52 protein-coding genes (2 of these 52 only partly in view) are annotated in these 56,927 nt (G+C 71.7%); 19 read left to right on the top strand and 33 right to left on the bottom strand.

The window, feature by feature from the left end; translation table 11 throughout:
- The 5 genes from ACGF5O_RS13420 to ACGF5O_RS13440 form a co-directional block, all read right to left on the bottom strand.
- Positions 1-816 carry the beginning of a S8 family peptidase gene (locus tag ACGF5O_RS13420; protein ID WP_393810141.1) on the bottom strand. It extends 2,442 nt beyond the left edge of the window, so the window shows 816 of its 3,258 coding nt (coding positions 1-816); its start codon is at positions 814-816; its stop codon lies beyond the left edge, outside the window.
- 290 nt (positions 817-1,106) lie between these two features.
- Positions 1,107-1,790, bottom strand: coding sequence for an ABC transporter ATP-binding protein (locus ACGF5O_RS13425; protein ID WP_393810007.1), 684 nt, complete (start codon positions 1,788-1,790; stop codon positions 1,107-1,109).
- Positions 1,791-2,036: 246 nt separating this feature from the next.
- Positions 2,037-3,518 carry an ABC transporter permease gene (locus tag ACGF5O_RS13430; RefSeq protein WP_393810008.1) on the bottom strand — a complete coding sequence of 494 codons (1,482 nt, stop codon included), beginning with the start codon at positions 3,516-3,518 and terminating at the stop codon, positions 2,037-2,039.
- Between the two features lie 209 nt (positions 3,519-3,727).
- Positions 3,728-5,257, bottom strand: coding sequence for a GMC family oxidoreductase (locus ACGF5O_RS13435; RefSeq protein WP_393810009.1), 1,530 nt, complete (start codon positions 5,255-5,257; stop codon positions 3,728-3,730).
- 148 nt (positions 5,258-5,405) lie between these two features.
- Positions 5,406-6,665, bottom strand: a complete 1,260-nt coding sequence (locus ACGF5O_RS13440; protein ID WP_393810010.1) for an MFS transporter — start codon at positions 6,663-6,665, stop codon at positions 5,406-5,408.
- Positions 6,666-6,773: 108 nt separating this feature from the next.
- Between ACGF5O_RS13440 and ACGF5O_RS13445 the strand changes: the two genes are divergently transcribed.
- Positions 6,774-7,379, top strand: coding sequence for a CGNR zinc finger domain-containing protein (locus ACGF5O_RS13445; protein ID WP_393810011.1), 606 nt, complete (start codon positions 6,774-6,776; stop codon positions 7,377-7,379).
- A gap of 16 nt (positions 7,380-7,395) precedes the next feature.
- On the opposite strand, the gene ACGF5O_RS13450 is transcribed toward ACGF5O_RS13445, so the two are convergent.
- The 6 genes from ACGF5O_RS13450 to otsB form a co-directional block, all read right to left on the bottom strand.
- On the bottom strand, positions 7,396-7,932 hold the full coding sequence (locus ACGF5O_RS13450) for a flavin reductase family protein (protein ID WP_393810012.1): 537 nt from the start codon (positions 7,930-7,932) through the stop codon (positions 7,396-7,398).
- Between the two features lie 112 nt (positions 7,933-8,044).
- Positions 8,045-9,556, bottom strand: a complete 1,512-nt coding sequence (locus tag ACGF5O_RS13455) for a trehalose-6-phosphate synthase (RefSeq protein ID WP_393810013.1) — start codon at positions 9,554-9,556, stop codon at positions 8,045-8,047.
- A 98-nt stretch (positions 9,557-9,654) separates the two neighbouring features.
- Positions 9,655-10,722: a zinc-binding dehydrogenase gene (locus ACGF5O_RS13460; RefSeq protein ID WP_393810014.1), complete on the bottom strand. Its 1,068-nt coding sequence runs from the start codon at positions 10,720-10,722 to the stop codon at positions 9,655-9,657.
- Between the two features lie 64 nt (positions 10,723-10,786).
- Positions 10,787-12,001: an acyl-CoA dehydrogenase family protein gene (locus ACGF5O_RS13465; protein ID WP_393810015.1), complete on the bottom strand. Its 1,215-nt coding sequence runs from the start codon at positions 11,999-12,001 to the stop codon at positions 10,787-10,789.
- Positions 12,002-12,630: 629 nt separating this feature from the next.
- Positions 12,631-13,605 (bottom strand): ParB/RepB/Spo0J family partition protein, encoded by a 975-nt coding sequence (locus tag ACGF5O_RS13470; RefSeq protein ID WP_393810016.1) that lies wholly within the window; start codon positions 13,603-13,605, stop codon positions 12,631-12,633.
- Positions 13,602-14,516 carry a trehalose-phosphatase gene (gene otsB, locus ACGF5O_RS13475; protein ID WP_393810017.1) on the bottom strand — a complete coding sequence of 305 codons (915 nt, stop codon included), beginning with the start codon at positions 14,514-14,516 and terminating at the stop codon, positions 13,602-13,604. Before otsB ends, ACGF5O_RS13470 begins: the two co-directional genes overlap by 4 nt.
- 650 nt (positions 14,517-15,166) lie before the next feature.
- Between otsB and ACGF5O_RS13480 the strand changes: the two genes are divergently transcribed.
- Positions 15,167-16,243, top strand: coding sequence for a helix-turn-helix domain-containing protein (locus ACGF5O_RS13480; protein WP_393810018.1), 1,077 nt, complete (start codon positions 15,167-15,169; stop codon positions 16,241-16,243).
- A 78-nt stretch (positions 16,244-16,321) separates the two neighbouring features.
- Here ACGF5O_RS13480 and ACGF5O_RS13485 read toward each other — a convergent pair whose 3' ends face one another.
- Positions 16,322-17,566 carry an Ig-like domain-containing protein gene (locus ACGF5O_RS13485; RefSeq protein WP_393810019.1) on the bottom strand — a complete coding sequence of 415 codons (1,245 nt, stop codon included), beginning with the start codon at positions 17,564-17,566 and terminating at the stop codon, positions 16,322-16,324.
- A gap of 223 nt (positions 17,567-17,789) precedes the next feature.
- Positions 17,790-18,134, bottom strand: coding sequence for a hypothetical protein (locus ACGF5O_RS13490; RefSeq protein WP_388906555.1), 345 nt, complete (start codon positions 18,132-18,134; stop codon positions 17,790-17,792).
- A 110-nt stretch (positions 18,135-18,244) separates the two neighbouring features.
- On the opposite strand from ACGF5O_RS13490, the gene ACGF5O_RS13495 reads away from it, so the two are divergent.
- Both ACGF5O_RS13495 and ACGF5O_RS13500 read left to right on the top strand, forming a co-directional pair.
- Positions 18,245-18,562 (top strand): LAETG motif-containing sortase-dependent surface protein, encoded by a 318-nt coding sequence (locus tag ACGF5O_RS13495; RefSeq protein ID WP_093499425.1) that lies wholly within the window; start codon positions 18,245-18,247, stop codon positions 18,560-18,562.
- 41 nt (positions 18,563-18,603) lie between these two features.
- A complete protein-coding gene (locus ACGF5O_RS13500) occupies positions 18,604-19,386 on the top strand; it encodes a hypothetical protein (protein ID WP_393810020.1) in 783 nt (260 codons plus the stop codon).
- 88 nt (positions 19,387-19,474) lie between these two features.
- On the opposite strand, the gene hutH is transcribed toward ACGF5O_RS13500, so the two are convergent.
- The 3 genes from hutH to ACGF5O_RS13515 all read right to left on the bottom strand — a co-directional run bounded on the left by hutH (position 19,475) and on the right by ACGF5O_RS13515 (position 23,252).
- Positions 19,475-21,013, bottom strand: coding sequence for a histidine ammonia-lyase (hutH, locus tag ACGF5O_RS13505; RefSeq protein ID WP_393810142.1), 1,539 nt, complete (start codon positions 21,011-21,013; stop codon positions 19,475-19,477).
- Between the two features lie 76 nt (positions 21,014-21,089).
- Positions 21,090-22,235, bottom strand: a complete 1,146-nt coding sequence (locus ACGF5O_RS13510) for a diguanylate cyclase domain-containing protein (RefSeq protein WP_393810021.1) — start codon at positions 22,233-22,235, stop codon at positions 21,090-21,092.
- A gap of 222 nt (positions 22,236-22,457) precedes the next feature.
- Positions 22,458-23,252 (bottom strand): enoyl-CoA hydratase/isomerase family protein, encoded by a 795-nt coding sequence (locus ACGF5O_RS13515; protein ID WP_393810022.1) that lies wholly within the window; start codon positions 23,250-23,252, stop codon positions 22,458-22,460.
- 213 nt (positions 23,253-23,465) lie between these two features.
- Here ACGF5O_RS13515 and ACGF5O_RS13520 point away from each other — a divergent pair, with 213 nt between their 5' ends.
- Positions 23,466-24,143: a hypothetical protein gene (locus ACGF5O_RS13520; RefSeq protein WP_393810023.1), complete on the top strand. Its 678-nt coding sequence runs from the start codon at positions 23,466-23,468 to the stop codon at positions 24,141-24,143.
- A gap of 120 nt (positions 24,144-24,263) precedes the next feature.
- Here ACGF5O_RS13520 and ACGF5O_RS13525 read toward each other — a convergent pair whose 3' ends face one another.
- A complete protein-coding gene (locus tag ACGF5O_RS13525) occupies positions 24,264-25,379 on the bottom strand; it encodes an adenylate/guanylate cyclase domain-containing protein (RefSeq protein WP_362595042.1) in 1,116 nt (371 codons plus the stop codon).
- Positions 25,380-25,710: 331 nt separating this feature from the next.
- Entirely contained in the window at positions 25,711-26,586 is an 876-nt protein-coding gene (locus tag ACGF5O_RS13530; protein ID WP_393810024.1) for a biotin--[acetyl-CoA-carboxylase] ligase, read from the bottom strand.
- A 110-nt stretch (positions 26,587-26,696) separates the two neighbouring features.
- On the opposite strand from ACGF5O_RS13530, the gene ACGF5O_RS13535 reads away from it, so the two are divergent.
- The 4 genes from ACGF5O_RS13535 to ACGF5O_RS13550 all read left to right on the top strand — a co-directional run bounded on the left by ACGF5O_RS13535 (position 26,697) and on the right by ACGF5O_RS13550 (position 29,414).
- Positions 26,697-28,289 (top strand): acyl-CoA carboxylase subunit beta, encoded by a 1,593-nt coding sequence (locus ACGF5O_RS13535; protein WP_393810025.1) that lies wholly within the window; start codon positions 26,697-26,699, stop codon positions 28,287-28,289.
- A 9-nt stretch (positions 28,290-28,298) separates the two neighbouring features.
- A complete protein-coding gene (locus ACGF5O_RS13540; protein WP_393810026.1) occupies positions 28,299-28,508 on the top strand; it encodes an acyl-CoA carboxylase epsilon subunit in 210 nt (69 codons plus the stop codon).
- 136 nt (positions 28,509-28,644) lie between these two features.
- Complete coding sequence (mmpB, locus tag ACGF5O_RS13545; RefSeq protein ID WP_362595034.1) at positions 28,645-28,773, top strand: morphogenic membrane protein MmpB; 129 nt, start codon at positions 28,645-28,647, stop codon at positions 28,771-28,773.
- A 38-nt stretch (positions 28,774-28,811) separates the two neighbouring features.
- Positions 28,812-29,414 carry a nucleoside triphosphate pyrophosphatase gene (locus tag ACGF5O_RS13550; protein WP_362595032.1) on the top strand — a complete coding sequence of 201 codons (603 nt, stop codon included), beginning with the start codon at positions 28,812-28,814 and terminating at the stop codon, positions 29,412-29,414.
- Here ACGF5O_RS13550 and ACGF5O_RS13555 read toward each other — a convergent pair.
- On the bottom strand, positions 29,386-29,940 hold the full coding sequence (locus ACGF5O_RS13555) for a hypothetical protein (RefSeq protein WP_393810027.1): 555 nt from the start codon (positions 29,938-29,940) through the stop codon (positions 29,386-29,388). The genes ACGF5O_RS13550 and ACGF5O_RS13555 overlap by 29 nt on opposite strands.
- A 382-nt stretch (positions 29,941-30,322) precedes the next feature.
- On the opposite strand from ACGF5O_RS13555, the gene ACGF5O_RS13560 reads away from it, so the two are divergent.
- Positions 30,323-32,095: an acetyl/propionyl/methylcrotonyl-CoA carboxylase subunit alpha gene (locus tag ACGF5O_RS13560; protein ID WP_393810028.1), complete on the top strand. Its 1,773-nt coding sequence runs from the start codon at positions 30,323-30,325 to the stop codon at positions 32,093-32,095.
- Between the two features lie 182 nt (positions 32,096-32,277).
- Here ACGF5O_RS13560 and ACGF5O_RS13565 read toward each other — a convergent pair whose 3' ends face one another.
- Positions 32,278-33,240 (bottom strand): DeoR/GlpR family DNA-binding transcription regulator, encoded by a 963-nt coding sequence (locus ACGF5O_RS13565; protein ID WP_362595026.1) that lies wholly within the window; start codon positions 33,238-33,240, stop codon positions 32,278-32,280.
- A gap of 166 nt (positions 33,241-33,406) precedes the next feature.
- Complete coding sequence (locus tag ACGF5O_RS13570) at positions 33,407-34,855, bottom strand: NAD(P)H-quinone dehydrogenase (protein WP_393810029.1); 1,449 nt, start codon at positions 34,853-34,855, stop codon at positions 33,407-33,409.
- A gap of 96 nt (positions 34,856-34,951) precedes the next feature.
- On the opposite strand from ACGF5O_RS13570, the gene ACGF5O_RS13575 reads away from it, so the two are divergent.
- The 5 genes from ACGF5O_RS13575 (at position 34,952) to ACGF5O_RS13595 (ending at position 39,879) form a co-directional block, all read left to right on the top strand.
- Positions 34,952-35,392, top strand: coding sequence for a gamma-glutamylcyclotransferase (locus tag ACGF5O_RS13575; protein WP_362595022.1), 441 nt, complete (start codon positions 34,952-34,954; stop codon positions 35,390-35,392).
- Positions 35,393-35,441: 49 nt separating this feature from the next.
- Positions 35,442-35,720, top strand: coding sequence for a type II toxin-antitoxin system RelE/ParE family toxin (locus tag ACGF5O_RS13580; RefSeq protein ID WP_393810030.1), 279 nt, complete (start codon positions 35,442-35,444; stop codon positions 35,718-35,720).
- Between the two features lie 148 nt (positions 35,721-35,868).
- Positions 35,869-36,693, top strand: a complete 825-nt coding sequence (locus tag ACGF5O_RS13585) for a purine-nucleoside phosphorylase (RefSeq protein WP_351485257.1) — start codon at positions 35,869-35,871, stop codon at positions 36,691-36,693.
- Between the two features lie 226 nt (positions 36,694-36,919).
- Complete coding sequence (locus tag ACGF5O_RS13590) at positions 36,920-38,551, top strand: phospho-sugar mutase (RefSeq protein WP_393810031.1); 1,632 nt, start codon at positions 36,920-36,922, stop codon at positions 38,549-38,551.
- A gap of 143 nt (positions 38,552-38,694) precedes the next feature.
- Positions 38,695-39,879, top strand: a complete 1,185-nt coding sequence (locus ACGF5O_RS13595; protein WP_393810032.1) for a hypothetical protein — start codon at positions 38,695-38,697, stop codon at positions 39,877-39,879.
- A gap of 4 nt (positions 39,880-39,883) precedes the next feature.
- On the opposite strand, the gene ACGF5O_RS13600 is transcribed toward ACGF5O_RS13595, so the two are convergent.
- From ACGF5O_RS13600 to ACGF5O_RS13650, 11 genes are all read right to left on the bottom strand, one after another.
- Positions 39,884-40,351, bottom strand: coding sequence for a hypothetical protein (locus ACGF5O_RS13600; RefSeq protein ID WP_393810033.1), 468 nt, complete (start codon positions 40,349-40,351; stop codon positions 39,884-39,886).
- Positions 40,352-40,638: 287 nt separating this feature from the next.
- Positions 40,639-41,499, bottom strand: a complete 861-nt coding sequence (locus tag ACGF5O_RS13605; RefSeq protein ID WP_393810034.1) for a phosphate ABC transporter ATP-binding protein — start codon at positions 41,497-41,499, stop codon at positions 40,639-40,641.
- A gap of 45 nt (positions 41,500-41,544) precedes the next feature.
- Positions 41,545-42,507 carry a sortase gene (locus ACGF5O_RS13610; protein WP_393810035.1) on the bottom strand — a complete coding sequence of 321 codons (963 nt, stop codon included), beginning with the start codon at positions 42,505-42,507 and terminating at the stop codon, positions 41,545-41,547.
- Positions 42,508-42,617: 110 nt separating this feature from the next.
- Positions 42,618-44,294, bottom strand: a complete 1,677-nt coding sequence (locus ACGF5O_RS13615) for a hypothetical protein (RefSeq protein ID WP_393810036.1) — start codon at positions 44,292-44,294, stop codon at positions 42,618-42,620.
- Positions 44,295-44,398: 104 nt separating this feature from the next.
- Positions 44,399-45,382 carry a substrate-binding domain-containing protein gene (locus tag ACGF5O_RS13620; RefSeq protein WP_362595004.1) on the bottom strand — a complete coding sequence of 328 codons (984 nt, stop codon included), beginning with the start codon at positions 45,380-45,382 and terminating at the stop codon, positions 44,399-44,401.
- A 247-nt stretch (positions 45,383-45,629) separates the two neighbouring features.
- A complete protein-coding gene (locus tag ACGF5O_RS13625) occupies positions 45,630-48,137 on the bottom strand; it encodes a hypothetical protein (RefSeq protein ID WP_393810037.1) in 2,508 nt (835 codons plus the stop codon).
- Entirely contained in the window at positions 48,137-49,858 is a 1,722-nt protein-coding gene (gene pstS, locus ACGF5O_RS13630) for a phosphate ABC transporter substrate-binding protein PstS (RefSeq protein ID WP_393810038.1), read from the bottom strand. Before pstS ends, ACGF5O_RS13625 begins: the two co-directional genes overlap by 1 nt.
- Positions 49,855-51,114: a phosphate ABC transporter permease PstA gene (gene pstA, locus ACGF5O_RS13635; protein ID WP_393810039.1), complete on the bottom strand. Its 1,260-nt coding sequence runs from the start codon at positions 51,112-51,114 to the stop codon at positions 49,855-49,857. Before pstA ends, pstS begins: the two co-directional genes overlap by 4 nt.
- A 99-nt stretch (positions 51,115-51,213) precedes the next feature.
- Complete coding sequence (pstC, locus tag ACGF5O_RS13640; protein ID WP_393810040.1) at positions 51,214-52,275, bottom strand: phosphate ABC transporter permease subunit PstC; 1,062 nt, start codon at positions 52,273-52,275, stop codon at positions 51,214-51,216.
- Positions 52,276-52,427: 152 nt separating this feature from the next.
- Entirely contained in the window at positions 52,428-52,772 is a 345-nt protein-coding gene (locus tag ACGF5O_RS13645; RefSeq protein WP_362594994.1) for a hypothetical protein, read from the bottom strand.
- A gap of 295 nt (positions 52,773-53,067) precedes the next feature.
- Positions 53,068-54,213: an FAD-dependent oxidoreductase gene (locus tag ACGF5O_RS13650; RefSeq protein WP_393810041.1), complete on the bottom strand. Its 1,146-nt coding sequence runs from the start codon at positions 54,211-54,213 to the stop codon at positions 53,068-53,070.
- A gap of 192 nt (positions 54,214-54,405) precedes the next feature.
- Here ACGF5O_RS13650 and ACGF5O_RS13655 point away from each other — a divergent pair, with 192 nt between their 5' ends.
- Entirely contained in the window at positions 54,406-54,999 is a 594-nt protein-coding gene (locus ACGF5O_RS13655; protein ID WP_393810042.1) for a TetR/AcrR family transcriptional regulator, read from the top strand.
- A 73-nt stretch (positions 55,000-55,072) separates the two neighbouring features.
- On the opposite strand, the gene ACGF5O_RS13660 is transcribed toward ACGF5O_RS13655, so the two are convergent.
- Positions 55,073-55,528, bottom strand: coding sequence for an ATP-binding protein (locus ACGF5O_RS13660; RefSeq protein WP_393810043.1), 456 nt, complete (start codon positions 55,526-55,528; stop codon positions 55,073-55,075).
- Between the two features lie 233 nt (positions 55,529-55,761).
- Here ACGF5O_RS13660 and ACGF5O_RS13665 point away from each other — a divergent pair, with 233 nt between their 5' ends.
- From ACGF5O_RS13665 to ACGF5O_RS13675, 3 genes are all read left to right on the top strand, one after another.
- A complete protein-coding gene (locus ACGF5O_RS13665) occupies positions 55,762-56,613 on the top strand; it encodes a Scr1 family TA system antitoxin-like transcriptional regulator (protein WP_393810044.1) in 852 nt (283 codons plus the stop codon).
- A gap of 10 nt (positions 56,614-56,623) precedes the next feature.
- The gene (locus ACGF5O_RS13670; protein ID WP_393810045.1) at positions 56,624-56,809 is read left to right on the top strand and encodes a DUF397 domain-containing protein; all 186 of its coding nucleotides are present in this window, start codon (positions 56,624-56,626) and stop codon (positions 56,807-56,809) included.
- Positions 56,810-56,926: 117 nt separating this feature from the next.
- Position 56,927 carries a 1-nt sliver of a hypothetical protein gene (locus ACGF5O_RS13675; RefSeq protein ID WP_393810046.1) on the top strand. It continues 227 nt past the right edge of the window, so a 1-nt sliver of its 228-nt coding sequence is all that appears in the window; the start codon is cut by the window's right edge — 1 of its three bases falls inside, at position 56,927; its stop codon lies beyond the right edge, outside the window.

Consider the following 56,927-nt stretch of genomic DNA (forward strand, 5'->3'; position numbering starts at 1 on the left):
GACCTTGCCGTTGAGGATCTTCGCGCCGGGCGCGACGCCCGTGTACTTGCCGTTCGACTTGGCGCCGGTGCCCGCCGCGATGGACGCGACGTGCGTGCCGTGGCCGAAGTGGTCGGTGGCGTCGGCGGCCGTGCTGAAGTTCTTGGACTCGATCACCTGGTCCTTGAGGTCCGGGTGGGTCGTGTCGACACCGGTGTCCAGGACGGCGATCTTGACGCCCTTGCCGTTGTAACCGGCCGCCCACGCGGTGGGCGCGCCGATCTGCGGCACGGACTTGTCCAGGCTGGCCTTGCGGACGCCGTCCAGCCAGACGTGCGCGATGCCGGACGCAGCCTTGTCGCCGTTGGTGACCGCGTCCCACAGCTCGGGCGTTTCCTTGGCCGGGGTCTGCACGGCGTCCGCGTTCAGCGTCTTCAGGCTGTGCCGCAGGGTGCCGGCGTCCCGGACGTCGGCCTTGGTGGCCGCGGCGGCGCCCTGGTAGCCGACGATGACCTTCAGGCCGTTCTTCTGCGCCTTGCGGGTCGCTGCCTTGTTCAGCTCGGTGACGTCGAACAGCCGTCGGTCCAGCTTGCCGGAGACCACCAGCCGGACGGCGTCACCGGGGACGACGAGGGTGTGCCCGTCGACCTTGCTGATCCGGAAGGGTATGTGCCGGCGTCCCTCGGCCCGCTCCAGGCCGACGACGCGGCCCTTGGCGTCGAGGGCGACCCGGTCGCCGGTGATCAGGGTGATGTGGTGCTTGGCGGTGAGCGAAGAGGCGGTCGCGGCGGTCGCGGCGACGCGCTGTTCCGGCCCGGCGGCTGCCGGGCTGGTCATGCCCGCGGCCAGCGCGACGGCCGCTGCCGTGGCCACCGAGGCCACGGCAGCTCTTTTCACTTGTCTGCGCAAGACTCCCCCAGGAGACGGTGTGCCGGGCGAATTCCCCGTTCACCCGGCCGGGGGCAGTCCCGTACACACATACGTCAACCCCCCGGAATACGGAGTATGCCGGGGGGTGATCAGCGGGCTCAATAGATGAGAGGCCGGTAAGAAGAGTGCGGGAGAACTGTTACGCGCCGGGGTGAACACCGTTACACAACCGCGCGGTCGCGCTCGGCGCGCCGGTGTTACGCGCCGGCGTTCTCCTTGACGGTGATCTTGCCCTTGCGGATGGTCGCGAGGCGCGGGGCCTTCTTCGCGATCGCGGAGTCGTGGGTGACCATGATGAAGGTCAGCCCGTGCTCCTTCCACATGCGCTCCAGTACGTCCATGATCTCGTCGCGCATGCCCTCGTCGAGGTTGCCGGTGGGCTCGTCGGCGAGCAGCACCTTGGGCTGCTTGACCAGGGCCCGGGCGATGGCGACGCGCTGCTGCTGGCCGCCGGACATCTCGCCGGGCAGGTGGCCGAGGCGCTCGCCGAGACCGACCGACGTCAGCGCCTCGGCGGCGCGTTCGCGCCGTTCCTTGGTCTTGACGCCGAGCGGGACGAGGGCGGTCTCGACGTTCTCCTGCGCGGTGAGCGTCGGGATCAGGTTGAACGACTGGAAGACGAAGCCGATGTTCTCGCTGCGGACCCGGGTGAGCTTGGCCTCGGAGAGCCTGGCCAGGTCGGTGCCGTCGAGCACGACCTCGCCGGAGGTCGGCCGGTCCAGGCCGCCCAGCATCTGCAGGAGGGTGGACTTGCCGCCGCCGGTGGGGCCCTGGATGACCAGGCGGTCGCCGTCGGCGATGGTGAGGTCGATGCCGTCGAGGGCACGGACGGTGTCCTTGCCGCGTGAGTAGAGCTTGGTGACGTTTCTGAGTTCGTACATGGTGGCTCCCGTTGTTCTCTGGGATGGGGCGGTTCGGATTTCGGCCGCGGGCCGGTGGGGGCTGATCGCGCAGTTCCCCGCGCCCCTGACGGGGCGCTTCACAGCCGTGGCTCACATAGCCGCGGGCAGTCGTGCCGCTGGGGCGGCACGGGTGGGCGCTGGGGGTCCCCCCGGCCGAAGGCTGGGGGAGGCACCCTGCAAGCGCCGGTAAGCGTCCCCACCCCCGCCCCCAGCCGACGTCGGCTACTACTCCACGCGCCGCAGCGCATCCGCAGGACGGAGCCGCGACGCGCGCCAGCCGCCGAACGCGCCCGCGATCAGGCCGCCGGCCACCGCGAGGCCCACCGCCACGGTGATCGTGGTGACGCTCACCGGGGCGGTCAGGGCGACCTCCAGGGTCTTCGCGGTCTGCCGGCCGGGACCGCCGCCGAAGCCGCCGCCCCCACCGCCGCCGAAGCCGCCGCCACCGCCGCCGGTGCCACCACCGCCGCCCAGCGAGGCCTGCAGCGTGGGGCTGATCTCGGTGACGACATACGCGCCGGCCAGGCCGAGCGCGATCCCGAGCGCGCCGCCGACCAGGCCGTTGACCATGGCCTCGCCGACGACCTGCCGGGTGACCCGGCCGGACTTCCAGCCCAGCGCCTTCAGCGTGCCGAACTCACGGACCCGGCGGGAGACCGCCGACGAGGTGAGCAGGCCTGCGACCAGGAACGCGGCCACGAGCACCGCGATGGACAGCCACTTGCCGACGTTGGTGGCGAGCGAGGACGCCGTGGACAGCGAGCCGGAGACGGTGTCCGCGAGGTCGGCGGAGGTGGTGACCGTCGTACCCGAGACGTTGCTCTGGATGGTCTTCTTGACCGCCGAGATCTGCTTGGAGTCGGTCGCCTTGACGTAGATCGTGGTGACCTTGTTCTTCTCGTCGGCGAGCGTCTGCGCCTGCTTCAGCGGCATGTACAGGTTGGCCGCCGCGTCACCGCTGTCGGCCGTCGCGATCCCGACGATCGTGAACTTGACCTTGTTGATGGTGACGGTCGAACCGACCTTGTACTTCTTCTCCTTGGCGTACGCCGAGTCGGCCACCAGCACCTTGGCGTCGGTCTCGGTGGTCTTGAAGGTACGGCCGCTGGTGATCTTCGAGGAGGTCAGCGGGCCGATCCCGGTCTGGGAGACGTCGGTCCCGTAGACCGAGTACGAGTTGACGTCGAAGTTGGCGCCGCCGCCCTGGACTTCGCCCTGCGGCTGGCCGTTGCCGCCGCCCTCGGGGCCGCCCTGGTTGCCGCCGCTGCCGGAGTTCCCGTTCTGCTGGAACTGACCGCGGGTGAACTGGCCGCTGATCTTGACCACGTTGAGGTTCAGCCCGCCGACCGCGGTCGCGACGCCCTTCTGGCCGCCGACCTTGGTGACGGTGGAGGAGGCGAGGGTGGTGAAGCCCTGCACCATGACCCGGTCACTGCTCTGTGTGCTCGACGAACCGTTGTTCTGCGCGTCGAAGTTGAAGCGGGGCCGCTGGGATGCGCTCGTGGACGCCGACGCGGCCTTGGTGACCGTCATGTCCGTACCCAGGCCGTACAGCGACTGGAGGACCTTGTCCTGTGCCTTCCCCATGCCGTTGGACACGGAGTTGACCACGATGACCAGTGCGATACCCAGCGCAAGGCCGGAGGCGACGACGAGAGCCGCCTTTCTGCGGCGGCGCAGTTCGCGCCTCAGGTAGGTGAAGAACATGACCGCAAGGTAGGGACGCACCGTGATGGCTCGATAAGGCCTAAATAAGAGATGCATGAGAAGGCTGTACGGAGGCCAGGAACAGCCCCGCACGGGGCTGTCAGCGCGGGACGCGGACACCCTCCGCCCGGGCGCGCGGAAACCCCGGCCGGGCGGGGGAATCACCGGCCGGGGTCGCTGGGGCCGTTTCCTCGGCGTTCGCCGTTTCCTCAGCGTTCGCCCAGGATGACGTCCGCGGCGCGTTCGGCGAGCATCGTCACGGGGGCGTGGGTGTGCGCCCGCACCAGGCTCGGCATCGCGGCGGCGTCCACCACTCGCAGGCCGTGCACGCCCCGGACGGCGAACGACGGGTCGAGGACGGCGTGTTCGTCCGTGCCCATGCGGCAGGTGCTCACCAGGTGGTGGATGCTGCCGCCGGTGGCGCGGATGTACGCCGTGATGTCGTCGAGGTCCTCGGAGAGCGCACCGTCCGTGAGCGGTTTGCCCAGCCACTGCGCCAGGTCGGGCTGGCGCAGGATCCGCTGGGCCGCGCGCACGCCCGCGACCAGGGTGCCCAGGTCCTCCCCCGCCGCGTCGGTCAGGTAGCCGGGGTCGATCAGCGGGGCGTCGTACGGGTCGGCGCTGCGCAGGGTGACGCTGCCCCGGCTGTGCGGGCGCATGAGGATGACGCCCAGGGCCATGCCGTGCGCGGCGGGCCGCTGGTGCTCGCCGAGCGGCACCACCAGGTGGACGATCTCGATGTCGGGGGCGTCCAACTCCGCCCGGGTGCGCAGGAAGAGCAGCGCCTCGGAGATGATCGAGTCCAGGGAGCCGTGGCGGTCGGTCAGGTACTGGTCGATCTGCTCGGGCGAGGTGCCGGAGCCGGGCGACCAGAAGCCCTGGGCCTCGAAGGCCAGCGGGACCAGCAGATGGTCCGTCAGGTCCCGGCCCACCCCCGGCAGGTCGCGCACCAACGGGATGCCGTGCGGGGCCAGTTCGGCGGCGGGGCCCACGCCGGACCGCAACAGCAGGTGCGGGCTGCCGACGGCGCCGGCCGACAGGACGACCTCGCGTGCGGCGCGCAGGGTCTCGGTGCCGGACTCCCCCTCGACCTCGATGCCGACGGCCCGGGTGCCCTCGAACAGCACCCGGTGCACCAGCGTGTCCGCGAGCACGGTCAGGTTGGACCGCTCCCGGGCCGGCGTGAGGTAGGCGTCGGCGGAGCTGTGCCGCAGGCCCTCGCGGTGGGTCGCGCGGGCCAGCGCGTAGCCCTCCTGGACCTCGGCGGCCGGGATGTGTCCGAGGCGGGCGCAGGCGTCGACGAACGCCGGGGTCACGGGCAGCGGATAGCGCAGCCCGGAGAGGCTGATCCGCTGCTCGGCGCGGTCGAAGTAGGGCTGCAGGTCGTCGTGGCCGAAGCCGTCGAGGCCCGCCTGCGCCCAGCCGTCGTAGTCCGCGCGGTGGCCGCGGGTCCACAGCTGGGCGTTGATCACCGAGGAGCCGCCGACCGCCTTCCCGCGCGGGATCGGTATCGTGCGGTCGCCGAGCCCGGGCTGGGGCACGGTGCTGAAGTTCCAGTCCAGGTCGCCGCCGAACAGCCGCGGGAAGAGGATCGGCACCTGCACCTCGGGGCGGGTGCCGGCGGTCCCGGTGCCGGCCTCGACGAGGAGCACCCGGGCGGTGCCGTCCGCGCTGAGCCGGTCGGCGAGCACGCAGCCGGCCGAGCCGGCGCCGACGACGATGTAGTCCCACCCGCTCACCGGGCGGCCGCCTCTCGGCCCCGGGCGGTGCCGGCCGGGGGCGTGGTCAGGCCCCAGGTGGTGCTTTTCCGGCGGAGGGTATCGGGCATGACAGCTCCTTGTGTGTGCGGTGACTGGATGACTGCGGGGTGACCGGGCGGACGGTGCGTCAGCGGGCCGCCGGGGCGGAGGTGGAGTCGGCGGCGGTGACCTGCTCCGTCACCGGGGCCGCGGCCGGGCGGGCGCGCAGCACGTGCCGGAGGAGGGCGAGGCCGGCCAGGAGCATGACGAGGCCGCAGACGCCGTTCCAGCCGAAGCCGGAGTACGCCCGCACGCCCAGCCAGGAACCGGCGCTGCCGCCGAGGAATGCGCAGGTCATGTAGGCGGTGTTGAGGCGGGCGCGGGCCTCGGGGCGGAGCGCGAAGATGCGCGCCTGGTTGGCGACCTGGCCGGACTGCATGGCCACGTCGAGCAGGAGCATCCCGGCGCCCAGGCCGACCAGGCCGACGGCACCGCCGAGGTGACCGGTCAGCAGCAGGGCGCCGGCGGCGATGGCGCCCGCCATGCACACCAGGTTGACGGTGTCGGGGCCCTGGCGGTCGGTGCGGCGCCCGGCGACCGGGGTGGCGAACATGCTGGCCGCGCCCACCAGGGCGAGCACGCCGACGGCCGGGGTGCCCAGGTGGTAGGCGGGGCCGGTGATGTACAGCGCGAGGGCGGTCCACGCGGCGCTGAAGGCGGCGAAGACCAGCACCTGGTTGAGGGCGGAGCGGCGCAGCTGCGGCTCGGTGCGCAGCAGGTGCAGGGAGGCCGCGAGCAGGGCCGGGTAGCGCTGGTCGGTGCTCGGGGTGGTGATGGGGAGCGCGGCGGCCAGGGCCAGGGTGAGGACGAGCACCAGGCCGGCGGCGACCAGGTAGGGGGCGCGCCAGCCGAGCCACTCGCCGAGGGTGCCGGAGAAGGTGCGGGCCAGCAGGATGCCGCCGATCAGGCCCGACAGCAGGGTGCCGGTGACCGCGCCGCGGCGCTCCGGTGCGGTCAGGCCGGCCGCCATCGGGATGAGGATCTGCGGGACCACGGTGGTCAGGCCGACCAGCGCACTGGCGACGGCGAGGACGGGCAGCGAGGTGGCAGTCCCCGCCAGCACCAGCCCGGCGCAGGTCACCAGCAGCAGGGTGGTGACCAGGCCGCGGTGGCGCAGCCGGTCGCCGAGCGGGACCAGCAGGAAGATGCCGGCCGCGTAGCCGAGCTGCGCGCAGGTGACCACGACGGCCGCGGACTCCGGGGAGACGTGCAGGTCGGAGGCGATGAGCGGGCTGATCGCCTGTGGGAAGTAGATGTTGGCCACCGCGACGCCACAGGCGACGGAGAGCAGCAGGATCAGGCGCCGGCTCAGCGTCGGCGACGAGGAGGGGGGAGGCCCAGCGGACACGACACACCTCTGGCGAAGAAGAGGAAGGGGGAGACGGAGAAAGAAGAACCGCTTTAACCGGTTCCTCGACGGTACCAGTAAAACCGGTTCCGAAGTAGGGTGGTTCTCATGCCCGACACACCCGCGCCCACCGCCCCCCGCTTCCGCAGCGGCGCGGGCCGGATCTGCCTGGACTTCATGCGCACACTCCGGCTGCGCGGCATGGACGGCGCCACCGAGGAACTGGACACCCCCGAGGCGCTGACCGCCTGGGTCGCCCAACTGGGCCCCTATCCCGACGGCACGGCGATCCCGGCCCCGGCGACGGACGTGCTCCGGGAGGCGCGGGCGGTGCGGGAGGCGGTGCACGCGCTGCTGACCTCGGCCCGCTCGCCGGCCGGCCCGGCCGGCTGCCCGCCCGGGGAGCGGGAGCTGGTGAACCGGGCCGCCGCGGCGGCACCCCCGGTTCCGGTGCTCGCCGCGGACGGCACGGTGGCCTGGAGTGCCCCGGACCCGGTGGGCGCGGTCCTCGCCGACATCGCGCGCGACGCGCTCGCGCTGGCGACCTCGCCCGCCCTCGACCGGGTACGGGCCTGCTCCGGACCGCACTGCGCCGCCTGGTTCCTCGACACGTCCCGTCCGGGGAACCGCCGCTGGTGCTCGATGGAGACCTGCGGCAACCAGGCCAAGAAGCAGACCTGGCGCAGCAGGCACGCGGCGGCGCCGACCGCGTGACGAGCCGTCGCCCGCCTCAGCCGCGGGCGGGGCGTACGAAGCCACGGTCGACGTAGACCAGCGCCTCCTGATCGTGGGCGGCGACACAGTCCAGGACCCGGCCGACCAGCATGCTGTGGTCGCCGCCGTCCACCACCTCGTGCATCCGGCAGGCCAGCCGGACCACCGCCCGGGGGATCCCGGGCAGCCCGCGTTCCAGGGGTTCGGTGTCGCCCGCGGCGAACCGGTCCACGCCCGAGGTCGCGAACCGCCGGGCGATCTCGGACTGGTCGTGCGCCAGGACGTTGACCATGAAGTGGCCGGCGCCCGCGAACGCGGCATGCGTACTGGCCTTCTTGTCCAGGCTCACCGTCACCAGGGGCGGGTCCAGGGAGAGCGAGACGAAGGAACTCGCGGTGAAGCCCCAGCGGCGTCCGCTCTCGTCGACCGTGGTGGTGACGACCACCGGACCGGGGACCCGGGCCATGGCATGAGTGAAGTCGACCTCCCCGGCGGCTTCTCCGGCGGCTTCTCCGGCAGCTATTTCGGCAGCTTTTTCGGCAGCGACGGACATGGATACGACGCCTCCTCGGGCGTGGTCACGAACGGTGCGGACGCGTGGTGTCGGTCGGGGCATGGTGGATACGTGCTCTTCGTGAAAGGGCGTCAGGGGACGTCGGAGTTCGTCAGGCGACGCTGCTCGCGCGGGGGGCCGGGTCGCCGGTGTCCGTCAGGAGCGCGCCGTGTCCGGCGCCGCCGAGGGCGGTGAGGAAGGAGCGGGCCCAGTGGTGGACGTCCCGCTCGCGCAGGTGCCGGCGCATCTCCTGCATACGGCGCCGGCCGTCCGCCGGGTCCAGGGTGAGGGCGGTGGCCATGACGTCCTGGAGTTCGTGCCGGTGGTGCGGGTTGACCAGCAGGGCCCGGGTGAGCTCCTGGGCCGCGCCCGCGAACTCGCTGAGCACCAGCGCGCCGCCCAGGTCGGGGCGGGCGGCGACGAACTCCTTCGCGACCAGGTTCATGCCGTCGCGCAGCGGTGTCACCAGCATGACGTCGGCGGCCCGGTAGAGGGCCGCGAGTTCGGTGCGGTCGACGGTGGTGTGCAGGTAGTGCACCGGGACCTGGCCGACCCGCCCGAAGGCGCCGTTGACGTGCCCGACCCGGGCCTCGATGCGGGCACGCTGGCGCCGGTAGTGCTCGACGCGCTCGCGGCTCGGGGTGGCGATCTGGACGAGGACGGTGTCCCCGGCGGTGGCCCGGCCGTCGGCGAGGAGCCCCTCGAACGCGCGCAGCCGCTGGTCGATGCCCTTGGTGTAGTCGAGGCGGTCGACGCCGAGCATGATCCTGCGGTGCTCGCCCAGTTGCCGGCGGATCTGCCCGGCCCGTTCCCGTACGGTCTCGCCCGCGGCCAGCTCCTCCAGACCGGCCGCGTCGACGGAGATCGGGAAGGCGCCGACGCGGACCTCGCGGTCGCCCACGAGGACGGTGCCGAGGACGGACGAGCGGGGTGCGTGGCCGACGCTCTCCGCCCGCCGCAGCCGCCGCACCAGGTGCAGGAAGTTCTGCGCCCCGCCCGGGAGTTGGAAGCCGACCAGGTCGGCGCCGAGCAGTCCGTCGACGATCTGGCCGCGCCAGGGCAGCTGGAGGAAGAGTTCGGGCGGCGGGAAGGGGATGTGCAGGAAGAAGCCGATGCGTACGTCGGGCCGCAGGGCACGCAGCAGTTCGGGGACGAGCATCAGCTGGTAGTCCTGGATCCAGACGGTCGCCCCGGGTGCGGCGAGGGCCGCCGCGTGCCGGGCGAAGCGCTGGTTGACCCGCTGGTAGCTCTGCCACCAGCCGCGGTCGAAGTCGGGCGGCACCACCACGTCGTGGAAGAGCGGCCACAGCGTGGTGTTCGAGAAGCCCTCGTAGTACTCCCGGTACTCGGTCTCGTCCAGCGGGACCGCGTGCAGCCGGACGTCCTCACCGGGCAGCTCCGCCGGTGCCCCGCCGGCGGTGGTCCCGGCCCACCCCGCCCAGGCGCCCCGGCGGGCCCGCAGGATGGGTTCCAGAGCACTGACGAGTCCCCCCGGGCTGCGCCGCCAGCGCGGCCCGTCCGGACCGTTGGTGTCCAGGTGAACCGGTAGACGGTTGGCCACTACGACGAAGTCCGCGTCGGAGGCGACGGATGCGAGGGGCTGGCTGGTCCTGGGCGTGTCCACGTCCTTGCTTTCCCTTCTGGGGGCGGGGTGACCGCGCCCCGAGGGGCGCGGGGAACTGCGCGACCAGCCACGACGAACCCGCAGACGAACAACGGCCCCTACAGCGGAGCGTCCGCGCGGAAGTCGACGATCGTCTTGAGGTCGGTGGTGCTCCGGTAGTTCTTGAAGATCTCCACGAGCCCGTCGTAGTCCCGGAAGCTGTGCACGGTGGAGAGCAGGCGCCTGCCGTCGACGATGCCGGACAGCAGCATCTGCATGGCCGCCTGGATCACGTTCGCGGAGTGGTGCATCGGGAACGCGGTGACGTCGAAGGGCGAGGCGCTGATGTTGATGCCCTTGGCGAGCATCAGCCAGGTGTCGAACTTCTGCATCTCCTGGGAGGCCCCGTACAGCACGTACCGTCCCTTGGGCTTCAGCCGGCGCATCGCCACCCGGCGGGGGTCCTTCTCCTCGTCCTCGACGCGCACGGTGGGCAGCGCGTCGAAGACGTAGTCGAAGGTGTTCTCGGCGACCTCCGCGATGAGCTCCTCGGGCAGGTAGGCGCGCTCGGAGAAGTGCTCCGCGGCATGCTGGTTGCGCATCGGGTTGGCGTCGACGGACACCACCTGGTTCGGGGCGAACAGGCGCCTGATGACGCTGCCGGCGATGATGCCGATCGGGCCGGTGCCCATGATGAGGACCCGGTCGCCGATCTTCGGCGGGTTGCCCAGCAGGGAGCGGAGCGCTCCGGTGGTCGGCTCGATGAAGGAGGCCTGGAGGTCGTCGAGGGCGTCGGGGATCTTCACGGCGGCGGCCCGCAGGTCGTCGTTGAAGTTGCGGTCGGCCCAGAACACGTCCTCCTTGACCTCGCCGGAGAAGACCGGGCGCAGCGACCGGTACTCGGCGAAGCCGCCGAAGTCGGTCTGCCCCCAGTAGACGATCCGGTCGCCGATCGCGATGTCGGAGCGGGTGAACTCCGGCCCCTTCTCGACGACTTCGCCGAGGTATTCGTGGCCAAGGATCACCGGGTACCCGGAGGGGAAGAGGTGCCCTTCGAAGAAGGAGATGTCGGTCGAGCAGATCGAGACGCAGCGGGTGCGCAGCAGCAGGCCGTCGGCGGGTGCCGCCGGGCGCGGCACGTCGGCGAGTACGGTCTGGCGCGGGGCGAGGAGCTGAAAGGCCTTCATGGTCTGCATGGTTGTCCTTCCGGGCAGGTCGCGGTCGGGGAGGTGGGGCCGGTTCCGGGGCGGTTCAGCGGCGCATGGCGAGGCCGCCGCCGAGCAGGTACCGACCCGCCATCTCGACGTTGGTGGGCGAGAGGGTGATGTGCTTCGCTGCCGAGTGCGCGTCGCGGAAGTAGCGTTCGAGCAGGCTGCTCGCGTACAGCGAGGAGGTGCCCGCCACGGTGAACAGCGAGGTGATCGCCGCGCAGCTCAGCTCGGCGACGGTCGCCGCGGTCAGCCGGACCGTGGCGCTCAGCGCGTCGCCGCCGGTCTCGCCGTACCGCTCGGCGTGCCAGCCCGCGTCCGTGAGCAGCAGCCGGGCGGCCCGTACCTTCGCCTCCGCGCGGGCGTACCGGTCCTGGACGGTGTGGCCGGCGGCCAGCGTGCTCGTGCCGGCGGCCGGCCGCTTGGTGAGGGCGAGCCGCTGGAACTCGCGCAGCGCGCCGCGGGCGGCGCCCAGCACGGTGGACGACGAGCCGAACAGCCCGAAGTCGTAGTAGCTGATGCCGTAGCCGCGGGACGGGCGGGCGGACGGTGCGGCGAACATGTCCCGCTGGTCGATGGTGTACTGCTCGGCGACGAACACGTCGTCGACCTCGTAGTCCTCGCTGCCGGTGCCGCGCAGGCCGAGGGTGTGCCAGTTGTCCAGCATCCGTACGGCGGACTTCGGGACGAACAGCATCCGGATCTCCGGGCCGCCCCCGTCCGTCGTGCGGGGCGCGCCGCCGGCGGTGACGCGGGCCGCGCACACCAGCCAGGCGGCGTGCGCCGAGCCGCTGGCGAAGCCCCAGCGGCCGGCGAGACGGTAGCCGCCGTCGACCGCCTCGGCGGTGCCGGTCGGATTGACCGAGCCGACCACCAACGCGTCCTGGTCCAGGAACAGTTCGCGGGCCTGCGGCTCCGGCAGGTAGTCCGAGAGCCGTCCGATGGCCGCCTGCACCCCCATCTGCCAGCCGATCGCCGGGTCGAGCCGGGCCAGCGCCTGGAGCGCCTGCGAGCCGGTCTCCAACGGCACCTGCGCGCCGCCCAGTTCACGGGAGACCAGCATCCGGGGGAACCCGGCGTCCCGCAGCGCCTCGAACACCGGGAGCGGCGAGAACCGCTGCCGTTCGCCCTCCTCGCGCCACTTCTCGATGACGGGGGCGACCGCGTCGGCCCGGCCGAGCCAGTCGGCCGTCTCCGCCGGCACGGGTTTCCCGTCGAGCAGGGCGAAGGTCTCCCCGCCCTCGTGGTTGTGGTCCATACCCACCTCCTTCAAGTCGCTGGGAGCGTAGGCAGCGCGAACACGTGTGCAATACGGGAAACCGGGCGGTACGAGCACCCGCCGAACGGCGATTCCGACGGCCCTCCGCACCCGGCAAAGAGCGGCACGCGGGCCCGGCAAGGAACGGCAAAGGGGGCGGGCCGACGAAGATCAGGTGCAGCCCCGGCGGGACCCTGCGGCGCCGCACGCACGACGCCAGGGCCGGGGCCCCACGGCACACAGCCCCGACGACGGAGACGACCGGCCCACAACACAACCCAACCGCAGAGGCGGCCGGTTCACAGCAACCCCGACGGCGGAGACCACCGACCCACGACACAAACCCGACCGCAGAGGCGGCCGGTCCACGGCAACCCCGACGGCGGAGACCACCGGCCCACAGCACAACCCCAACCGCGAAGGCGGCCGGCCCACAGCACAACCCCAACCACGAAAACCACCGGCCCACAGCACAAGCCCGACCGCGGAGGCGGCCGGTTCGCGGCGGGCTTCGTGAGGTGGTGAGTGCACGGGGCGGCGTCGCAGCCTTCCGGGCGACGGAGGAGGGCGGCCCGCAGGAGTCTGCGGGCCGCCCTGAAGTGGTGGTCGGCGTGGAGGGGAGGGCAGGTTCAGCCGGTCTGTTCGAGCAGGCCGGCGAAGGCCAGCCACAGGTCGATGTGCTGGTGGACGGCGGCGATCAGCGCGGCTCGGCAGTGGCCGGGCAGGGCGTCCGCCAGTACCGCGCCCTCGGCGCCGAGGAGCGCGCGGTTGTCGAGCATCCGCAGCAGTTGCCGCCCGGGGTCCGAGAAGCGGACCGAGGGGTCGCGGGCGAGCGCGGCGAGGGGGTCCGTGGCCGGGGCACGGCGCCGCGCCGGGCGGGCGAGGGCGTCGGCGGGAGCGACCGCGGCCGGCGGGGCGGCTTCCCCGGACGCGGCGGCCCGCCGCACCGGGACGGGGTCCTCGCCCCGCTCCACCCGCGCCCGCACGTCCCGGGCGGTGCCCACCGAGACCCCGGCGGCGGAGGCGATCCGGCGCAGTGACGCGTCCGGATGCGCGCGCAGATACGCGGCGGCGCGTTCCCGGCCCGCGGAGGGGTCCACGGGCCGGGTCCGGCCGTCCCGTCCCACCCGGGTGTTCAACTGGGGTCCGTCCCCGGATGAACGCGTCCGCAGGATCGCGACGGTCTTCGTGGACAAACCGGTGGCCTGGGCGATCGCCCGGTTCGACCACTCCGGGTAGGCGGTCAGGACGCGGCGGGCGGCCGCCGAGCGCTCCTGCTGGCTGAGCCGCCGCCCGTGGTGCAGGTTGGCCCGCACGGAGGCCACGAACGTCTCCCGCTCGTCGCCGTCGAAGAACCGCACGTCGATCTCGGGGCGGCCGGCCAGCAGCGCCGCGGTCAGCCGGTGCATGCCGTCGACGACCCGCAGGGTGCGGCGGTTCACCAGGATCGGGGGGAGTTCGCCGATCTCCATGAGGGATCTGGCGTAGGCCAGGTCCACGTCCTCGGCCCGGGGCGAGTCGGCGGGCGCCAGTGCGGTGACCGGCACGCTCTGCACCTGGGACAGGACCGGGTCCGGCCGGGTGGGGGGTGGGGAGGTGGTCATGGCCGGCGGTCCACGAGCCCGCGGCCGAGGACGGCGAGCAGCGCGGCCACCCCGGCGGGGCCGGGCACCCGCAGGTCGCAGTGGTCCCGCAGCTCCGGGACGGCCTCGGCGGGCAGGGCGGGCGCGCTGTAGACGGTGACGGCGGGCAGCCCCTGGGCCCGGCGTCCGGTCAGCAGCCGCAGGACCGGGAGGTCGGCGAGGTCGTCACCGGCGTACAGCACGGCGTGCGCGGGCCGTTCGGCGAGGAACCCGGCCAGGGCCGTGGCCTTGTCGACGCCGTGCGGCCGTACCTCCAGGACCAGGCGGCCCGCCTCGACCCGCAGCCCTAGGTCGTCGGCGAGCGCCCGCACCGGGGGTGCCAGGAGCCGCAGGGCGGCACCGGGGTCGGGACAGCCGCGGGTGTGCACGCCGATGCTGTGCGCCTTGTCCTCGACGCGGGCGCCGGCGCCGTGCCGGGCCACCAGCGGGCCCAGCCGCCGGCGCAGTTCGGCGATCGCCGGGTGCGGTGCGGGGGTGCGCAGCCGGCCCGTCGCCGAGTCCCAGCGCTGGAGGCCGTAGTGGCCGAGCACCGTGATCCGGGGCGCGCCGGTACCGGTGCGCAGGGCGGCGGCGGAGACGACGTAACCCGCCGGGCGGCCGGTCGCGATCACCACGCGCATCCCGTGCCGGGCGAGGGTGACGAGGGCCGCGAGGGCCTGCGGCAGCGGGCGGGCGGTGGCGGGGTCGGTGACGATCGGGGCGAGGGTGCCGTCGAAGTCGACGGCCACGACCGCCTGCGCGGGCCGGTCGAGGAGAGCCCTGAGGCCCTCCGAGCCCGCGGGTGAGATCCCCGCGGAACCGGCCTTGCGCAAGGCCGGCCACAGCTCTTCGTCCGCCGTGCGGACAGGGCGAAGCGATGACGTGCTGGTCATGGTCGGTGTCTCCGTTGGCGTCCACATGTGGAAAGACGGGCGCTGAGGCGGCCGGGAACATCGGCGGTCCACGGCCGGTGGCCCTCGTCCGGACGGCCGGCCGCCTGGCGGCGGGGCATCGGTCACCGGTGCGGAGGGAGGCGCGGCGGTTCACATTCGCGAGGAGTTCACATACGCGAGGAACGAGGCCTCGGGTGAGAAGACGTCACATGGGCGGGCAGGACCGGGGACACCGGAGATCAGTGCCGGGCGACCGCGGCGGCGCCGCCTTCGGCGCGCTTTCGGCCACGATCGTGCTGTTGCTGTACATGCTCGGACATCCCCCGTCGTGTGTTCACACGCGTTCACACGTACTTCTGCGCAGAGGCGAGTCCACAGCGCGGCGGCCTTCGAAGGCCAGGGGAAGTTGTGGCCGATCGGACACAAGCGGCCAACTCCCGGCCCGCCGGCCCCGGTCCACCCGCTCGGGCGCCGCCCGGACGCCGGGCCTCCGGTCCGGTCCCGCGACCGCCGGCCCTTCGCCCGCACCGCACCGACCTGCGAGGACGGCGCCCGTCCGGTATTTCGCACTAACATCCGGCAGATTCGGGGGTCGGTGCGGACCCTACCCGGATGTACAGAATTCAATGAAGCAAACGGGGAGGAAGATTGTGGACAGCAGGCCACCCGGAGACGCGCGGCTCATTGACAGATCCGAAGGATTCTCCACCACGGCCTCGGAGCTCCTCGACCAGACCGTCAGCACCCTGACGGCGCTCACGGGTCCGGACACCGCCGCGAGCTACCGGACCCTGGCCGAAACGGATGGTCCCGTTCCGTTGGCGGACGCCGACCGGCGGCTCGGCGGCCCGGGAAACGCCACCCGGCTGCTGGACCTGGGGCTCGCGCACGTCCTGCCGCACGACCCCCCGGTCCTCGCGGCGGCGGCCCCGTTACCGGCCCTGGAAGCGGCGTTGGCCCACAAGCAGCACGAACTCAACGCCCAGTACGACATCGTCGCCCGCTCCCAGCGGGAGGCCGCGCACATCCGCCGGCTCGCGCACCGGCAGGCCCAGGAGGCCACCTCGCACCGGCTCGCCCGGGTGCTCACCGACTCCGACGACATCGCGGCCCTGTCCAACACCATCGGCACGGCGGCCACGGCGGAGCACCTGACGCTGGAGACGTTCCGCTACGACCTGCCCCTGTCGGAGGGCTCCGCGCAGCCGCCCACGGCCGCCTCGATCGCCCGGGGCGTCCGGCACCGCAGCATCTACGAGGCCGCCTTCCTGAGCGATCCCGTGGGCGCCGGGATCATCGAGCGCTGTGCCGCGGCCGGCGAGGAGATACGGCTACTGCCGCGGCTGCAGATGAAACTGAAGGTCACCGACGGCGCCCAGGCGCTGCTGGCGCTCACCCCGACCGGTTCCAGCGCGGCCCTGCACCTGACCTCGCCGGTCGCGGTGGACGCGCTGCGCCACTACTTCGAGCTGCTGTGGCGCGAGGCCCGGCCGCTGACGCTCTCCGGTTCCTCCGGCTACGGGGACCGGGAGGGGCAGCGCCACGAGATCGCCGCGCTGATGCGGCAGGGCCTCAAGGACGAGGCGATCGCCCGGCGCCTCGGGCTGACCCCGCGCACCGTGCGCCGCCGGATCAGCGAGTTCATGGAGGAACTCGCCGCCGAGACCCGCTTCGCCGCGGGCGCCGAGGCCCAGCGCCGCGGCTGGTTCGACGCACCGGCCGAGTAACTCCCCCGCAGTCCCCGCGAACGCCGAAGGCGGCCGTCCCCCGCGGGACGGCCGCCTTCGCTACCGCTCTCGGACGGCTCAGACGGCCGAACCGGCCTTCCAGTCGGCCCAGTTCATGTTCCAGCCGTTGAGGCCGTTGTCGGGGGCCACGGTCTTGTCGCCGGTGTGGGAGATGACCACCACGTCACCGACGATCGAGTGGCTGTACATCCAGTAGGCCGGCGTGCTGGTGTCGTTGGCGCCCTTGGTGTCGGACAGGCCCACGCAGCCGTGGCTGGTGTTCACCGCGCCGAAGACGGACTTGGCGCCCCAGTAGTTGCCGTGCAGGAAGGTGCCGGAGCTGGTGAGGCGGATGGCGTGCGGCACGTCCTTGATGTCGTACTCGCCCTTGCCGTCGCTGTCGGTGAAGCCCACGGTCGCGCCGTTCATGCGCGTCTCCTTGAACTTCTCGGACATCACCATGACGCCGTTGTACGTCTTGTTCTCGGGCGAACCGGCGGAGATCGGGATGGTCTTGACGGTCTTGCCGTCCTGGGTGACCTTCATCTCCTTGGTCTGGGCGTCGACGTAGGAGACCTGGTTGCGGCCGATGTGGAAGGTGACCGTCTTCTGCTGGACGCCGTAGACACCGGAGGCGCCCTGCACACCGTCGAGCGCCAGCTTCAGCGTGACGGTGGAGTTCTCCTTCCAGTAGTCCTCGGGGCGGCAGTCCATGCGCTGGGTGGAGAACCAGTGGCAGGCGACCTCCTGGCCGCTGCTGGAGGTGACCGTGATGCCCTTCTGGACGGCGGCCTTGTCGGTGATCTGCTTGTCGAAGTTGATCGACACGGGCATGCCGACGCCGACGGTCGAGCCGTCCTCGGGGGTGAAGGTGCCTATGAAGCTGTTGGTCGGGGAGACCGTGGTGAAGGAGGCGTTCTCGTGCGCGACCAGACCGGCGGAGTCCTTGGCCTCGGCGGCCACCTTGTAGGTGGTGGACCGCTCCAGCTGGGCGGTCGGCTTCCAGCTGGTCTTGTCGGCGGACAGCGCGCCGGCGACCGCGGTGCCGTCGGCGGTGGTCATGGTGACGCCGGTGAGCGTGCCCTTGCTGACGGTGACGGCCGCGGAGTTGTTGATCGACGCGTTGGCCGAGCCGTCCTTGGGTGTGATGGTGATGTCGGCCTTCGACGACTTCTTGGCCGCGGCCTCGTCCGCCTGGGCCTGCGAGCTCTGGCCGCTGCCGGACGCCTTGTCGTCGCTCCCGGAACACGCCGTGAGCACCAGTACACCGCCGAGCAGTGCGGACGCGGCCACCAGGCCCTTGCGCCGCTTACTGTCCGTCATCACACGCTTCTCCATCGTTGCCGAGTCCGCGAACACACCGAGAGCCCCCGTCAGGAACCTTCAACGCTACGGCCGCGCCGTCCCGTTCCACACTCTCCGGATCTGTGGGGCACACCACGTCCCCCGGGGCGGCCGGTGCGGAAGTGACCGGTCCGCGCGCCCCCTGAGACGACGAAACCCCGGACGGCGGTTGCCGCCCGGGGTCACCGGTTCCCCGGATCGCTCAGCCGATGCCGCCCTCTTCGTCGTCGCCTTCGCCATCATCCTCGTCGAGATCCCAGTCCGGCGAATCCGGATCGTAGGAAATCCGCTCGCTGGACCAGGAGGCCTGCTGGAGCTCGACCCCGGGCACCTCGCTGACCAGGTCGAACGGATCGACAAGATAGGCGAGCGCCTCGGCGGTGTCTTCCGTCACAGCGGCCTCGGCCTGGGTCCGCTCCTCGCCGGGCAGGTCGGGATCCCCGGCGATCCGGCGCAACGCGGCCTTGGTGAGTTCACCGGCGTCCTCGACTTCGAGGACCAGCTCCACCCGAAGCCGTACAAAACGTGATGTCTCTGGAGTGCTCATGGCGGGAGCGTACGACCGAAACCTCCCGTGACTTTCCCGTGACCCGCGATTTTCACTAACATCGGCCCACACGGCCAATTCGCCAGCGTCACAAGGGGGATCGATATTCCGTGTCATCCGCTCGCCGCCCGTTGCTGACCGCCACCGCCGCAGGCACGCTCCTGTGCGCACTGTGGTTCGTCCCGTCCGCCCACGCGTCGCAGGACGCCCCGGCGAGAACCGGCACGTCGGAGAGTACGGCGACCCGGGTCACCCAGCAGGCGAGGGCGCTGTCCGAGGCCACCTCCGAGGCGACCGGGGACGCCACCCACCTCGCCGACACCGGCAGCCCGGACACCACCCCGTACGTCGTCGGCGGCACCCTTTTCCTCGCCGTCGGCGCGGGCTTCGTGGTCTATTCGGTCCGCCGGGAACGCCTTGAGTTCTAAATAACTTGACCGATCCTTGACCCGGGACTCACAGTCCTCTCATGAAGAGATCATCGGGCGTGCGGACCTGCGCCCTCGCCGTCGGCGGCGCACTCTCCCTCGCCCTCATCACGGGCTGCTCCGACGGGAGTTCCACGGACACCTCGGGCACCGCGCGGAAGGCGTCCGCCGTCAAGGCGCTGAGCACCGGGGAGTTGAAGCAGCGGATCCTCGCGCAGGACGAGGTGGACGGCTACAAGGTCAACGCGATCGGCGAGGCCGCGCCGACCCGGAGCACCGTCAAGTCGAGCGACGACAAGTGCCGTCCGCTGGCCTACGTCCTCACCGGCCTCGCCCCGGCCGACCCGGCGACCGAGATCGGCCGCACGGTACGCGAGGACAAGAAGGACCCGACCGACGACGCGACCTCCCTCGACGACATGGCCGACGGCAAGTTCGAGAGCGCGCTCAAGGACTCCCTGAACCTGGACATCACCTCGCTCGACCTGTCGTCGTACGACGGCGACGGCGCCCAGCAGGCGCTGCGGGCCGTCTCGACCGCCCTCAAGGAGTGCGCGACGGGCTTCACGGGCGGCACCTCCGCCGACGCCCAGAAGGTCACCGAGGTGACGCCCACCAAGGCGTCCGGGTCGGGCGACGAGTCGGTCGCCTTCACCGCCACCACCGACATGGACGGCGACAAGGGCCCACTGCACGCCGAGGTCGTCCGCCACGGCAACACGGTCGCCACGTACTTCACGATGAACATCGGCGCGATGATGACCGGCAAGACGTACACGGTCCCACCGGCAGTGATCAAGGCCCAGTCGGCGAAGCTGAACTGACCGATGTTTCGAAGGGGCGCTCACCGGAGCGCCCCTCAGGGGCGCGGGGAACTGCGCGACCAGCCCCCACCCACCCGCGGCCAAGCAACTACCGCAGCGCCCCGGTCACCTTCTCCGCCGCCGCCACAACTCCCCCGCCCCGCACGAACTCCTCCGCCGCGGCGAGGTCGGGAGAGAGGAACCGGTCGGGCCCAGGCCCCCGCACCCCCGCGGAGCGCACCGCGTCGATCACCGCCCGGGACGCCGGCGCCGGCGCCAGCCCCTCCCGCAACTCGACGGCCCGGCTGGCCGCGTACAGCTCGACGGCGATGATCCGCGTCAGATTCCCCACGGCCGTCCGCAGCTTGCGCGCCGCCGACCACCCCATCGACACGTGGTCCTCCTGCATCGCCGAGGACGGGATCGAGTCGGCCGACGCCGGAACGGCAAGCCGCTTCAACTCGCTGACCAGTGCCGCCTGCGTGTACTGGGCGATCATCAGCCCCGAGTCGACGCCGGCGTCGTCCGCCAGGAACGGCGGCAGCCCGTGGCTGCGGTTCTTGTCCAGCAGCCGGTCCGTGCGCCGCTCGGCGATGGACCCGAGGTCGGCCACCGCGATGGCGAGGAAGTCGAGGACGTAGGCGACCGGCGCGCCATGGAAGTTGCCGTTGGACTCGACCCGCCCGTCGGGCAGCACCACGGGGTTGTCGACGGCCGACGCCAGCTCCCGCTCGGCGACCAGCCGGGCGTGCGCGAGGGTGTCCCGCCCGGCCCCGGCGACCTGCGGAGCACACCGCACCGAGTACGCGTCCTGGACGCGCGGCGCGTCGTCCTGGTGGTGCCCGGTCAGCTGGGAGCCCTGGAGCACGGCGAGCATGTTGGCGGCGCTGTCGCCCTGCCCCGGGTGCGGCCGGATGGCGTGCAGCTCGGGCGCGAGCACCCGGTCCGTGCCGAGCAGCGCCTCCAGGCTCAACGCGGCCGTGACGTCGGCCGACTTGTAGAGCATGTCCAGGTCGGCGAGTGCCATGACCAGCATGCCGAGCATGCCGTCGGTGCCGTTGAGGAGGGCAAGACCCTCCTTCTCGCGCAGTTCGACAGGCGCGATCCCGTGCTCGGCGAGCAGCTCACCGGCGGGCCGTACGACCCCGTCCGGGCCCTCGGCATCCCCCTCGCCCATGAGCGTCAGAGCACAGTGCGACAGCGGGGCCAGGTCCCCGGAGCAGCCCAGCGAGCCGTACTCGTGCACGACCGGGGTGATGCCGGCGTTCAGCACGTCGGCCATGGTCTGCGCGACCTCGGGACGCACACCGGTGTGCCCGGAGCAGACGGTCTTCAGGCGCAGGAACATCAGGGCCCGTACGACCTCGCGCTCCACCCGGGGACCCATGCCGGCCGCGTGCGAGCGGACGATGTTGCGCTGCAGCTGGGCCCGCAGCTCCGGACTGATGTGCCGGGTCGCCAGGGCGCCGAAGCCGGTGCTGACGCCGTAGACCGGCTCCGGCTTGGCCGCCAGCGCGTCCACGATCTCGCGGGCCGCCGCGAGGGCCGCGACCGCCTCCGCGGACAGTTCGATCCGGGCGCCGCCGCGCGCCACGGCGAGAACGTCGGACGCGGTGACACCGGACGTCCCCACCACCACAGTGTGCATATCCATATTCAGGAGCGTACGCAGTGAATGCAGCCGCTGTCACTAGTGGGGCACGGGGTTGCCCCTTACTTGTACGTCACAGCCCCCGGCGTCCGCGGAAGCTCCGCCGCTCCGCCCGCTCCGACGGCGGCGCGTCGGCCAGCCGCACGACAGGGTCGTCCGGCCCCTCCCGCCCGGCCACCACCGGCCGCTCGGCGTGCAGCGCCTTGGCCCGGTACTGGGCCGCGTCGGCGAGTCGGAACAGCCGACGGCCGGAGCGCACGGGACCGATCGGGTCCGCGGTCGAGGCGACCCCGCACGCGACGCCCTCACCCAGCTCCAACTCCCCTGCCCGGCGGCAGAGTTCACCGGCCGCCTCGACCACGTCGTCGGCCGGCGGGCCGACCGCCAGCAGACAGAACTCGTCCCCGCCGAGCCGCGCGGCCAGCGCGCCCGGAAGCATCGCCCCGCAGAGCGACAGCACCGAGCCGAACCGCTCCAGAAGACGGTCGCCGACGGCGTGCCCACAGGTGTCGTTGACCTTCTTCAGCCCGTTGAGATCGCAGACGACCAGGCTGACCACGACCCCCTCCGCGCGGTGCTGCTCGACCGCCTCGTCGAGCCGTACGTCGACGGCACGGCGGTTGGCGAGCCCGGTGAGGGCGTCGGTGTACGCGAGCCGGCGGGCCTCCTCCAACTGCTCGGTCTGCGCGATCCCGGCGGCGACGACGGAGGCGAGGACGGTGGCGAAGTCGGCGTCGGCACGGTCGAAGACGGGGGCGCGGACGGCGCGGGCCACGTACAGCTCGCCCCAGGCCCTGCCGTGCAGGACGATCGGGGCGACCAGGCAGCAGCCGCGGCCCCGGCGGCGCAGGGCGTCGACACGGCGGTGGGAGTAACCGGGGCGGCCGGCGGCGGGACCCTCGGCCGTCTCGACCCAGGCGTTGGGGCCGCCGCCGCCCGCCCAGCGTTCATGGAGGAACTCGGTGATCTCCGGGAACTGGTGCACCGGATAGGCCTCGGCCTCCGGGAACTCCTCCTCGTCGGGGGCGCGCTCCCCCACGTTCACGAGGACCCGGAGCCGGCCGAGTTCGCGCTCCCAGACGGAGAGCGCGGCGAAGCTGCCGTCCAGCGCACGGCAGGCGCCGGTCGCGGCGGCGTGCCAGCACTCACGTGGGGTGTGAGCCGCGGCCATGCCCTGCGCTAGCGCCACGACGGCGGCGAGCCGGTTGTCCTCACCCATTACTCCAGGTTAGGGAGGATTTGGTTTATTCGAGACGTTGATGGGGCGAACAGGTGCGTCGCGGACTGCGAGCCGGTGGGGCCTCTCGCGCAGTTCCCCGCGCCCCTGAAGACAAAAACACAGCTGCGGGCAGTCGTGCCGCTGGGGCGGCACGGGTGGGCGCGGCGGCACCCGGCCGGCGCCGGTAAGCGTCCCCACCTCCCGGCCCCACCCACCCGCACGTCACTCCCCCGGCCACTCCGGCGGACGCTTCTCGTTGAACGCCGCGACCCCCTCCGCCCGGTCCCCCGAGAACGCCACCGTCCGCCACGCCGCGTCCTCCACCTCCAGCCCCGTCCGCAGATCCAGCCCGTGCCCGAGCCGCAACGCCCGCTTCGCCGCCCGCAGCCCCACCGGCGAGTTCGCCGCCATCCGCGCCGCCAGCTCCAGCGCCGCCTCCCGGTCCCGCCCCGCCTCCACCAGCTCGTCGACCAGACCCAGCGCACGCGCCTCCGGCGCCGGCACCCGCCGCGCCGAGAAGATCAGCTCGGCCGCGCGGGCCGCCCCCACTCGGCGGGGCAGCAGCTGCGTACCGCCGCCGCCCGGGATCACGCCCACCGACACCTCGGGCAGGCCCACCACGGCCGTGGCGTCGGCCACGATCACGTCGCAGGACAGGGCCAGTTCGAAGCCCCCGCCGAGCGCGTAACCGTGCACGGCGGCGATCGTCGGCATCGGCAGCTCCAGCACACCGGTGTACGCCCCGCGCGAGAGCGGACGCGACCGGAGCAGCTCCGCGTCGGTCATCGCGTTGCGCTCCTTCAGGTCGGCGCCGACGCAGAACGCCCGCTCGTGCGAGGAGGTCAGCACGACCACCCGGACATCCCGGTCGGCGCCCAGCGCGGCGCACGCGGCCACGATCGAACGCGACATCTCCGCCGACACCGCGTTCATGGCCTTGGGCCGGTCCAGCACCAGCTCCGTGACGTGACCGTGCCGTCGTACCAGCACGAACTCCCCGAACCGCTCCTCGCTCACGACACACCCTCCGGTTAACGCGGGTTAACAGCCTGGCCCCGATCATCCCAGCCGAGTTGCGAACGGGAAAGGGCGACCACCCGGTTCCCGCGCCCACCCCCGGCAACCCGTTCGAGTGACATCCCGCCCAAGTCACGCCTCACCGCCCAGGGGAGCGCATAACGTGCGCTCGCCATGCGCATCGGGGGCGCGAGGGCATCGGGAGGGATCGTGATGACCGAGTCGTCGACACAGCCGACGCGAGAAACCGACCTCACGGCCGCGGAGCCGACGCCGGACGCGGACTCCACGCCGCTGTCCGCCGCGAACCCCGCACCGACGCCGGCCGCGCGCACCGCCCCCGCCGGCCCGCGCCTGTTCGTCCCCCACCCCCGAGGCCGGCACCGCCGCCCCCGACCCCGCAGGGTCCTGCTCGTCGCAGGCGGTATCGCGCTGGCCGCCGGGGCCCTGAGCCTCGTCCGGGTGAGCGTCGGTCCGGGCGCCGGCGCACCCGGCGCCGCAGAGGCGGAACCGGGCCCCGGTCCGGACGCCGGGACAGGCCGGTCGACCCCCGCCGCCGCCACGGTCGCCGGCGCCACCGCCATCCCCCGGCCGAGCCTCTCACCCGCCTCGGTGACGGGCGGGGCGAGCACGGCACCGACGACGACCTCCACCGTCGTACCCCTCCCGGCCACGACGCCCCCGAGCCCGCCCGCCGCACCGGGCACGACCACCATCCCGGAGTCCCCCAACCCGCCTGCCCCCTCGGCCACCCCACGGCCCGCCTCGACCCCGCCCCGGAACACGCCCGCCCCCACCCCCACACCGCAGCCCTCCGCCCCCGGCCTGCCGGGCCTCTGCGTCCCGGTCATCGGCCTGTGCGTCGACGCGGCGGGAACACCGGGCGGCTGACGTCGATCTCACTGCGGAAACAGCGGAAACATCCGGCACGGCAGGTCGGATGACGGACCGGCAGCAGTGGCGGTACCCGGGGGCCGGGCCCGGACAGATGCACTTCCCGGGAGGCCGGGCCTACGCGGGCGGGACCGCCCCGTCGCGGCGGGTGAGCAGCCAGGGTTCCACGACCCCCAGGCCACGCACCGGGCGCTGCCACATCGGTTGGAGTGCGAAGCGGTACACGGGGGGCTCCTCGCCCTCCTTCTCGGCGGTCGCCGCCTCCTCCGCGGCGGCCGCCTCCGAGGCCGGCGCCTCGCCCACCCGGATCAGCTCCTCCGCGAACGCGCTGTCGACGAGCACGGCGTCGCGCGGGGCTATCGAGGTGAGACGGGAGGCCAGGTTCACGGTCGTACCGAAGACATCGCCCATTCGGGTGGTGACCGTGCCGAAGGCCATGCCGACGCGGAGTTCCGGCATCGTCTCGTCGTTCGCCATGGTCTCGACGAGGCGCAGCGCGATGTCGGCGGCGACACCGGCGTCGTCTGCGGCGTACAGGACCTCGTCGCCGAGGGTCTTGATGAGCCGGCCGCCGCGGGCCGCCACCAGGTCGGCGGCGGTGGTCTCGAAGGCCTCGACCAGCTCGCCGAGTTCCTCCTCCTCCATGCGCCGGGTCAGCCGGGTGAACCCGACGAGATCGGCGAAGCCGACGGCGAGGCGGCGGTCGACCATCTCCTCGTCGTCGGTGGCCTGCACGACCCGGCCGGCCGAGGCGGCGAGCTGGCGGCGCCAGACGTAGACGAGGAACTCCTCCAGCTCGGGCAGGAGCAGTTCGACGATCGGGTACGTGACCTCGGTGCGGGTCATGCCCGGCTCGGGCGGCTCGGTCAGGCCCTCCAGGAAGGAATCCATCTGCCACTCGGCCAGACGGGCGGTGGTCTGCCCCGTGGACCGGGCCACCTGCACGGCCATGGCCTCGCTGAGCAGCCCCGCCTCGACGAGGCCGGCGAGCCGGCGCAGGGCCAGTACGTCGGCCTCCGTCAGCGCCTTGGCCTGGCCGATGTCGGCGAAGCCCATCGCCCGCCAGAACCGCGAGGCCAGCTCCATGGAGACACCGGCGCTGCGGGCCGCCTGGAAGGGCGTGTAGCGGCGCTCGGCCCCGAGGATCAGGCCTTCGAGACGCAGCGCGAGGGGGTCCTCGCCGGAGTCGGCGGCGTCCGCGCCCGCGCCGGAGCCCGTGTCGTCGACGGTCACGCCTGCTGCCCTTCCGATCTACCGCGGTCGCATACCGACCAGGCTCAACTCTACGGCAGCTGTGCGGTAGCTCACTTCGTGAGGAAAGCCGACATCGCGGTGGTGAGGGGTCGAGTTTCGAGTGCCGGCGAGTGGGGGTTGCCCGCGCCCCTTGCGGGGCCCACCCAGCCGCGGGCAGCCGGTCCACCGCGAGCCGGTGGGGGCTGTTCGCGCAGTTCCCCGCGCCCCTTGCGGGGCTACTCAGCTGCGGGCCGGCGTGGCGCAGGGCGGCACGGGTGGGCGTGGCGGTACCCGGTGAGCGCCGGTGAGTGTCCCCACCCCCAGCCCACCCTCACGCAGCCCGCAGGTGGACGATGTCGCCCGCGCCCACCGGCTCCTGGACCCCCTCCTTCGTGGCGATCACCAGCCTCCCGTCGCCGTCGATCGCCACCGCCTCCCCGACCAGCTCACGGTCCCCGGGCAGCTCCGCCCGCACCGTCCGCCCCAGCGTCGCGCAGCCCGCCGCGTACGCCTCCTGGAGCCCGCTCGCGCCCGGATCGCCGCCGGCCCCGCGCCAGCGCCCGTACCAGTCCTCCAGGGACCGCAGGACGGCCCTCAGCAGCGTCTCCCGGTCGGTGCTCACCGCCCCGGCCAGCGCCAGCGAAGCGGCCTGCGGCACCGGCAGTTCCGCCGCGCGGAGCGTGACGTTGATGCCGACGCCGACCACCACCCCGTCCTCGCCGGCCCGCTCCGCGAGGATGCCCCCGGCCTTGCGCTCCTCGTGACCGACGGTGACGAGGAGGTCGTTCGGCCACTTGAGCGCCGTGTCGACGCCCGCGCCCCGCGCCAGCCCCGTCGCCACCGCCACCCCCGTGAGCAGCGGCAGCCAGCCCCAGCGGGCCACCGGCACCTCGGCCGGCTTCAGCAGCACCGAGAAGAACAGACCCGAGCGGGCCGGCGCCGTCCACTGCCGGTCAAGGCGGCCCCGCCCCGCCGTCTGCTCCTCGGCGACCAGCACCGCGCCCTCGTCGGCGTCCCCCGCGACGGCCCGGGCCACCAGGTCGGAATTGGTGGAGCCGGTGCGGTCCACGATCTCGATGTCGCGGTACAGGCCCCCCTGCCCGCCGTCCCGCACCAGGGCCCTGCGCAGCCCGGCCCCGTTCAGCGGTGGACGGTCCAGGTCGGACCAACGATTGTTGTTCGCGTCTGCTGCGTCTCGCGGCGTCATGCAAGCCACCCTAGGTGTGTTGTACGCCGCACTGCCGTTTGGTAGGCGCCCCACTACGCTACGGATGAGTAACCGTCCCCCCTTTTGAGCAGGCAGGGAGCCGCATCCCGATGTCCGAGCCGGAAGAGATCGACATTCACACGACCGCGGGGAAGCTCGCGGATCTCCAGCGCCGTGTCCACGAAGCGACACACGCCGGTTCGGAGCGCGCCGTAGAAAAGCAGCACGCCAAGGGCAAGCTGACGGCCCGTGAGCGGATCGAGCTGCTCCTCGACGAGGGCTCCTTCATCGAACTGGACGAGTTCGCCCGGCACCGGTCCACCAACTTCGGCCTGGAGAAGAACCGCCCCTACGGGGACGGCGTCGTCACCGGGTACGGCACGGTCGACGGCCGTCCCGTCGCCGTCTTCTCCCAGGACTTCACCGTCTTCGGCGGCGCCCTCGGCGAGGTGTACGGCCAGAAGATCGTCAAGGTCATGGACTTCGCCCTGAAGACCGGCTGCCCGGTCATCGGCATCAACGACTCCGGCGGCGCCCGCATCCAGGAGGGCGTCGCCTCCCTCGGCGCGTACGGCGAGATCTTCCGCCGCAACACCCACGCCAGCGGCGTGATCCCGCAGATCTCGCTCGTCGTCGGGCCCTGCGCCGGCGGCGCCGTGTACTCGCCGGCCATCACCGACTTCACGGTCATGGTCGACCAGACGTCCCACATGTTCATCACGGGCCCTGACGTCATCAAGACGGTCACCGGCGAGGACGTCGGCTTCGAGGAGCTGGGCGGCGCCCGGACCCACAACTCCGTCTCCGGCGTGGCCCACCACATGGCCGGCGACGAGAAGGACGCCGTCGAGTACGTCAAGCAGCTGCTGTCGTACCTGCCGTCCAACAACCTCTCCGAGCCCCCGGTCTTCCCCGAGGAGGCCGACCTCGCCGTCACCGACGAGGACCGCGAGCTGGACACCCTGGTCCCGGACAGCGCGAACCAGCCGTACGACATCCACACGGTGATCGAACACGTCGTCGACGACGGCGAGTTCTTCGAGACACAGGCCCTGTTCGCCCCGAACATCGTCACCGGCTTCGGCCGCGTGGAGGGCCACCCGGTCGGCATCGTCGCCAACCAGCCCATGCAGTTCGCCGGCTGCCTGGACATCAAGGCGAGCGAGAAGGCCTCCCGCTTCGTCCGCACCTGCGACGCCTTCAACGTCCCGGTCATCACCTTCGTCGACGTCCCCGGCTTCCTGCCCGGCGTCGACCAGGAGCACGACGGCATCATCCGCCGCGGCGCCAAGCTGATCTACGCCTACGCCGAGGCGACGGTCCCGCTGATCACCGTCATCACCCGCAAGGCCTTCGGCGGCGCCTACGACGTCATGGGCTCCAAGCACCTGGGCGCCGACCTCAACCTGGCCTGGCCCACCGCCCAGATCGCGGTCATGGGCGCCCAGGGCGCGGTCAACATCCTGCACCGCCGCACCATCGCCGAGGCGGAGGCCTCAGGAGAGGACGAGGCCACCCGGGCGCGGCTCATCCAGGAGTACGAGGACGCCCTCCTCAACCCCTACACGGCGGCCGAACGCGGCTACATCGACGCCGTCATCATGCCGTCGGACACCCGCCGCCACGTCGTACGGGGCCTGCGCCAGCTCCGCACCAAGCGCGAGTCCCTGCCCCCGAAGAAGCACGGCAACATCCCCCTCTAAGGAGCCGCTGTGACGATCAAGGTCATACGGGGCAACCCGACCCCGGAGGAACTGGCCGCCGCCCTGGCGGTCGTCCGGGCACGCGCGGCGGCCCTGGCGGCCGTTCCTCCCGGCATCCCACGACCGGCAAGCGCCTGGTCCGACCCCGGCCGCGTCGCCCAGCAGCGCGTCCCGGCACCGAGCCCGACCGCCTGGAGCCGCACTTACTGGCCGGCCTAGTGGCAACAGCCCCGGGGGCGCGGGGCTGTATCAATATGCGGCTCCGCCGCGTGGGCGCACTCAAGAGGAACCCCGGCACCCAATTTGAGTACCCCTACTCAGGCGCCGCCCCCCGGCCAAGCCCCACGCTGGTGACATGCTGTGGTCGGACCCCGAAGACGAGCCGCCGAAGGACCTGCAGGACATGCAGAACACCCTCCGGCGGCTCGGCGTCTTCCTGGCCCTGGTCATGATCGTCCTGATGATCGTGCTCGGCGTGAGGTGAGCAGCCCCCCTGTCGGCCCGCCCCGATACGCTGCCCCCATGCGCAGACTCGTCCTCGCCTCCCAGTCCCCCGCCCGGCTGAACCTCCTGCGCCAGGCGGGTCTCGCCCCCGAGGTGATCGTCAGCGGCGTCGACGAGGACGCCGTCACCGCCCCCACCCCGGCCGACCTGGCCCTCGCCCTCGCGGAGGCGAAGGCGTCCGTGGTCGCCGCCCGCCCCGACGTCCAGGGCGCGATCGTCATCGGCTGCGACTCCGTGCTGGACCTCGACGGCCAGGCCCTGGGCAAGCCGGGCGACGCCGAGGAGGCCACCGCCCGCTGGAAGTCGATGCGCGGCCGGGCCGGCACCCTGCAGACCGGGCACTGCGTCTGGGACACGGCGAGCAAGCGCTGGGTGTCGGCGACCGCGTCCACGGTCGTACGGTTCGGCGAGCCCACCGACGAGGAGATCGCCGCGTACGTCGCCACGGGCGAACCGCTCTACGTGGCGGGAGCGTTCACCCTGGACGGCCGCAGCGCGCCGTTCATCGAGGGCATCGACGGCGACCACGGCAACGTGATCGGCATCAGCCTGCCCCTGGTCCGCCGGCTGCTGGCGGAGCTCGGCGTAGGCATCACGGAGTTGTGGGCGCCGGCGGAGTGAACGGCCCCGCGGGCGGCGTGTCGTTCTTCGCCTCCGCCCCCGGTCCCGCCGCCGGCTCCGGCTCCTCGGCACTCGCGGGTCCGGAACCGCCCTCTCCCCCGCCGTCGGTCTCCGTACCCGCCCCGCCGGCCCCGTCCACCTGGTCGTACGTCATCAGGAGCAGGACGACGAGGGCGAGGACGATCACCATGTACAGGAACGCCCGCCAGCCGACCAGCCCCCACGACACGGCGCCCAGGAGGCCGTGCACGACCGCCACGCTGATCAGCAGCACCCGGCCGAGGCCGGCGGGCGGCCGGTTGCGGACGGCGACCAGGAGGGCCACCAGGCCGCACAGGGCGAAGTACAGGCCGAAGACCACGGCACCGGCCTTCGCGGACATCGACATCCGGTCCGGGTCGAGGCCGGCCAGCGACATGTCCTGGCGGTCGACGACCACCCCCATGAACCAGTTGAGCGCGGCGATGCCGAATGCCTCGGCGAAGAGTACGACCGCCACGACCCACGCCACCGGTCTGCGCACCACCGGTCCCCACCCACTTTCGTTCACGGCCCGACCGCTCGGCCAAGCCGGTGTTACTTGAAGTTCGTTCAAGACATCGCGAACGCTACTAACGGGTAAACCGCGGGACAAGGGTCCGGTCGGCAGCAAAGAAACGTTGGGCCATTCGTAGGGACTCAACAAAGAAACGGAGTGGGGCGCGGCACGCTCTCACAGAGACCTTGACCACATGACGGGGCTAGGGTTTCCCGAAGGAGTCCTGCGTACCGAGGTGCGACAAGGGATTTCCCGGGTCGGGTGACTCTCGCATCACGCTCCGTGTGGGCAAGGTCACCACTGGGGACGGGTCGAAGTGCCGTGTCGGCAGTCCCTAAACTCGGCTTGTTTCAAGGAGGGAGCCTCAATCGTGCGCAAGGTGCTCATCGCCAACCGTGGCGAAATCGCTGTCCGCGTGGCCCGGGCCTGCCGGGACGCCGGGATCGCGAGCGTGGCCGTCTACGCGGATCCGGACCGGGACGCTCTGCACGTCCGCGCCGCGGATGAGGCGTTCGCCCTGGGCGGTGACACCCCCGCCACCAGCTACCTGGACATCTCCAAGGTCCTCAACGCCGCCCGCGAAGCAGGCGCGGACGCCGTCCACCCGGGCTACGGCTTCCTCTCCGAGAACGCGGAGTTCGCCCAGGCGGTCCTGGACGCGGGTCTGACCTGGATCGGCCCGCCGCCGCAGGCCATCCGCGACCTGGGCGACAAGGTGGCCGCCCGGCACATCGCCCAGCGCGCCGGTGCCCCGCTGGTGGCCGGCACCCCGGACCCGGTGAACGGCGCCGACGAGGTCGTGGCGTTCGCCGAGGAGCACGGCCTGCCGATCGCCATCAAGGCGGCCTTCGGCGGCGGCGGGCGCGGCCTGAAGGTCGCCCGCACCCTCGAAGAGGTCCCGGAGCTGTACGACTCGGCCGTCCGTGAGGCCGTCGCCGCCTTCGGACGCGGCGAGTGCTTCGTGGAGCGCTACCTGGACCGCCCCCGGCACGTGGAGACCCAGTGCCTGGCCGACACCCACGGCAACGTGGTGGTCGTCTCCACCCGTGACTGCTCGCTCCAGCGCCGCCACCAGAAGCTGGTCGAGGAGGCCCCCGCGCCGTTCCTCTCCGAGGCCCAGGTCGCCGAGCTGTACCGCGCCTCCAAGGCCATCCTCAAGGAGGCCGGCTACGTCGGCGCGGGCACCTGCGAGTTCCTCGTCGGCCAGGACGGCACGATCTCCTTCCTGGAGGTCAACACCCGCCTCCAGGTCGAGCACCCGGTGACCGAAGAGGTCGCCGGCATCGACCTGGTCCGCGAGATGTTCCGCATCGCCGACGGCGAGGCGCTCGGCTACGACGACCCCGAGCTGCGCGGTCATTCGTTCGAGTTCCGCATCAACGGCGAGGACCCGGGCCGCAACTTCCTGCCCGCGCCCGGCACGGTCACCCGCTTCGACGCCCCCTCGGGCCCCGGTGTCCGCCTGGACGCGGGTGTGGAGGCCGGCTCGGTCATCGGCCCCGCCTGGGACTCGCTCCTCGCCAAGCTGGTCGTCACCGGCCGCACCCGCGCGGAGGCCCTGCAGCGGGCCGCCCGTGCCCTGGACGAGTTCCAGGTCGAGGGCATGGCCACGGCGATCCCGTTCCACCGCGTCGTCGTCCGCGACCCGGCGTTCGCCCCCGAGCTGGGCGGCTCCGAGGACCCCTTCACGGTCCACACCCGCTGGATCGAGACCGAGTTCGTCAACGAGATCAAGCCCTTCACCGCCCCGGCCGACGCCGAGGCCGAGGAGGAGGCCGGCCGTGAGACGGTCGTCGTCGAGGTCGGCGGCAAGCGCCTGGAGGTCTCCCTCCCGGCGTCCCTGGGCATGACCCTGGCCCGCACCGGCCTCGCCGCCGGCGCCAAGCCGAAGCGCCGCGCCGCCAAGAAGTCCGGCCCGGCCGCCTCCGGCGACACCCTCGCCTCGCCCATGCAGGGCACGATCGTCAAGGTCGCGGTCGAGGAGGGCCAGGAGGTCAAGGAGGGCGACCTGATCGTCGTACTCGAAGCGATGAAGATGGAGCAGCCGCTCAACGCCCACAAGGCCGGCACCGTGAAGGGTCTCGCCGCCGAGGTCGGTGCGTCCCTCACCTCGGGCGCCGTGATCTGCGAGATCAAGGACTGACGCCACCCCGCAGCGCACCGCCCGGCGAACATCACCCGTTCGCCGGGCACCCGGCTTTCCGGACGGTTTTCCGAACCGGAGGCCGTGCCGCACCAGGGGACTCAGGCGTCAGAAACCCGGGGGCGCCGGGGGTACCCCCGGCCGAAGGCCGGCTGGGGGAGGAACTGCGCGACCCGGCGCACTCACCGCCGCCGCATGTCGGCGACCCGCCCCCGCTCGCCCCCCGTCGGCTGCTCTCCCCCCAGCATCGACGTCGACCGCAGCCCCGGCCCCTGGCTCCGGCGCGGCCCCGGCAGGGCGACGTCCCGACGCTGTTGGTGCTGTTGCTGCCGCGCCGGGGCCTGATCACCCCCCGGGTTTCCCGACGCCCCGGCCACGGCGATCTGCACCCCCTGGTCGGCAAGGGCCTGCAACTCGGTGACGGCACGGTCGTCGTGGGGCGGCGGCTCGTCGGTGACCAGCCGGGTGATGAGGTCGGTCGGCACGGTCTGGAACATGGTGTCCGTGCCGAGCTTGGTGTGGTCGGCGAGGATGACGACCTCCGCGGCGGCCTGCACCAGCGCCCGGTCGACGGACGCCGACAGCATGTTGGACGTGGACAGCCCCCGCTCGGCCGTCAGGCCGCTCCCGGACAGGAAGGCCTTCGACACGCGCAGCCCCTGCAGGGACTGCTCCGCACCGGAGCCGACGAGCGCGTAGTTGGAGCCCCGCAGGGTGCCACCGGTCATCACGACCTCGACCCGGTTGGCATGGGCCAACGCCTGCGCCACCAGCAGTGAGTTGGTGACGACGGTCAGGCCGGGCACTCTCGCCAGTCTGCGCGCGAGTTCCTGGGTCGTGGTCCCCGCCCCGACCACGATGGCCTCGCCCTCTTCGACGAGGCCCGCGGCGAGATCGGCGATGGCCGTCTTCTCGGCGGTCGCGAGATGGGATTTCTGCGGAAAGCCGGACTCCCGCGTGAATCCGCCCGGCAGTACCGCACCGCCATGTCGGCGGTCGAGGAGTCCTTCTGCCTCCAGTGCGCGCACGTCCCGCCGTACGGTCACTTCGGAGGTCTGGACGACGCGGGCGAGCTCACGGAGCGACACGGCCCCGTTCGCTCGCACCATTTCGAGGATCAATTGGCGACGTTCTGCAGCGAACACGAAACTGACAGTAACCCCAACGACCGTCTGCTTTCAGCAGTTTGCGCCGAATAGCAGAAGTTGTTCGCACAGCAGGGTCAGGAGTGGTATAGGGCCTACCCAGCCCGACTATGCCGTACGCATGCCCGACAACTCCCCGTGACCAGCGGGGAGTCGGTTCCGGCCGTCAGGCCTCGCCGTTCACCTTACGGGTGTGCAGCTGCCGCGCCACCTCCGCGATCGACCCCGAAAGGGAGGGGTACACGGTGAAAGCGTTCGCGATCTGTTCGACCGTCAGATTGTTGTCGACGGCGATCGAGATCGGATGGATCAGCTCCGAGGCCCGCGGCGAGACGACCACACCGCCCACCACGATCCCGGTTCCCGGCCGGCAGAACAGCTTCACGAAGCCGTCCCGGATGCCCTGCATCTTCGCGCGCGGGTTGCGCAGCAGCGGCAGCTTCACGACCCGGGCGTCGATCTTCCCGGCGTCCACGTCGGCCTGCGTGTACCCCACCGTCGCGATCTCGGGATCGGTGAAGACGTTCGACGACACGGTCTTCAGGTTCAGCGGCGCCACCGCGTCGCCGAGGAAGTGGTACATGGCGATCCGCCCCTGCATGGCGGCCACGGACGCGAGAGCGAAGACACCGGTCACGTCACCGGCCGCGTACACACCCGGCGCGCTCGTCCGGCTCACCTTGTCGGTCCAGATGTGCCCGGAGTCGCGCAGCTTGACCCCGGCCTCCTCCAGCCCGAGCCCCGCGCTGTTCGGAATGGCGCCGACGGCCATCAGGCAGTGCGAACCGCTGATGACCCGGCCGTCCGCGAGCGTGACCTCGACCCGGTCCCCGACCCGCTTCGCCGCGGCGGCCCGCGACCGCGCCATGACGTTCATGCCACGGCGCCGGAACACGTCCTCCAGGACGGCGGCGGCGTCCGGGTCCTCGCCCGGCAGCACGCGGTCCCGCGAGGACACCAGCGTGACCCGCGAGCCCAGGGCCTGGTAGGCGCCCGCGAACTCGGCGCCGGTCACACCGGACCCGACCACGATGAGCTCCTCGGGCAGCTCGGTCAGGTCGTACACCTGCGTCCAGTTCAGAATCCGCTCGCCGTCGGGCAGGGCGTCGGGCACCTCCCGCGGATGCCCGCCGGTGGCGATGAGCACCGCGTCCGCGACCAGGGTCTCCTCGCTCCCGTCCGCCGTACTGACGACGACCTTCCGCGACCCGTCCAGGGCCTGCATGCCCTCCAGCCGCCCCCGCCCGCGCATGACCCGCGCGCCCGCACGCGTGACCGAGGCGGTGATGTCGTGCGACTGCGCCAGCGCCAGCCGCTTCACACGCCGGTTGACCTTCCCCAGATCGACCCCCACCACCCGGGCGGCCTGCTCCAGCGGCGGGGTGTCGTCGGCGACGATGATCCCCAATTCCTCGTACGACGAATCGAAGGTCGTCATGACCTCGGCCGTAGCGATAAGGGTCTTCGACGGCACGCAGTCGGTCAGCACCGACGCTCCGCCCAGACCGTCGCAGTCGACGACGGTCACCTCCGCGCCGAGCTGCGCGGCCACCAGCGCCGCTTCATAGCCGCCGGGTCCGCCACCGATGATCACGATCCGAGTCACGTACTCCATTGTCCCGCACGCTTCAAGGTGCTACTGCCCGGGGGCGCCACCCACCACCGCCTGGGGCGGGAGGGACACCCGGGACGGCTGCCGTACCCTCTCCCCATGTCGTCGCTCTACGCCGGGTACGCCGGCAATCTCGACGCGCGGCTGATGTCCCGCCGCGCCCCGCACTCGCCCCTGCGCGCCACCGGCTGGCTGAACGGATGGCGGCTGACCTTCGGCGGCGAGCACATGGGCTGGGAAGGCGCGCTGGCAACGATCGTCGAGGACCCGATGTCCCAGGTCTTCGTCGGCCTGTACGACATCGCCCCGATGGACGAGGAGTCCATGGACCGCTGGGAGGGCGTCGGCCTGGGCATCTACCGCCGTGCCCGGGTCCGCGTGCACACCCTGGAGGGCGAGGAGACCGCCTGGCTCTACGTCCTGGACGGCTACGAGGGCGGCCTGCCCTCCGCCCGTTACCTGGGCGAGATCGCCGACGCGGCGGAATCCGCGGGCGCCCCACACGATTACGTGATGGAACTGCGCAAGCGACCCTGCTGACAGACCGCGTCCCTACACTGGTGGGACCGACGCACCACCGGGAGAGCGGATGTCCCCCACCACGTACGACGTGTACTACACCGTGCAGGCAGCGGCCGCCCGCGACCGGCTGGACGATCGTCAGCGGATGGCGTTCGACAAGGGCATCGCCCTCCTCGCCCGCGACCCGTTCCTCTCGGTGTCCCGCCCCATAAGCTCCACCGGGGACGACCGCACCATCCGCCTCACGCAGAACGTCCTCGTGGAGTACACGGTCAGCCGGGGCCGGCTGCTGATCTTCATCGTCGAGGTCTTCAACGACAAGGACGTCCTCGTCGCCGACGAGTGACCGCGCCCCGAAAGCCGCACAGACCCCTCACAGCAGCCGCAAAGGTCACCTGCGTCACACCCCTCGTCGGAAACGACAAGACAACGATCGCAATCCCATGAGCTCCGTCATCTACGCGCGTAGGCCCAGACCAGCTACTCTCATCCGCGTGAACGCATCTCTTCTTCCGGACGACATCCAGGGCGACCCCCACGCCGCCGCCGACGCGGCCGCCGCCCGCCTGCGCGAACTCACGGGCGCCGACACCCACGACGTCGCCCTCGTGATGGGCTCCGGCTGGGCGCCGGCCGTCGACGCCCTGGGCGCTCCCGACGCCGAGTTCCAGGTCACCGAGCTGCCCGGCTTCCCGCCGCCGGCCGTGGCGGGACACGGCGGCAAGATCCGCTCGTACTCCTCCGGTGACAAGCGCGCGCTGGTCTTCCTGGGCCGCACGCACTACTACGAGGGCCGGGGCGTCGCCGCCGTGGCCCACGGCGTCCGCACCGCCGTGGCCGCCGGCTGCAAGACGATCATCCTGACCAACGGCTGCGGCGGCCTGCGCGAGGGCATGCGTCCCGGCCAGCCGGTCCTCATCAGCGACCACATCAACCTGACGGCGACCTCGCCCATCATCGGCGCCAACTTCGTCGACCTCACCGACCTCTACTCCCCCCGCCTGCGCGCCCTGTGCAAGGAGATCGACCCCAGCCTCGAAGAGGGCGTCTACGCGCAGTTCCCCGGCCCGCACTACGAGACGCCGGCCGAGATCAGGATGGCCCGGGTGATCGGGGCGGACCTGGTGGGCATGTCGACGGTTCTCGAAGCGATCGCCGCGCGCGAGGCGGGCGCCGAGGTGCTGGGCATCTCGCTCGTGACCAACCTCGCCGCGGGCATGACGGGCGAGCCCCTCAACCACGAGGAGGTCCTCCAGGCGGGCCGCGACTCGGCGGCACGCATGGGCGAGCTGCTGGCGCAGGTACTGGGCAGGCTCTGAGCGACGCCATCCGGGTTGCCACGCGCGGTCCGTCGGCGTCCGCGCACCCGTCGCGGCCGCTCGCGCAGTTCCCCGCGCCCCTTACGGGGCGCTGCAGCCACCGTCGGCCGGCAGGCGAGGCTCCCCGGATGGATGATCGACCCACCACCACCCGTAGGCGCTACGCGCACCCCCACCGAAGCAGCACAGGCGCCGCAGGCACACCACGAGAGGTTGGACGACGACCGTGCACGACGATCTCATCGCCCGGGCCCGAGCCTGGCAGACCGAGGACCCCGACCCGGAGACCCGCGACGAGCTCGCCAAGCTCATCGAGGCCGGCGACCTCACCGAACTGTCGGCCCGCTTCAGCGGCACCCTCCAGTTCGGCACCGCAGGCCTCCGCGGCGAACTCGGCGCCGGCCCGATGCGCATGAACCGCGCCGTCGTCATCCGGGCCGCCGCCGGCCTCGCCGCGTACCTGAGGAACCACGGCCAGGGCACCGGCACCGTCGTCATCGGCTACGACGCCCGCCACAAGTCCGCCGACTTCGCCCGCGACACCGCCGCGGTCATGACCGGCGCCGGCCTGAAGGCCGTCGTACTCCCCCGCCCCCTCCCCACCCCCGTCCTGGCGTTCGCCATACGGCACCTCGGCGCGGTCGCCGGCGTGGAGGTCACCGCCAGCCACAACCCGCCCCGCGACAACGGCTACAAGGTCTACCTGGGCGACGGCTCCCAGATCGTCCCGCCCGCCGACGCGGAGATCGCCGCCGAGATCCAGGCGATCACGGCCCTGCGCGACGTCCCCCGCCCCGACACCGGCTGGGAAACCCTCGACGACACGGTCCTGGAGGCCTACCTGGCCCGCACGGACGCCGTCCTGTCCCCGGCCTCCCCCCGCACCGCCCGCACCGTCTACACGGCCATGCACGGCGTCGGCAAGGACACCCTCCTCGCCGCCTTCGCCCGCGCCGGCTTCCCCGCCCCCGCCCTCGTCGCCGAACAGGCCGACCCGGACCCCGACTTCCCGACCGTCGCCTTCCCCAACCCGGAAGAGCCCGGCGCGATGGACCTCGCCTTCGCGAAGGCCCGCGAGACCGACCCCGACCTGGTCATCGCCAACGACCCGGACGCCGACCGCTGCGCCGCCGCCGTCAAGCAGGACGGCGAGTGGCGCATGCTCCGCGGCGACGAGGTCGGCTCCCTGCTCGCCGCCCACCTGGTCCGCCGCGGCGCCACCGGCGTCTTCGCCGAGTCGATCGTCTCCTCCTCCCTCCTCGGCCGCATCGCCGAGAAGGCGGGCCTCCGCTACGAGGAGACCCTCACCGGCTTCAAGTGGATCGCCCGCGTCGACGGCCTGCGCTACGGCTACGAGGAGGCCCTCGGCTACTGCGTCGACCCCGACGGCGTCCGCGACAAGGACGGCATCACCGCGGCCCTCCTGATCACCGAACTGGCCTCGGTCCTCAAGGAGGAGGGCCGCACCCTCCTCGACCTCCTCGACGACCTCGCCGTGGAACACGGCCTGCACGCCACCGACCAGCTCTCGGTCCGCGTCGAGGACCTCTCCGTCATCGCCGACGCGATGCGCCGCCTCCGCGAGCACCCCCCGGCCGAACTCGCCGGCCTCCCCGTCACCAAGGCCGAGGACCTCACCCGGGGCACGGACAGGCTGCCGCCCACCGACGGCCTCCGCTACACCCTCACCGGCGCCCGGGTCGTCGTCCGCCCGAGCGGCACCGAGCCGAAGCTGAAGTGCTACCTGGAGGTGGTGGTCCCGGTGGCCGCGCACACCGACCTCCCGTCGGCCCGCGCCACCGCGAGCGCCCTGCTCGCGGCGATCAAGCACGACCTCTCGGCCGCGGCCGGCATCTGACGCACCGAGGGGTGCCCCCGAGCCCGGGGGCACCCCTACGGGTGATTTCGCGACGGCGACCGACCCACCCACCGCACCCCGCCCCGGCTCCCGGGGAACGGTGATCCGGTACCGCCCGCCGCAGCCGTCGTACTGGAGCCGCCGTGTCCTCGACCGCCCCCGACACCGCCCCCCACGGGCACATCCCGGGCACCCGACGGCCCCGCCTCCCCACCGCGACCGTCCCCCGCCACGCCCTGCGCCGGGCCGCTCCGGCGCTCGCCGCGTACCTCGCCGTACGCCTCACGGGGCTGCTGGTCCTCGCCGTCTGGGCGCACCGGCGGCACCACGGGGTGTGGCCGATGCTGGCGACGCAGTGGGACTCCCGCTGGTACCTCGGCATCGCCGACCACGGGTACGCCCACGTACTCGGCACCGCGTACGACCACAACAACCTGGCCTTCTTCCCGCTGTACCCGCTCCTGGTCAAGGCCGTCGCGGTGCTGACCCCGGGCACCCGGGCCAGTACCGGGCTGGTCCTCTCGTGGCTGGCCTCGCTCTTCGCGGCCTGGGGCGTGTTCGCGGTGGGCGACCGGCTTTCCGGCCGCCGGGTCGGCGTCCTGCTCACCGTGCTGTGGGCGGCGTACCCGGTCGGACTCGTCCAGTGGATGGGCTACACCGAGTCCCTCTTCACGGCGTTCGCCGCGTGGACGCTGTACGCGGTGCTGACCGAGCGCTGGCTGTACGCGGCGGCCGGCTCGGTCCTGGCCGGCCTGACCCGGCCGACCGGCATCGCCGTGGCCGCCGCGGTCACCGTCACCGCCCTGCTCTCCCTCCGCACCCACCGCTCGCCCCACGCCCTGACGGCGGCCCTGGCGGCGCCCCTCGGCTGGTGCGCGTACGTCGGCTGGGTGGGCGTCAGGCTCCACCGCTGGGACGGCTACTTCGCCGTACAGCGGATGTGGCACAACGAGCTGGACGGCGGCGCGGAGACGCTGCGCTGGCTGCGGCACCTGTTCGGGCAGGTCTCGCGCCCGGAGCTGTTCCTGGTCGTGGTGAGCCTGACCATGCTGGCCTCCTTCGTCCTGTTCGGACTGGCCGCGGCGGACCGGCAGCCGCTCCCGCTGCTCGTCTTCAGCGCGGTCCTGCTGGTCATCGTGGCGGCCAGCGGCGGCGTCTACTTCCCCCGCGCCCGCTTCCTCCTCCCCGGCTTCCCCCTCCTGCTGCCGCTCGCCGGGTATCTCGCCCGCGCCTCGGCACGGGTACGCCTACTCGCCCTGACGGCGGCGATCGCGGGCTCGGCGTACTGCGGGGCGTACATGCTCCTGGTGTGGCCGAGCGCGCCGTGAGCGGTCAGTCCCGTACGAGGTAGCTGAACCCGGTGTCGGGACCCACGCACGACTGGAGGGTGAGGTCGCCCCAGTAGAGCCCGGCGGCCGGGGCGCCGCGGCCCGGAGTGACGTAGTTGGCGTACACGGTGTACGTCCAGGTGCCGCGCGGGGTGCCGATGGCGACCCGGGTGCCGACGCGGAGGGTGGCGAACAGGTCGAAGCCGCAGTAGTCGTGACCGACGATCACGACGGTCCGCATCTCGTAGCCGTCCTCGGTGCCGATGTTGGGGCCCGCCCACTGCACGGCGTCCTCGCAGGCGTCCACCTCGTCCTGCCCGCCGCGGATCACGCCCGCGGACCAGGTGCCGATCCGGATGGTGGTGCCGGTCGCGGCCTCCGGGGTCTTCGGCACCTCCGAGGCCGGCGCACCGGCGGCAGGACGGCGCGACGACGTGACGGGCACCCGGTGGGACAGGTCCGGGCCGGGCACCCGGCCCGCCGCGCTCGCCGACGGACGAGGCGTACCTGACCGCGGGGCACGGCGCACCGGCGGCGTGAGGGAGGCGGAGACGGACGGAGCCGGCCGCGACGGCGTCGTCGACGCCGAGGGCGTCGCCACCCGATCAGCGGTGTCCGGGACCCGCGCCCCACCCCCGGCGTCACCCCCGGCTCCGCCCCCGGCCCGCTCCCCTGACCCCGCACCCGCTCCGGCCCCGCACCCGGCGAGAAGCAGTACCGCCGCCAGCGCCCCGGCGACCCGTCCGCCCCCCGCCCCCGTCACCCGAAGCGTCCGTTCACGTAGTCCGAGGTCCTCTCGTCCTGGGGCGAGTTGAACATCGCGTGGGTGCCGCCGTGCTCGACGATCACGCCGGGCGTGCCGTGCGAGGCGAGGAAGAAGGCGCAGTTGTCGGAGACCCGGGCGGCCTGCTGCATGTTGTGGGTGACGATGACGATCGTGACCTCGTCCTTGAGGTCGTGGATGGTCTCCTCGATCCGGCGGGTGGACGTCGGGTCGAGCGCCGAGCACGGCTCGTCCATCAGCAGCACGCGGGGCCGTACGGCGAGCGAGCGGGCGATGCACAGCCGCTGCTGCTGGCCGCCGGAGAGCGCGCCGCCGGGCTGCCGGAGCCGGTCCCGTACCTCCTTCCACAGGCCCGCCTTGGTGAGGCACTCCTCGACCAGGTCGTCCCGGCCGTCGCGGCCGACCTTGATGGCGTTGAGCCTGAGGCCGGCGACGACGTTGTCGTAGATCGACATCGCCGGGAACGGGTTCGGCTTCTGGAAGACCATGCCGATCTCGCGGCGGGCGTGGGTGATGCGCCGCCCGCGGTCGTAGATGTCGACCTCGTCGAGAAGGACCCGCCCGGCCAGCGAGGCCGAGCCGATCAGTTCGTGCATCCGGTTGAGGATGCGCAGGAAGGTCGACTTGCCGCAGCCGGAGGGGCCGATGAGCGCGGTGACCTGGCGCGCGGGCATGGTGAGCGAGACCCGGTCGAGGACCTTGTGGTCGCCGAACCAGGCGGAGACGGCGTCGGCGCGCAGGGAGGCGGGGCCGTCCCCGAAGCGGGGTCCGCCGTCCCGGACGCTCTCGACGGGCGGTTGGACGACGGTGTCGACGAGATCGGTGTTCTCGGACATTCGGTTGGTCAACTTCCGTGCGGTGGCCGGTGGTTCGGGGCGGGTTCAGAGCAGGTTCGGCAGCAGTGCCGTGAGGGACTGGGAGTCGGCGAGGCCGAGGGCGAGCAGCAGCGGGCCCGCGCAGATCCAGGTCTGCCAGCGGCCCCAGACGCGGAAGGCGACCACCGCGAGCAGCGAGGCGAGCAGCAGGCCCTGGGTCCACAGGAAGACGCCGAGCCAGGCGCCGGAGTCGGTGCCGAGGGCCTGTTCGGAGTCGGCGATCCAGCCGGCCCGCAGATCCCGCGGCGGGTTGGGCTGCACGGCGGTGACCAGCTTGGCGTCGACCCGGAGCACTCCGCTCGGGGTGTACGGCGCCCCGGTCGCGGTGATGAGGGTGAGCCGTCCCTGCCCCTCGGCGACCGGGGCGGGCAGTTCGTCGCCGGCCCGGCGGATGCCGGTGACCTCGTAGACCGCCTTGTCCTGGCCGGTGGTGATCTCTATCCGGCTGCCGACGGGCAGTTGGTGCAGGTCGTGGAAGGGGCTGCCGTATCCCCACTGCCTGCCCATGATCACCGCGGTGCCTGCCTGGCCGGGCAGCGGGGTGTCCCTGCGGTGCCCGGGCCCCGCCATCAGCACCTCGGAGGTGGTGCCCTCGGCGACGACCTCCTTGAGACCGAGGGCGGGGATGCGCAGCAGGGCGACGGGCGCGCCCGGCTTCAGCAGCTTGCCCTCGTAGTCCCGCTGGCCCACGGGGGCGGTGCCCAGGGCGAGTTCCTTGCGGAGTTCGTCGTAGGCGGTCTGCTGGTCGCGGGCGTGCTGGAGGTGGCCGACGATCGTGAGGTTCGCGGCGAAGCCGAGGAGCACGGCGGCGAGAACGCACAGGGCCGCGCCGGCGAGTGCGAGCCCGGGGCGGGCGGGGGGCCGCGGGGTCTCCCGGCGCGGCTCGGTGGCCGGCGGGGGCGGCGGCGGGTCGGGCGGTCCGTCGGCGGGCGCCGAGGCGCCGGCCGAGGGTGGGGCGAGGGTGGTCACGGGGTGCGCTCCTCGAAGCGGAGGGTTCTCTGGCGGGTCCTGGGTGAACGGGCGGGCCCGGGGACACGTCGGCGTGTGCCCCCGGGCCGGCCCGTCGGCCGATCGGTCGGTCAGCGGTGCTGCGGGGTGTCGCCGCCGAAGGTCAGCAGGCCCTTGCGGCGCATGTGGAGCACGAGTGCGCCTCCGGCGGACAGGAAGGCGAAGGAGGCCAGGCCGATGGCGCCGACCTGGGCACCGGTGGAGGCCATGGAGCCGCCGCCGTTGCCGGAGCCGCCGGTGTCCCCGCCGGTGGAACCGCCGCTGTCCGAACCGCCGCCGGTACCGCCCGTGTCCGTGCCGCCGGAGTCCGAGGCGGAGGCGCTGGGCTCGGGGGACTCGCTGGAGTCGTCGGAGCCGGTGGTGAACGCGAAGTCGACGCTGTGCCCGTCGGTCTTGTCCTCGGCGAGGGTCAGGGTGTGGTCGCCGTCGGCGATGTCCTTGGGGACCGTGAACGCGTAGTTCTTCACGGTGCCGTCGGAGTCCGCCTTCGCGTCGTCGAACGTCGCGTCGCTGTCGGCGAGGGTGACCTTGACCGCGGCGCTCGCGGTGTAGCCGCGGGCGGTGATCTTCACCTTCTGGCCGGCTTCGAGGTTCGGGTTCGTGTCGAGGGTGTTGCCGTCCTCGTCGGTGACGGTGAGGTCGGGGTTCTCGGTGGGGCTGGGGCTGGAGGTGTCCGCGTCGGTGCTGACGAAGTTGAACGCGGCGTAGATGCCCGACTTCTCGGAGAACTGAAGGGCGTGGTCGCCGTTGGTCAGGGCGTTGGGCACGGTGAACGCGTAGTCGGCCACGGTGCCGTCGGCGTTCGCGGTCGCACTGCCCAGGTCGGAGTCGGTGGCCAGGCTGAGGGTCACCGCCACGGCGGACCCCGGCGTGAAGCCCTTGGCAGTGACTTTCACCTTCTGCCCGATGGACAGGGTCGGCTTGTCGCCGAGGGCGGTGCCGTCGGCGTCCTTGGCGGAGACGACGTAGTCGATGTTCGCGGTGCCAGTGGCCTCGGCGCTGGAGTAGGAGTCTGCGTCGGTGGGCGTGAACGAGGCGGTGAAGGGCATCGGGCCGCCGATCGCCGGCGCCTTGACCGTGAGTTCCGCCGTGCCGTTCGTGACCTGCGCCGTGCCGAGCGAGGTGTCACCGTTCTTGAACTCCACGGAGCCGGCCGCCGCGGCGGGCAGCACCGTGGCGGTGAGCTTGAGGTCGCCGCCCACGGCGACGCCGGTGGTCGCGCTCACCGCGAGCGTCGTGGCCTGCTGTTCGAGCAGGGTCCAGGTGTCGCCGGAGATCCGGACCTTGGCGAGGAAGACCGGGACGTCGGTGCCGCCGCCGCAGCCCAGACCCAGGGTGTAGGTGCCGTCGAGGGATCCGTCGGGGATCCAGGTGCGCAGCCGCGTCTCCAGGCTCTTCGCGGCGGCCAGGGTGGTCACGTCCATCGTGAACGGACCGGAGCCGGCCACGATCTTGGTGGCGCCCTGGCCGAGGGTGGCCTGCGTGGTGTCGCTCGTGGGGTTGAACACCTTGAGGATGGCCGCCTTGCCCGCGGTGTCGTCCGGGCAGCCGGCGGTCGTCGTCACCGACGTGATCATGGGGTAGGTCGAGATGCTGCCCGTGGTGGGCGTGATCGTGAACTTGCCGAGTTGGGTGGCGGCATGGGCCCGGCCCGAGAAGGCGAGGACCCCGGCCAGGGCGGCGCACAGCAGGGCGATGCCGGTGAGCAGCGCCACCGGTGATCTGAGTTGTGCGAGACGGTGATTCATGTGGTGGTCCCCCCGCGGGGTCTGGGTCCGGGTTGTGGATGAATACGCCGACAGGGCCGGACACCCATGGGGTGCCCGGCCGTTGTGCGGCTATGGGACGGTGATCAGCTCTCGCCCTTGAGGGTCGTGCTGCCGCAGTCGCTGCCGAGGGTGCCGAAGCCGTAGTCGGTGATGGTGCTGGTGTTCGCGCAGACCTTGGAGCCGGTGCCCACGAAGGTGTCCGCGATCAGCGCGTCCGACAGCTTGGCGGTCGGGACGACGTTGTAGACGTTCCGGAGGTAGGGGAAGGAGAGGTTCAGCGAGAGGTCGTCCTCGTTCCGCGGACCCACGCCGTTCACCGAGCCGAGCACGGCGTCACCACGACGGTCGTCCACGGTCGCGGTCTCCTGGGCGGTGTACTGGGCCACGGAGTACGGGAAGATGTCGCCCGCGCTGTCGATGACCGAGCCGTCGTTCTCCTGGATGGAGGAGTTCGTGGTGACGCAGGAGCCGGGGGTCGTCACGCCGATGGAGCTGAGGAAGAAGGCGCGGGTGCCCGAGGCCGACTGCGGCAGGATCGGGGTGAGGGTGACACCGTTGAGCGAGGTCAGGCTGCAGGTGTAGATCGCCTGGAGCTGCGCGGTCGTCAGGTTGTCGGGAAGCGCGCTGCCGGACTGCTTCACCCAGGACACTGCGTCCTTGGCGTACGGGATGAAGGTCAGGTCCGTGGTGGTGGTGTTGTTCGGGCCACGCGAGGAGCGGGCGAAGTCCACACAGCCGGTGCCGCCGTCCACAGCGGTGTTCAGCGCGGTGATGCCCGCGCCGGAGCCGTCGGGGCGGTTGATCGTGCAGCTGCCGGTGGCCTTGGTCGTGATCGTGGAGGTGCCGGTGGCGTTCCACGAGGCGATGACCTTGCCGTTGCTGTTCGTGATCGCGTTGCCCAGAGCGTTCATCACGTCCTGGGTCGTGTCGGAACCGACACCGGCCAGCTGACGGTAGTCGGTGGCCGAGCTCGGGTCGGCGTAGGCGGCGGGAGCGGCCAGGGCACCGAGGCCCAGGGCGACCGTACCGACGGCGGCACCGATACGCACGCGGGACTTGACGTTCACTTGATTTCTCCTCCGTTGAAACGGATCGAGCAATGGACGTGCAAGCAAATCCGGATTCTGTTTTCGCCACCGACCCGTCGGCCGGCCACCCAGAACAATTCCGCAGACTCGAACCGGCGACCACAAAATCCAGCCGGTCATCAGGTTACGAATCTCTTACCTAGGTGAAACCAAGGGAACTCACCAGGCGGTGTGCGGATTCCCGTTCCCTGGGCCCGGATACGCCCCGGAAACGGGAATCCGACGATTACTCGGGTTTTCCTCCAGGGATATTCGTCGAGGCCGCCCCGCGCACCGACAGCCGCAGCATCACCGGCCCGGAAAGGGCCGCCGCTCCGCCCGCGACGAGGACCCCGAGCAGTACCCAGCGGATCAGCCCGAGCACCTCCGACGGGGTGTAGCCGCCGGACTGGGCCACGTTCTGCTTGGCCGGGTCGGTCTCGCTCGGGGCGGTGGAGGGCCGGGCGGTGCCCGTCGCACCCGTGCCACCGGCCGCGGCGCCCGACGTCCCGGCGGAACCGCCGCCGGTGCCGCCGGTCACGCTTCCGCCGGCCGCGCCGCCACCGCCGGTACCGCTCAGGTCGTCGCCGCCCGAGGACGTGCCGCCGGAGGACCCGTCGGCGTCGGTCACGCCCTTCTCCAGCCGGTCGGCCGCCTGCTTCGCCTGCGTGCGCATGGCGGCGGGCAACGGGGCGTATCCGTAGGGCAGTTCACCCTTCGCGGTGCCCTGGGTCTGTCCCGCGCCGGCCGCGTACCGCATCACCTTGGCGTAGTCCTGCCGGGCATCCGCGGCCTGGTCGAGCGAGGCCGCCGCGTAGACCACGGCGGTCAGCGGGTAGGCCCCGTCCTTCATCTTCGCGGGGTCGGACGCCTTGACGCCGGCCACGTCCGAGTCGGGCATCTCGGCGACCGCCTTGAGCAGGGACGCGTCGGTCGGCGTGACGTAGTCCCCGTCGGCGTTCGGCAGGGCGGCGGCGCCCAGCTGGTAGCGCACCGCGGAGGCGTTGTCGACGATGCCGTACTGACGCTGGTTCGTGGGGATCGGCCGGGGTTCGGCCGACAGCCTCGGCAGCGGATCGCCCGACGCGCACGTGTACGCGGTGCCGATGGAACCGCGGCGTACCTTCAGCGCCCCGTCGTGCATGTCGTTGACATAGGGGACCACGTCCTGCGCGGTGCGCGTCACGTTGCCGGTGAGGCAGACGACCTGTGTGGGCGTGAGATCCGTCTTGGGGAAGAAATCCAGGGAATCCGATATGACCCCGTCCTTGTAGGCAGGGTTCACCTTCATTCCCCAGGGGTCTTTCTTCCCTTCGATGAACTCCTTTGCGTCGGAGTCCGCCAGAATGTATTTCCACACCAGTCGGGCGGAATCGGTGTTGTCCGCGGTGACGGCCAGACCCAGCGGGGCGTTGACGGCCGCCTGGCCCTCAAGACCCGGATTCAGCTTGAGGAATTCAGGGTCCTTGACGATGGACTCCGGGTTGCCGGCGAGGTAGTCGGGAACGCCGTCGCTCGGCTGGGTCACGCTGAAGGGATAGGACTGGGTGAGCACCTTGGCCAGCAGTCTTTGATTGAGCTTGAGCTCCGTCAGCGGCAGCTGCTCGTTGTGCAGGTCGTCGCCCTCTCCGGTCGTGTGCGTGTACATCCAGACGAAGCCGATCGTCAGGCCGCTCACCGCGACCGGCGCGTGCACCACCTGGGCCTGCCCGTCGACCGGCTCGACGGGATCCACCGTCAGGGCGAGCCCGGCCTCCGAGTCGCCCGAGGTCACGGCGGTCCTGGCCTGCCCCTCGCCGGACTGGGTGAAGTTGAACCGGTAGGTCCCGGTCTTGCACAGCGCGGTCTGCCAGGACGTGATGGCGTCGGTGGCCAGTTCGGACCCCATGATCCCGCGCTCGGGCTTGTCCGGGTCGCAGTTGTCCGCGATCGGCGCGAAGCCGAGCCGGAACACGATGCGCTGGTCCCAGTTCGACCGGCTGAGCGAGGAGGTGACCTGGGCACCCCCGGTGTGCGTCCGCCCGTTGGGGTCGTGGGTGCCGCGGGGCACGACCACCAGCCAGCACGGCTGGATGGCGCCGGCCGACGTGGTGCGGGCGCCGCAGCCCAGGGCGGGTTGTTCCACAGCCGACTTCAGCTCGAACGAGATGTCGCCGCCGCCGTCCCCGTCGTTCGGCATGAACGGGTCGGCGTTGGTGTCCCCGTCGGTGAAGTACGTGGTGTCGGTGGGGCCCGCGGTGGGGTCCCCCTGCCCCTCGACCGGCTGGAACGGCACATAGTGGGTGCCGTTCTTGTCGACCGGGGTGGAGGAGTCGGACTCCAGCGGGTCATGGCCCGAGGTGTCACCCTGGGCCACGGCCCGGCCGTCCCCGTTCTGCCCGCCCGCCGCCAGTCCGAACTCGCACTGCGTACGGTCCGGCCCGGAGTCCTCGTCCCCCCAGCACTGCATGACCGACAGGAAGTTGGTCTCGGAGTTGGTGGACGGCTCCCCGCCCGTCCACGTCACCCGCACGCCCTGCCCGGTCAGGTCCTTCGTCTGGTGCACGGTGACCTTGAGATCCGAGAAGTCGTCCCCGTACACCCCCTTCGCCCCGCTCTTGGTCACGGCCGAGCTCTCCGCCGTGGCCGCCCGCGCCTGGTCCGCCCCTCTGGGCAGCGGCAGCACCGCCAGCACCAGCGCGGAGAGGAGGCACCCCACCCCCGCGGTCACCCGGCGCCGGCCGGGTGACATCCGTGTCGTCGTCGACGGTCTCATCACAGCTCCCCCTTACGGCGGCGCGAACGTCCCGCGAGCAGCCGCGCGGTGAGCGGTGGCCCCACGACCACCGCGACGAGCAGGACCGCGGACAGCGCCATCAGGGCGCCGCGCATCCCGAGGCTGTTGTCGGCGGCGAGGGCGACGGGGTTGGCGGCCACGTTCGTGTCGCCGGTGCTCGCCCCGTCGCCGCTGACCACCTCGCCGGTGTCGGGGTCGACGCTCGCCCCCGAGGTGCCACCGGCCGCGGCGCCGGCAGTGGAGTCGGACTTCCCGTCACCGTTGGTGTCCGTACCGCCCGTGCCGCTGCCGCCGGTGGCGGCGGAACCGCCGGACGACGAACCGCCGGACGCGGACCCGGACCCGGAGCCGCCCGAGGAGCTACCGCCCGTCGCGCCCGGCTTCACCGGGGTGTCGGTGCCCGCGGCGCCGGCCGTGCCGGTGGTGCACTGCGTCAACCCCTTCTTGTCGCAGGACTTGGGGTACGGGGCGTTCTTGATCAGGGTGTTGACCCCGCCGGAGAAGGTGGGGTTGCGGCAGGTGTTGATGTTGATGGAGCCGGTGGGTGCGCCGGGGACCTTGCGGAGCTGGTCGAAGCCCGCCTGGACGAGGTTCTTCGGCAGCGGCGAGTAGCCGAGGTCGTCCGCCTGCTGCTGGCCGTCGCAGAGGAAGTAACGGCCGAACGTGCCCAGCGAGTTGCCCTTGGCGGCGGTGAAACCGGACTCCACCTTCGTCGGCAGGATCATGTAGCTGTAGCTGGACAGCGGGTAGGTGCGGGCGTCGGCGTTGGTGTAGACGCCGTCGAGGATCTGGGTCAGGTAGTTGACCGACGACTTGTTCTCGTTGATCTCGGCCTTGGTCAGCGCCACCGCGACGCTCGCGGCGGTCGGCTCGACGTAGTAGCCGTCCTTGTTGAGCACCTTGGCCACCGGGAAGCCGGTGTTCTTGGCGTAGGAGTACTCGACGTAGGTGATGGCGCCCTCGCCGGAGGGCTGGCGGACATGGCCGGAGACGCCGAGCGAGCCGGACTTGGCGATCATTGCGGAGCCGCTGAGCAGCGGGTAGTTGGAGGTCATGCCGCAGTTGCCGCTGCCGCGGCCGGTGCGCGAGCAGTAGTCGGCCCACAGGGAGCCGTACTGCTTCGACATCCACATGGTGAACTGGGCGCTGGTGCCGGAGCCGTCGGAGCGGACGACCGGGACGATCGCGCGGGCCGGCATGTTCAGGCCCGGGTTGTCGGCGGCGATCGCGGGGTCGTTCCAGCGGGTGATCCTCCCGGTGAAGATCTTGGTGACGACGTCCCCGGACAGCCGGAGGTTGGTCACCATCTTGCCGTTGATCTTGAGGTTGTACATGAACGCCGTACCGCCGGCCACGATCGGCATGTAGGCGTAGCCGCGGCTCGGCGGGGTGTCCGTGACGCCCTGTTCCTTGAGGCCGTAGGGAATCTCGGAGACCGCGAAGTCGACGGTGTTGTTCTTGAACTGCTCACGGCCCTGGGAGGAGCCGTTGGCCGTGAAGTTGACCGTCATGCCGTAGTTGGCCTTGACGTTGCGGACCCACTGCTGGACGGCGTTGGAGCTCCAGGTCGAACCGGAGCCGGTGATCTTGGCGTAGGAGGCCGCGGCGGCGGGCTGCGGCTGGACGGCGAACAGGGCGCACAGCAGGGACACCAGTGACAGCGCGGTGGCCGCCAGACGGAAACGAGTGGCGGGTTTCACGACGAACTCCCGGAATCGGATGCGACGGGGGTGGTGACGAGGTCGGCCGTCGGGCGGCGCTCGGCGAATCGACGCGCGTCACGCCGGGACGCGAGGACGCGCCGGTGTTCCTGACGGCGGGTGAGATGGCCGGGGCCCCGGCCGCCGACGATGCGGGCGGCGACGAACAACAGCAGCACCAGCGCCATGAGCAGGGCCGCCGTACCGAAGCCGCGCGAGATCATGTTCGGCTCGGGCGACTTGACGAACTCGAAGGTGACCAGGGGCAGGGAGACCATCGGGTCGTGGAAGGGGTTGAGGTTCAGCTCGTTGGTGAAGCCCGCGGTCAGCAGGACCGGGGAGGTCTCGCCGATGCCGCGCGCGGTGCCGAGGATCACGGCGGTCGTCAGACCCGAGCGGCAGGTCGGCAGCACCACGTGCCAGACGGTGCGCCAGCGGCTCGTACCCATCGCGTAGCTGGCCTCGCGCAGGGTGCCGGGGACCAGCCGGATGACGACGTCGGCGGCCCTGATGATGATCGGCAGCATCATCACCGAGAGGGCGAGCCCGGCGGCGAGTCCCGACTGGTCGAGGCCGAGGCCGAGGATCACGGTGGCGTAGATGAACAGACCGGCGACGACCGACGGCAACGCCGTCATCGCCTCGACGATGGTCCGCACGAACCGGGCGTAGGCGCCGGGGACTTCGTTGAGGAACACCGCGCAGACCAGCCCCGCCGGGACGGTGATCAGCAGCGCGATCGTGATCATGATCAGGGTGCCGGCCGCCGCGTGCAGGGCGCCGCCCACGCTGAGCGGCTCCAGCGGGCCGGCCAGCTCCATGCTCTGGGTGAAGAAGTTCAGGTGCACCAGCGCCTTGCGGCCCTGGACGAGCGCGTAGAACACGACGAACGCGAGGATCACGACGAGCAGCAGACCCATCGACCGTACGATCGCCGCCGCGATCCGGTCGACGATCGCGGGCCCGTCCTCGTCGAAGGAGACCAGCAGGGCGTACACCAGCAGGAAGAGGACGTACGCGACGACGACGAAACCGACGGCGCCGTTGAACGGCAGCAGCCAGTGGAACAGCAGCCAGGTGATCGACAGCGCGGCGGTGGCGGCTCCGACCATGGCGTACACGTCGGTGGCGTGCAGCTGCGTCAGGGCGCGGCGGCGCTCACCGGCCGGATCGGCGCCGCGGGCCGGGCCCGGCAGCGTGGTGCCCGGGCGTCCGGTCGCCTGACGCGCGCCGGGCGCTTCAGGGGCAACGGTCATGGTCGCTCATTCCTGTGTGGCGTACCTGTGTGGCGTACCTGTGTGACGGACGGGACTTGCGGGCGCCGTGGGGGGGCGATAGCGGGGAGGCGAGGCTCGTCACGCGTCGCTCGCCGCGCCCGAGCGGGAGCGGGCGACGATGGAGGAGGCCGCGAAGTTGACGATCAGCGTCATGACGAACAGCGAGAACCCGGCCGCCATCAGCGCGGACATGCTGAACTCGCTGGCCTCGCCGTAGCGCAGGGCGATCAGCGAGGAGACCGAGCTGGTACCGGACTGGAGGATGTGCCACTGGACCGAGAAGGTCACCGAGATGATCATGAAGACGGCGATCGTCTCGCCCAGCGCGCGGCCGAGCCCGAGCATCGTGCCGCCGATCATCCCGCCGCGCCCGAAGGGCAGCACCACGCTGCGGATCATGCCCCAGCGGGTGGCGCCGAGCGCGTAGGCGCCCTCGCGCTCGCCCGCGGGCGCCTGCGAGAAGACCTCGCGCATGATCGAGCAGATGATGGGCGCGATCATCATGCCGACGACGAGTCCCGCGATGAACGTCGAGGAGGTGTAGACGCTCTCGGGCGCCAGCGGGTCGTTCGGGTCGGCGCCCTGCACGTCGAAGACGGGGATCCAGCCGAAGTAGGTGGAGATCCAGCGGGCGATCGGCAGGACCTTGTCCTGGAGGAAGAACACGCCCCACAGGCCGTAGACCACGGACGGCACGGCGGCCATCAGGTCGACGACGCTGATCAGCGTCCGGCGCAGCCGCGGCGAGGCGTACTCGGCGATGTACAGCGCGGCGCCGGTGGCGAGCGGCACGGCCACGAGCACCGCGACGGTCGCGATCAGGATGGTCCCGACGATGACCGCGGCGATGCCGAACTTCCCGCTGCCGGGCTCCCATTCGGCCGTCGTCAGGAACGACCAGCCGGCCTTGTCGAGTGCCAGCCAGGCCCGGTAGAGCAGGAAGCCGCCGACGAGCAGCATCACGGCCAGCACGAGACCGCCGCCCGAGCGCAGCACCGTGCGGAACACCCGGTCGGGCAGCCCGGGGTCGGCGTACAGGCGTCGGCGCACGTCGGGTTCGCCGACGTCGGCTTCGGCGTCGATGGAGCCGACGCCCGCGATCACGGGCTGCGGCTGTCTGGTTCGTCTCAGCGAGGGCACGGTCCCGACACTCCGTGTCATCGGTTGACATGCACATCCTGAGGTGTGAACTACGGGTTCCCTAAGGGCAACATCGGTCCCCGCCGCGCAGGCATGCCTCACCCCCGGCCGGGGCCGCTCCGGGCCCGGTTGACGTGCGGATCAGCCGTGGCTCACTCGCCCCATAACTCGGGCCCGGCATATACCAGTTCGGCGATCATCGTGCGGAACCGGTCGTAGGACGCACGGCAGGTCGCATGCCGCTCGTACGTCCGCGCCGAACCGGCCAGATGGCGCCCGGAGTCGTCCCAGACCACCCACACCCAGCCGCCGCCGTCGGAACCGTGCTGCACTCCGCCCCCCGTACGGGAGTGCAACGCGCACATGCGGTGGAACGCGGCGCGACATCGGGCGTGGGTGTCGTGCGAGGTGAGCGACACCGCGACCGATCTCCCGTTCGGCGCCACCAGACGCCAGCCGAACCTGCCCTGCCCGTCGATGTCCACCTGGCATCTCATGCCCGCTGCCCCGGCGGCAGGTCTTGCCGCCCTCTCGGACCGCTCCATGTCCCCACCCCCGCCGCCCAATAGGTAAGTAAAATCCGCTGGTACGGCGCTCTGGGGCGGCAGCAGCAATCTACTGAGACGCGGGTGACGGCGCCCGGACAAAACTGACTGCCGAGGCCACGCTTCATGTAGAGGTATCCCCTAGGTAACCCGTAGGCAAGACACAGAGAAAGCGCTCCCACCCCGGACCGGGACAACGTTGCCAATTGGGGCGCAGGCGCAGACTGCTCCGCTCCGCCCCCGATCCTCAGAGCTGGGCGTCGTTGTCGCCGCCGAAGTCGGGCACGTCGGCGGACAGCAGGTGTTCGGCGCCGCCTTCGAGGGCCCTGGCCGTCTCGGTGGAGCGGGGGAGCATGGTCTTCTCGTAGGCGCGGATCGCGTCGTCGACGGTGGCGGCGTCCGCGAGAGCGAGGGCGAGTTCGCAGGCGTCGAGCATGGCGAGGTTGACGCCGACGCCGAGCGGGGGCATGAGGTGGGCGGCGTCACCGAGCAGGGTCACCGTCGGGTTGTGTTCCCAGACGTGCGGGACCGGGAGAGCGAAGATCGGGCGGTCGACGTAGGGGCCGTCGTTCTCGCTGATCATCCGGCGCATGCGGGGCGACCAGGAGGCGTACTCGCCCAGGAGCAGGGCCCGGATGCCGTCGGTGTCCTCGACGGTCAGGCCACTCGCGCCGATCCAGTCGACGGGAACTCGTCGGATGATGTAGACGCGGATGTGGTTTCCGCTGTTGCGCTGGGCGAACAGACCGCGCTCGCCGTCGGCTGCGTGCGCGCCGCCTTGGCCGACCAGCTCGGCGATGTCCGGGTGCCGGTTCTCGACGTCGGTGAACCATGCCTCCAGAAAGCTCACCCCGGTGTACCCGGGGACGGCGGGGGACAGGGCCGGGCGCACCCGGGAGGAGGCGCCGTCGGCGCCGATGACCAGATCGGTCTCGATGCTCGTGCCGTCGGCGAAGCGCAACCGCCGCGGCCCGTCGGCGGGTCCGCCGATCGTGTCGAGGGCGCGGCCCCAGTGCACGGTTCCCGGCTCTACGGAGTCGAGCAGCAGGTCGCGCAGCTGGCCCCGGTCGATCTCCGGCTTGAACAGCTCGTCGGCCTCCGGGACCTGATGGGACGTGATCGTGCCGCTCGGGTCCATCTGCCGCATTTCCTGGCCTTCGGGGCGGGCCAGGGCGAAGAACTCGTCGAGCAGGCCGGCTTCGCGCAGCGCGATCTGGCCGTTGTCGGCGTGCAGGTCGAGGGTGCCGCCCTGGTTGCGTGCGTCGGGGCCAGGGTCGCGGTCGTAGACGGTGACCGCTATACCGCGCCGCTGGAGGATGCGGGCGCAGGTCAGTCCGCCGGGTCCGGCACCGACGATGCTGATGCGGGCTCGGGTGGGCGCTGGGGAGTTCATGGCTGTTCCTTTCGGTCGCGAAGAGAAGCGCGAAGAGAAGAGGCGAAGAGGGGGCGAGGGGGGCCAGGCATCGGCGCCCCTGAAGACCGGACGCGCCGGCTCACGTACTCGCACACCCATAAAATCAGAGCGAGTCGAAAAGTGCAACGACTCTACTTAGCGAGAGATTCGACTATCAGGTAGGCTCCAGTCATGACCGTGCCCCCTGTGAGCCGCCGCGACCGCAAGAAGGCGGCCACCCGGCAGGCGATCGCCGACGCCGCACTGCAACTCTTCCTCGAGCGCGGCTACGAGCAGGTGAGCATCCGTGACATCGCCGACGCCGCCGACGTGTCGACCGCCACCGTGTTCAAGCACTTCAGCGGCAAGGAGGCGCTGGTCTTCGACCAGGACGAGGACCGGGAGTCGGAACTGATCGCCGTGGTACGGCAGAGGCCCTCCGGCCAGAGCATCCCCGACGCCCTCCGGCAGCACGTCCTCGACACCTGGCCCTCGATCGACGCGCATCCCCAGGCGGCCGAGTTCACCAACCTGGTGAACTCCACGCCGGCGCTGCACGCCTACTCCGAACGCATGTGGACCCGCTACACCGACAGCCTCGGCGCAGCCATCGCCGACGAGTTCGGCGTGGACCACGACAACCTCGCATGCATGGCTCTCGCCCGATTCGTACTCGACATCCCGGCCATCGCTCGCGGCAGACAGGACCGCCGGGCCGCCGTCGAGGCGATCTTCGACATCCTCACCCACGGCTGGAAACCACCGAACAAGCAGCTCGCCCCGTAACGCCTGCACGCGCTCCCGAACCCGCTCTCGACCGGCCCCGGCCCTACGGCCGGAACCACACCCGTGAGCCCCGTCACGGGCTCCCCTTCCCACCCACCTCGAACCAGAGCAGCTTCCCGGCACCGCGCGCCGGCGGGCCGTCCACCAGAGGGAGCCCGCCCCATCGGTCGGCATACTCCGTCACCAGGCACAGCCCACGCCCGCTCTCGGCATCCACCGGCGCGGACGGCACCCGACCCCAGGGCGGTTCACCGAAGGGGGCGGGGACATGCGGATGGCCGTCCCGGACCCCGACCCGCAACCGCCCGTCGACCAGGGCGGTGAGGCACAGAGAGACGGGCCCGCCGCCGTGCAGGTAGGCGTTGGTGACCAGTTCGGAGGTCAACAACTGCACGGCGTCGAGGACTTCGCCCCTGCCGTGGCTCTCCAACACGGACCGTACGGTCATACGTGCGACACGTGCGGCGCGGGGGTCATGAGGCAGACGGAGGGCGTACGCCCAGGTGTCCTGCGGGGCTACGGTGACCATGAACGGCTCCTACGGTGGGAGGACCTGGTTCGCTCGACGACCGACCGGGCGGTGGCAGTGCCGCGCACGAACAGGGCGGCGCGGTGCGCTTCCGGCTTAGGGGGCGGGAGTTGAGCGGCTTGGGTCAACCGTAGACTTCGACAACTGAAGGTTTTGCCCCTTCCAGCAAAACCTTCAGCAATCTCCTTCGTGTGGGTGACCACTACGCCAGGTGTATGAAACGGAGTGAGGACATGCCACCGAGGCCCGCCCCCACGGCACGGCGCGTCCGCATCGGCGTAGAAGTGCGTCGGCTACGCGAACGCGCAGGCATGACCGCGGCCGAGGCCGCCAGATCCCTGGGGACGACGCAAGCGCAGATCAGCAACATCGAAGCGAACCGCTTCGGCATCAGCGCGGAACGCGTACACACGCTCGCCCACATCTACGGCTGCACGGACCAGCCCTTGGTCGACGCCCTCGCCGCCATGGCTGCCGACCGGACCCGAGGCTGGTGGGAGGAGTACCGCGACACCCTGCCGCCTCGTCTCCTCGACCTGGCGGAACTGGAACACCACGCCACGAGGCTGCGCGTGACGCAGGTCATCAACATCCCCGGTCTGCTCCAAACACCGGAACACGCCCGTGCGCTGTTCCGTGAAGCGGTTCCCGCACTACGCCCCCACGAGATCGAGTACCGGATCTCCCACCGGATCAAGCGCCAGGCCGTCCTCCATCGCGAGCAGCCGCCGTCGTACACGGCGATCGTCCACGAGGCCGCGCTGCGCATGCAGTTCGGCGGTCGCGAAGTGGCCAGGGCGCAACTGCAGCACCTCGCCGAGAGCAGCGAGCACCCCGCCGTCGACCTCCGGGTGATCCCTTTCGACGGCACCTCGTTCCCCACGACCGGCCACGCCGTCGACTACTTCCACGGTCCGCTGCCCGCCCTCGACACCGTCGAGGTGGACACCGCGCACGGCACCGAACTTGTCGATGCCGCAGGACAATTGGAGAAGTACCGCCTTGTCCTGGACCGCATGGAGGCCGTAGCCCTGAAACCCGTCCCCTCACTCGACCTCATCCACCGCATCACCCAAGACATCTGAGAGACGAAACGTGGCCGAACCGACCTGGCAGAAGTCGACGTACAGCGAGGAAGGCTCCGCCTGCGTCGAGATAGCCCCCACCCCGACCGCCATCCACATACGCGACTCCAAACACCCCTCCGGCCCCCACCTCACCCTCCAGCCCACCGCCTGGGCGGACTTCGTGTCGTACGCAACGCGCCAGCCCCTGGTGTAAACACTCCGAACACCCGCTCGTGGAAGGTGGCGTGCGCAAGTTCTCGCAAGTTCCTGGTCCGTGTTCGGCGTTGAGCGCAAGATCGGGCACGGACACCCGACGACGAGGGAGGCAGCAA

Origin of the sequence: Streptomyces sp. NPDC048291, assembly GCF_043201715.1 — a bacterium.
GTDB lineage: Bacteria > Actinomycetota > Actinomycetes > Streptomycetales > Streptomycetaceae > Streptomyces.

Coding starts and splice junctions, on each gene's coding strand:
- ACGF5O_RS13500 (WP_393810020.1), top strand. CDS start 18,604: ATGAAGAGATCATCGGGCGTGCGGACCTGCGCCCTCGCCGTCGGCGGC.
- ACGF5O_RS13450 (WP_393810012.1), bottom strand. CDS start 7,932: ATGTCCGTCGCTGCCGAAAAAGCTGCCGAAATAGCTGCCGGAGAAGCC.
- ACGF5O_RS13465 (WP_393810015.1), bottom strand. CDS start 12,001: ATGGACCACAACCACGAGGGCGGGGAGACCTTCGCCCTGCTCGACGGG.
- ACGF5O_RS13605 (WP_393810034.1), bottom strand. CDS start 41,499: ATGTCCGAGAACACCGATCTCGTCGACACCGTCGTCCAACCGCCCGTC.
- otsB (WP_393810017.1), bottom strand. CDS start 14,516: ATGACCAGCACGTCATCGCTTCGCCCTGTCCGCACGGCGGACGAAGAG.
- ACGF5O_RS13510 (WP_393810021.1), bottom strand. CDS start 22,235: ATGGGTGAGGACAACCGGCTCGCCGCCGTCGTGGCGCTAGCGCAGGGC.
- pstA (WP_393810039.1), bottom strand. CDS start 51,114: ATGACCGTTGCCCCTGAAGCGCCCGGCGCGCGTCAGGCGACCGGACGC.
- ACGF5O_RS13460 (WP_393810014.1), bottom strand. CDS start 10,722: ATGAAGGCCTTTCAGCTCCTCGCCCCGCGCCAGACCGTACTCGCCGAC.
- ACGF5O_RS13425 (WP_393810007.1), bottom strand. CDS start 1,790: ATGTACGAACTCAGAAACGTCACCAAGCTCTACTCACGCGGCAAGGAC.
- ACGF5O_RS13580 (WP_393810030.1), top strand. CDS start 35,442: ATGTCCCCCACCACGTACGACGTGTACTACACCGTGCAGGCAGCGGCC.
- hutH (WP_393810142.1), bottom strand. CDS start 21,013: ATGCACACTGTGGTGGTGGGGACGTCCGGTGTCACCGCGTCCGACGTT.
- ACGF5O_RS13445 (WP_393810011.1), top strand. CDS start 6,774: ATGCCCGACACACCCGCGCCCACCGCCCCCCGCTTCCGCAGCGGCGCG.
- ACGF5O_RS13615 (WP_393810036.1), bottom strand. CDS start 44,294: ATGAATCACCGTCTCGCACAACTCAGATCACCGGTGGCGCTGCTCACC.
- ACGF5O_RS13535 (WP_393810025.1), top strand. CDS start 26,697: ATGTCCGAGCCGGAAGAGATCGACATTCACACGACCGCGGGGAAGCTC.
- ACGF5O_RS13665 (WP_393810044.1), top strand. CDS start 55,762: ATGCCACCGAGGCCCGCCCCCACGGCACGGCGCGTCCGCATCGGCGTA.
- ACGF5O_RS13655 (WP_393810042.1), top strand. CDS start 54,406: ATGACCGTGCCCCCTGTGAGCCGCCGCGACCGCAAGAAGGCGGCCACC.
- ACGF5O_RS13570 (WP_393810029.1), bottom strand. CDS start 34,855: ATGGAGTACGTGACTCGGATCGTGATCATCGGTGGCGGACCCGGCGGC.
- ACGF5O_RS13645 (WP_362594994.1), bottom strand. CDS start 52,772: ATGAGATGCCAGGTGGACATCGACGGGCAGGGCAGGTTCGGCTGGCGT.
- ACGF5O_RS13550 (WP_362595032.1), top strand. CDS start 28,812: ATGCGCAGACTCGTCCTCGCCTCCCAGTCCCCCGCCCGGCTGAACCTC.
- ACGF5O_RS13530 (WP_393810024.1), bottom strand. CDS start 26,586: ATGACGCCGCGAGACGCAGCAGACGCGAACAACAATCGTTGGTCCGAC.
- ACGF5O_RS13430 (WP_393810008.1), bottom strand. CDS start 3,518: ATGTTCTTCACCTACCTGAGGCGCGAACTGCGCCGCCGCAGAAAGGCG.
- ACGF5O_RS13650 (WP_393810041.1), bottom strand. CDS start 54,213: ATGAACTCCCCAGCGCCCACCCGAGCCCGCATCAGCATCGTCGGTGCC.
- mmpB (WP_362595034.1), top strand. CDS start 28,645: ATGCTGTGGTCGGACCCCGAAGACGAGCCGCCGAAGGACCTGCAGGAC.
- ACGF5O_RS13470 (WP_393810016.1), bottom strand. CDS start 13,605: ATGACCACCTCCCCACCCCCCACCCGGCCGGACCCGGTCCTGTCCCAG.
- ACGF5O_RS13485 (WP_393810019.1), bottom strand. CDS start 17,566: ATGACGGACAGTAAGCGGCGCAAGGGCCTGGTGGCCGCGTCCGCACTG.
- ACGF5O_RS13520 (WP_393810023.1), top strand. CDS start 23,466: ATGACCGAGTCGTCGACACAGCCGACGCGAGAAACCGACCTCACGGCC.
- ACGF5O_RS13660 (WP_393810043.1), bottom strand. CDS start 55,528: ATGGTCACCGTAGCCCCGCAGGACACCTGGGCGTACGCCCTCCGTCTG.
- ACGF5O_RS13575 (WP_362595022.1), top strand. CDS start 34,952: ATGTCGTCGCTCTACGCCGGGTACGCCGGCAATCTCGACGCGCGGCTG.
- ACGF5O_RS13625 (WP_393810037.1), bottom strand. CDS start 48,137: ATGAGACCGTCGACGACGACACGGATGTCACCCGGCCGGCGCCGGGTG.
- ACGF5O_RS13490 (WP_388906555.1), bottom strand. CDS start 18,134: ATGAGCACTCCAGAGACATCACGTTTTGTACGGCTTCGGGTGGAGCTG.